At 65.6% G+C, this 55,661-nt stretch carries 56 protein-coding genes and 1 tRNA gene (2 of these 57 running past the window's edge); 26 read left to right on the top strand and 31 right to left on the bottom strand.

Annotated elements, in window-relative coordinates; genetic code table 11:
• The 8 genes from J7359_RS13835 to J7359_RS13800 all read left to right on the top strand — a co-directional run.
• Positions 1 to 322, top strand: the 3' end of a protein-coding gene (locus J7359_RS13835) for an NADH-quinone oxidoreductase subunit M (protein WP_209057427.1). Its footprint begins 1,247 nt before the window's first position; only the last 322 of its 1,569 coding nucleotides appear in the window; its start codon lies off the left edge, out of view; it ends in the stop codon at positions 320 to 322.
• Between the two features lie 10 nt (positions 323 to 332).
• On the top strand, positions 333 to 1,856 hold the full coding sequence (gene nuoN / locus J7359_RS13830) for an NADH-quinone oxidoreductase subunit NuoN (RefSeq protein WP_209057426.1): 1,524 nt from the start codon (positions 333 to 335) through the stop codon (positions 1,854 to 1,856).
• Positions 1,849 to 2,622 carry a biotin--[acetyl-CoA-carboxylase] ligase gene (locus J7359_RS13825; RefSeq protein WP_247740394.1) on the top strand — a complete coding sequence of 258 codons (774 nt, stop codon included), beginning with the start codon at positions 1,849 to 1,851 and terminating at the stop codon, positions 2,620 to 2,622. The genes nuoN and J7359_RS13825 overlap by 8 nt, the downstream gene beginning before the upstream one ends.
• A gap of 4 nt (positions 2,623 to 2,626) precedes the next feature.
• Complete coding sequence (locus tag J7359_RS13820; RefSeq protein ID WP_209057423.1) at positions 2,627 to 3,406, top strand: type III pantothenate kinase; 780 nt, start codon at positions 2,627 to 2,629, stop codon at positions 3,404 to 3,406.
• Complete coding sequence (locus J7359_RS13815) at positions 3,399 to 5,075, top strand: ribonuclease J (RefSeq protein ID WP_209057422.1); 1,677 nt, start codon at positions 3,399 to 3,401, stop codon at positions 5,073 to 5,075. Before J7359_RS13820 ends, J7359_RS13815 begins: the two co-directional genes overlap by 8 nt.
• Positions 5,076 to 5,196: 121 nt before the next feature.
• A complete protein-coding gene (locus J7359_RS13810) occupies positions 5,197 to 5,913 on the top strand; it encodes a tRNA (guanine(46)-N(7))-methyltransferase TrmB (RefSeq protein ID WP_209057421.1) in 717 nt (238 codons plus the stop codon).
• Positions 5,914 to 5,980: 67 nt separating this feature from the next.
• Positions 5,981 to 6,856, top strand: a complete 876-nt coding sequence (locus tag J7359_RS13805; protein ID WP_209057420.1) for a 2-dehydro-3-deoxygalactonokinase — start codon at positions 5,981 to 5,983, stop codon at positions 6,854 to 6,856.
• Positions 6,853 to 7,455, top strand: a complete 603-nt coding sequence (locus J7359_RS13800) for a 2-dehydro-3-deoxy-6-phosphogalactonate aldolase (protein ID WP_209057419.1) — start codon at positions 6,853 to 6,855, stop codon at positions 7,453 to 7,455. The genes J7359_RS13805 and J7359_RS13800 overlap by 4 nt, the downstream gene beginning before the upstream one ends.
• 10 nt (positions 7,456 to 7,465) lie before the next feature.
• Here the strand turns inward: J7359_RS13800 and J7359_RS13795 are convergent, their stop codons facing one another.
• The 6 genes from J7359_RS13795 to J7359_RS13770 are packed head-to-tail and all read right to left on the bottom strand — an operon-like array spanning position 7,466 to position 12,888.
• Entirely contained in the window at positions 7,466 to 8,410 is a 945-nt protein-coding gene (locus J7359_RS13795; protein ID WP_209057418.1) for an AEC family transporter, read from the bottom strand.
• Positions 8,407 to 9,231, bottom strand: coding sequence for an MBL fold metallo-hydrolase (locus J7359_RS13790; RefSeq protein WP_209057416.1), 825 nt, complete (start codon positions 9,229 to 9,231; stop codon positions 8,407 to 8,409). Before J7359_RS13790 ends, J7359_RS13795 begins: the two co-directional genes overlap by 4 nt.
• Positions 9,228 to 10,034, bottom strand: a complete 807-nt coding sequence (locus tag J7359_RS13785) for a TatD family hydrolase (RefSeq protein WP_209057414.1) — start codon at positions 10,032 to 10,034, stop codon at positions 9,228 to 9,230. The genes J7359_RS13790 and J7359_RS13785 overlap by 4 nt, the downstream gene beginning before the upstream one ends.
• A gap of 3 nt (positions 10,035 to 10,037) precedes the next feature.
• Positions 10,038 to 11,150, bottom strand: coding sequence for a DNA polymerase III subunit delta' (locus J7359_RS13780; protein ID WP_348524389.1), 1,113 nt, complete (start codon positions 11,148 to 11,150; stop codon positions 10,038 to 10,040).
• The gene (gene tmk, locus J7359_RS13775) at positions 11,147 to 11,743 is read right to left on the bottom strand and encodes a dTMP kinase (RefSeq protein WP_209057412.1); all 597 of its coding nucleotides are present in this window, start codon (positions 11,741 to 11,743) and stop codon (positions 11,147 to 11,149) included. The genes J7359_RS13780 and tmk overlap by 4 nt, the downstream gene beginning before the upstream one ends.
• Positions 11,743 to 12,888: a D-alanyl-D-alanine carboxypeptidase family protein gene (locus tag J7359_RS13770; RefSeq protein WP_209057411.1), complete on the bottom strand. Its 1,146-nt coding sequence runs from the start codon at positions 12,886 to 12,888 to the stop codon at positions 11,743 to 11,745. The genes tmk and J7359_RS13770 overlap by 1 nt, the downstream gene beginning before the upstream one ends.
• Before the next feature lie 193 nt (positions 12,889 to 13,081).
• On the opposite strand from J7359_RS13770, the gene J7359_RS13765 reads away from it, so the two are divergent.
• Positions 13,082 to 14,026 (top strand): DMT family transporter, encoded by a 945-nt coding sequence (locus J7359_RS13765; protein ID WP_209057405.1) that lies wholly within the window; start codon positions 13,082 to 13,084, stop codon positions 14,024 to 14,026.
• 52 nt (positions 14,027 to 14,078) lie between these two features.
• Here J7359_RS13765 and J7359_RS13760 read toward each other — a convergent pair whose 3' ends face one another.
• On the bottom strand, positions 14,079 to 14,753 hold the full coding sequence (locus J7359_RS13760) for a DUF2270 domain-containing protein (protein WP_247740393.1): 675 nt from the start codon (positions 14,751 to 14,753) through the stop codon (positions 14,079 to 14,081).
• Between the two features lie 64 nt (positions 14,754 to 14,817).
• On the bottom strand, positions 14,818 to 15,390 hold the full coding sequence (locus J7359_RS13755) for a thymidine kinase (RefSeq protein ID WP_209057404.1): 573 nt from the start codon (positions 15,388 to 15,390) through the stop codon (positions 14,818 to 14,820).
• Between the two features lie 163 nt (positions 15,391 to 15,553).
• On the opposite strand from J7359_RS13755, the gene J7359_RS13750 reads away from it, so the two are divergent.
• Entirely contained in the window at positions 15,554 to 16,747 is a 1,194-nt protein-coding gene (locus J7359_RS13750) for a multidrug effflux MFS transporter (RefSeq protein ID WP_209057400.1), read from the top strand.
• A 49-nt stretch (positions 16,748 to 16,796) separates the two neighbouring features.
• On the opposite strand, the gene J7359_RS13745 is transcribed toward J7359_RS13750, so the two are convergent.
• The 5 genes from J7359_RS13745 to J7359_RS13725 all read right to left on the bottom strand — a co-directional run bounded on the left by J7359_RS13745 (position 16,797) and on the right by J7359_RS13725 (position 19,973).
• Complete coding sequence (locus J7359_RS13745; protein ID WP_247740404.1) at positions 16,797 to 18,035, bottom strand: DEAD/DEAH box helicase; 1,239 nt, start codon at positions 18,033 to 18,035, stop codon at positions 16,797 to 16,799.
• A 356-nt stretch (positions 18,036 to 18,391) separates the two neighbouring features.
• Positions 18,392 to 18,841 carry a D-aminoacyl-tRNA deacylase gene (gene dtd / locus J7359_RS13740; protein WP_209057397.1) on the bottom strand — a complete coding sequence of 150 codons (450 nt, stop codon included), beginning with the start codon at positions 18,839 to 18,841 and terminating at the stop codon, positions 18,392 to 18,394.
• Entirely contained in the window at positions 18,838 to 19,254 is a 417-nt protein-coding gene (locus J7359_RS13735) for a DUF6691 family protein (protein ID WP_209057396.1), read from the bottom strand. Before J7359_RS13735 ends, dtd begins: the two co-directional genes overlap by 4 nt.
• Positions 19,251 to 19,676, bottom strand: coding sequence for a YeeE/YedE thiosulfate transporter family protein (locus J7359_RS13730; protein ID WP_209057394.1), 426 nt, complete (start codon positions 19,674 to 19,676; stop codon positions 19,251 to 19,253). Before J7359_RS13730 ends, J7359_RS13735 begins: the two co-directional genes overlap by 4 nt.
• A 69-nt stretch (positions 19,677 to 19,745) precedes the next feature.
• Positions 19,746 to 19,973 carry a hypothetical protein gene (locus J7359_RS13725; RefSeq protein ID WP_209057393.1) on the bottom strand — a complete coding sequence of 76 codons (228 nt, stop codon included), beginning with the start codon at positions 19,971 to 19,973 and terminating at the stop codon, positions 19,746 to 19,748.
• A 149-nt stretch (positions 19,974 to 20,122) separates the two neighbouring features.
• Between J7359_RS13725 and J7359_RS13720 the strand changes: the two genes are divergently transcribed.
• A complete protein-coding gene (locus J7359_RS13720) occupies positions 20,123 to 20,374 on the top strand; it encodes a DUF2312 domain-containing protein (protein WP_209057392.1) in 252 nt (83 codons plus the stop codon).
• Positions 20,375 to 20,425: 51 nt separating this feature from the next.
• On the opposite strand, the gene J7359_RS13715 is transcribed toward J7359_RS13720, so the two are convergent.
• Positions 20,426 to 21,322: a hypothetical protein gene (locus J7359_RS13715; protein WP_247740392.1), complete on the bottom strand. Its 897-nt coding sequence runs from the start codon at positions 21,320 to 21,322 to the stop codon at positions 20,426 to 20,428.
• Between the two features lie 203 nt (positions 21,323 to 21,525).
• Here J7359_RS13715 and J7359_RS13710 point away from each other — a divergent pair, with 203 nt between their 5' ends.
• From J7359_RS13710 to J7359_RS13660, 11 genes are all read left to right on the top strand, one after another.
• The gene (locus tag J7359_RS13710; protein ID WP_247740403.1) at positions 21,526 to 23,133 is read left to right on the top strand and encodes an iron ABC transporter permease; all 1,608 of its coding nucleotides are present in this window, start codon (positions 21,526 to 21,528) and stop codon (positions 23,131 to 23,133) included.
• Between the two features lie 10 nt (positions 23,134 to 23,143).
• A tRNA-Thr gene (locus tag J7359_RS13705) sits at positions 23,144 to 23,219 on the top strand.
• 596 nt (positions 23,220 to 23,815) lie between these two features.
• Positions 23,816 to 26,623, top strand: coding sequence for a molybdopterin cofactor-binding domain-containing protein (locus tag J7359_RS13700; RefSeq protein ID WP_209057390.1), 2,808 nt, complete (start codon positions 23,816 to 23,818; stop codon positions 26,621 to 26,623).
• Positions 26,623 to 27,189 carry a (2Fe-2S)-binding protein gene (locus J7359_RS13695; RefSeq protein WP_209057389.1) on the top strand — a complete coding sequence of 189 codons (567 nt, stop codon included), beginning with the start codon at positions 26,623 to 26,625 and terminating at the stop codon, positions 27,187 to 27,189. Before J7359_RS13700 ends, J7359_RS13695 begins: the two co-directional genes overlap by 1 nt.
• Entirely contained in the window at positions 27,186 to 28,460 is a 1,275-nt protein-coding gene (locus J7359_RS13690) for a cytochrome c (protein WP_209057388.1), read from the top strand. The genes J7359_RS13695 and J7359_RS13690 overlap by 4 nt, the downstream gene beginning before the upstream one ends.
• A gap of 84 nt (positions 28,461 to 28,544) precedes the next feature.
• Positions 28,545 to 29,105: an exopolysaccharide biosynthesis protein gene (locus tag J7359_RS13685; RefSeq protein WP_209057386.1), complete on the top strand. Its 561-nt coding sequence runs from the start codon at positions 28,545 to 28,547 to the stop codon at positions 29,103 to 29,105.
• Positions 29,102 to 30,076, top strand: a complete 975-nt coding sequence (locus tag J7359_RS13680; RefSeq protein WP_348524388.1) for a c-type cytochrome — start codon at positions 29,102 to 29,104, stop codon at positions 30,074 to 30,076. Before J7359_RS13685 ends, J7359_RS13680 begins: the two co-directional genes overlap by 4 nt.
• A gap of 89 nt (positions 30,077 to 30,165) precedes the next feature.
• Positions 30,166 to 32,676, top strand: a complete 2,511-nt coding sequence (gene ctaD, locus J7359_RS13675) for a cytochrome c oxidase subunit I (protein WP_247740401.1) — start codon at positions 30,166 to 30,168, stop codon at positions 32,674 to 32,676.
• Complete coding sequence (locus J7359_RS13670) at positions 32,676 to 33,041, top strand: hypothetical protein (protein WP_209057382.1); 366 nt, start codon at positions 32,676 to 32,678, stop codon at positions 33,039 to 33,041. The genes ctaD and J7359_RS13670 overlap by 1 nt, the downstream gene beginning before the upstream one ends.
• Before the next feature lie 17 nt (positions 33,042 to 33,058).
• A complete protein-coding gene (locus tag J7359_RS13665) occupies positions 33,059 to 33,607 on the top strand; it encodes a cytochrome c oxidase assembly protein (RefSeq protein WP_247740391.1) in 549 nt (182 codons plus the stop codon).
• Complete coding sequence (locus tag J7359_RS13660) at positions 33,604 to 34,695, top strand: c-type cytochrome (RefSeq protein WP_209057378.1); 1,092 nt, start codon at positions 33,604 to 33,606, stop codon at positions 34,693 to 34,695. Before J7359_RS13665 ends, J7359_RS13660 begins: the two co-directional genes overlap by 4 nt.
• Positions 34,696 to 34,783: 88 nt before the next feature.
• On the opposite strand, the gene ligD is transcribed toward J7359_RS13660, so the two are convergent.
• The 11 genes from ligD to J7359_RS13605 all read right to left on the bottom strand — a co-directional run bounded on the left by ligD (position 34,784) and on the right by J7359_RS13605 (position 46,693).
• Complete coding sequence (ligD, locus tag J7359_RS13655; protein WP_209057376.1) at positions 34,784 to 37,210, bottom strand: DNA ligase D; 2,427 nt, start codon at positions 37,208 to 37,210, stop codon at positions 34,784 to 34,786.
• Complete coding sequence (locus tag J7359_RS13650; RefSeq protein ID WP_209057374.1) at positions 37,210 to 38,049, bottom strand: Ku protein; 840 nt, start codon at positions 38,047 to 38,049, stop codon at positions 37,210 to 37,212. The genes ligD and J7359_RS13650 overlap by 1 nt, the downstream gene beginning before the upstream one ends.
• Before the next feature lie 128 nt (positions 38,050 to 38,177).
• The gene (locus tag J7359_RS13645) at positions 38,178 to 40,364 is read right to left on the bottom strand and encodes a xanthine dehydrogenase family protein molybdopterin-binding subunit (RefSeq protein ID WP_209057372.1); all 2,187 of its coding nucleotides are present in this window, start codon (positions 40,362 to 40,364) and stop codon (positions 38,178 to 38,180) included.
• A 3-nt stretch (positions 40,365 to 40,367) separates the two neighbouring features.
• Entirely contained in the window at positions 40,368 to 41,330 is a 963-nt protein-coding gene (locus J7359_RS13640; protein ID WP_209057371.1) for a xanthine dehydrogenase family protein subunit M, read from the bottom strand.
• Complete coding sequence (locus tag J7359_RS13635) at positions 41,327 to 41,848, bottom strand: 2Fe-2S iron-sulfur cluster-binding protein (RefSeq protein WP_209057370.1); 522 nt, start codon at positions 41,846 to 41,848, stop codon at positions 41,327 to 41,329. The genes J7359_RS13640 and J7359_RS13635 overlap by 4 nt, the downstream gene beginning before the upstream one ends.
• A gap of 114 nt (positions 41,849 to 41,962) precedes the next feature.
• Entirely contained in the window at positions 41,963 to 42,220 is a 258-nt protein-coding gene (locus J7359_RS13630; protein WP_247740390.1) for a PRC-barrel domain-containing protein, read from the bottom strand.
• A gap of 249 nt (positions 42,221 to 42,469) precedes the next feature.
• Entirely contained in the window at positions 42,470 to 43,072 is a 603-nt protein-coding gene (locus J7359_RS13625) for a DUF6134 family protein (RefSeq protein WP_209057368.1), read from the bottom strand.
• A 13-nt stretch (positions 43,073 to 43,085) separates the two neighbouring features.
• Positions 43,086 to 43,949: a TauD/TfdA family dioxygenase gene (locus J7359_RS13620; RefSeq protein WP_209057367.1), complete on the bottom strand. Its 864-nt coding sequence runs from the start codon at positions 43,947 to 43,949 to the stop codon at positions 43,086 to 43,088.
• Between the two features lie 7 nt (positions 43,950 to 43,956).
• A complete protein-coding gene (locus J7359_RS13615) occupies positions 43,957 to 44,745 on the bottom strand; it encodes an SDR family NAD(P)-dependent oxidoreductase (RefSeq protein WP_209057365.1) in 789 nt (262 codons plus the stop codon).
• Positions 44,742 to 46,112: an AMP-binding protein gene (locus tag J7359_RS13610; protein ID WP_209057363.1), complete on the bottom strand. Its 1,371-nt coding sequence runs from the start codon at positions 46,110 to 46,112 to the stop codon at positions 44,742 to 44,744. Before J7359_RS13610 ends, J7359_RS13615 begins: the two co-directional genes overlap by 4 nt.
• On the bottom strand, positions 46,109 to 46,693 hold the full coding sequence (locus J7359_RS13605) for a thermostable hemolysin (RefSeq protein WP_209057362.1): 585 nt from the start codon (positions 46,691 to 46,693) through the stop codon (positions 46,109 to 46,111). The genes J7359_RS13610 and J7359_RS13605 overlap by 4 nt, the downstream gene beginning before the upstream one ends.
• A gap of 199 nt (positions 46,694 to 46,892) precedes the next feature.
• On the opposite strand from J7359_RS13605, the gene J7359_RS13600 reads away from it, so the two are divergent.
• Positions 46,893 to 47,546, top strand: coding sequence for a response regulator transcription factor (locus J7359_RS13600; RefSeq protein WP_209057360.1), 654 nt, complete (start codon positions 46,893 to 46,895; stop codon positions 47,544 to 47,546).
• Positions 47,543 to 48,775, top strand: a complete 1,233-nt coding sequence (locus tag J7359_RS20245; RefSeq protein WP_209057357.1) for a histidine kinase dimerization/phospho-acceptor domain-containing protein — start codon at positions 47,543 to 47,545, stop codon at positions 48,773 to 48,775. Before J7359_RS13600 ends, J7359_RS20245 begins: the two co-directional genes overlap by 4 nt.
• A gap of 78 nt (positions 48,776 to 48,853) precedes the next feature.
• On the opposite strand, the gene J7359_RS13590 is transcribed toward J7359_RS20245, so the two are convergent.
• Positions 48,854 to 49,378, bottom strand: a complete 525-nt coding sequence (locus J7359_RS13590; RefSeq protein WP_209057355.1) for a cytochrome b/b6 domain-containing protein — start codon at positions 49,376 to 49,378, stop codon at positions 48,854 to 48,856.
• Positions 49,371 to 49,634, bottom strand: coding sequence for a PepSY domain-containing protein (locus J7359_RS13585; RefSeq protein WP_209057353.1), 264 nt, complete (start codon positions 49,632 to 49,634; stop codon positions 49,371 to 49,373). The genes J7359_RS13590 and J7359_RS13585 overlap by 8 nt, the downstream gene beginning before the upstream one ends.
• Positions 49,635 to 49,835: 201 nt before the next feature.
• Between J7359_RS13585 and J7359_RS13580 the strand changes: the two genes are divergently transcribed.
• On the top strand, positions 49,836 to 50,054 hold the full coding sequence (locus tag J7359_RS13580) for a hypothetical protein (protein WP_209057351.1): 219 nt from the start codon (positions 49,836 to 49,838) through the stop codon (positions 50,052 to 50,054).
• Between the two features lie 246 nt (positions 50,055 to 50,300).
• On the opposite strand, the gene J7359_RS13575 is transcribed toward J7359_RS13580, so the two are convergent.
• A complete protein-coding gene (locus tag J7359_RS13575; RefSeq protein WP_209057350.1) occupies positions 50,301 to 50,837 on the bottom strand; it encodes a TetR/AcrR family transcriptional regulator in 537 nt (178 codons plus the stop codon).
• 84 nt (positions 50,838 to 50,921) lie between these two features.
• On the opposite strand from J7359_RS13575, the gene J7359_RS13570 reads away from it, so the two are divergent.
• Positions 50,922 to 52,442: an MFS transporter gene (locus J7359_RS13570; protein ID WP_209057348.1), complete on the top strand. Its 1,521-nt coding sequence runs from the start codon at positions 50,922 to 50,924 to the stop codon at positions 52,440 to 52,442.
• 10 nt (positions 52,443 to 52,452) lie between these two features.
• Here the strand turns inward: J7359_RS13570 and J7359_RS13565 are convergent, their stop codons facing one another.
• The 3 genes from J7359_RS13565 to J7359_RS13555 all read right to left on the bottom strand — a co-directional run.
• Positions 52,453 to 54,111 (bottom strand): ABC transporter ATP-binding protein, encoded by a 1,659-nt coding sequence (locus tag J7359_RS13565; protein WP_247740389.1) that lies wholly within the window; start codon positions 54,109 to 54,111, stop codon positions 52,453 to 52,455.
• 97 nt (positions 54,112 to 54,208) lie between these two features.
• Positions 54,209 to 55,216, bottom strand: coding sequence for an ATP-binding protein (locus J7359_RS13560; RefSeq protein ID WP_247740388.1), 1,008 nt, complete (start codon positions 55,214 to 55,216; stop codon positions 54,209 to 54,211).
• 73 nt (positions 55,217 to 55,289) lie between these two features.
• Positions 55,290 to 55,661 carry the 3' portion of a response regulator gene (locus J7359_RS13555; RefSeq protein ID WP_209057345.1) on the bottom strand. It continues 327 nt past the right edge of the window, so only the last 372 of its 699 coding nucleotides appear in the window; the start codon falls outside the window, past its right edge; its stop codon occupies positions 55,290 to 55,292.

The raw sequence follows: 55,661 nt of genomic DNA, 5'->3' as shown, positions 1-55,661 counted from the left end.
TACATGGGTCGCTTTCGTGGCCGCCTCGGGTGTGATCCTGTCGGCTGCCTATGCGCTGTGGCTGTATCGCCGCGTCACCTTCGGCGCACTGATCAAGGAAAGCCTGAAGACCATCACCGACATGACCCCGCGCGAACGCTGGATCTTCGCGCCGCTGATCGCGATGACGCTGCTGCTTGGCGTCTATCCGCGACTGGTCACAGACATCACCGGCCCTGCCGTCGAGGCGCTGCTGGTCAGCTATCACGACGCGCTGCCGCACGAAGCGGCGGACGGTCTTGCCGTCACCGCCGACGCGACGCAGCCCGAAGCCAGCCATTGAGGAACGCAGAATGACCGCGATCGATTTTTCGACCATTTTGCCCGAGATGCTGCTGGCGATCTACGCCATGGCGGCGCTTCTGGCCGGGGCCTATCTGGGCAAGGACGCCATCGCCCGGCCGATCCTGTGGACGACGGTCGGGATGCTGCTGATCGTGGGGGCGTATGTCGGCTTTGCCGACCGACCCGACGCAACGGCGTTCTTCGGCATGTTCCATGACGATTCCTTCGCGCGTTTCGCCAAGGTGACGATCCTGATTTCCGCCGCCGCGGTCCTTGCGATGAGCGCCGACTACATGGAGCGGCGTGGCCTGCTGCGGTTCGAATTCCCGATCCTGATCACGCTGGCCGCGGTCGGCATGATGATGATGGTTTCGGCCGGTGACCTTCTGACCCTGTATATGGGTTTGGAACTGCAGTCGCTGTCGCTTTACGTCGTGGCCGCGATGCGCCGCGAAAGCGCCAAGTCGTCCGAGGCCGGGCTGAAGTATTTCGTCCTTGGCGCGCTCAGTTCGGGGATGCTGCTATATGGTGCGTCGCTGGTTTACGGCTTTGCCGGCACCACCAGCTTCGACGGCATCTTCTCGACCGTGACCGCGGGCCAGATGTCGCTGGGTCTGCTGTTCGGACTGGTGTTCCTGCTGGTCGGGCTTGCCTTCAAGGTGTCGGCGGTGCCGTTCCACATGTGGACGCCCGATGTCTATGAAGGGGCGCCGACGCCGGTCACGGCGTTCTTCGCCACCGCCCCCAAGGTGGCGGCGATGGCGCTGATCGCCCGGCTGATGTTCGAGGCGTTCGGCAACGTGCCTGGCGACTGGGGACAGATCATCGCGGCGCTGGCGGTGCTGTCGATGTTCCTGGGGTCGATCGCGGGGATCGGTCAGACAAACATCAAGCGTCTGATGGCCTATTCGTCGATCGCGCATATGGGCTTTGCCCTTGTCGGGCTTGCGGCCGGCACAGCCTATGGCGTGCAGGCGATGCTGATGTACATGGCGATCTATGCGGTGATGAATGTCGGCAGCTTTGCCTTCATCCTGTCGCTGGAACGCGATGGCCGGCCGGTGACCGATCTGGCCAGCCTGAACCGCTTTGCCTCGGCCGAACCGCTCAAGGCATTCGCCGTCCTGTTCCTGATGTTCAGCCTGGCCGGCGTGCCGCCATTCCTTGGATTCTTCGCCAAGTTCGGTGTGCTGTCCGCCGCCGTTCAGGCCGGGATGAGCTGGCTTGCGGTGCTGGGCGTGATCGCCTCGGTCATCGGTGCGTTCTATTATCTGCGTATCGTCTACTACATGTTCTTCGGGGCCGAGAGCGAAGGCGTCGAAAGCCGCATGGGGCTGGTCCAGTATCTCGCGCTGGTCGTTCCCGCCGCCATGCTTCTGCTGGGGGCGATCACCATGCTGGGCGTCGATGACGCCGCCGCCACCGCCGCGCAATCGCTGGTCGGACCCGAGGCGACGGCCGCCGAGGCGGGAATGGACGGCGCTGGTCCCGATGTTTCGGGTGAGGCACCGGCCGAGACCGCAGTTGACTGAATCGCGCGTCGCGCCATGGCCGGATGGGGTCGCGCGCCACGTTCTTGACCGTGTCGACAGCACCAATGCCGAGGCGTTCCGTCTGGCGCCATCCCTGGCCGGGCCGGCCTGGATCATGGCGCGTCGGCAAGAAGCCGGTCGGGGCCGCCGCGGTCGCGCATGGACCGATCCGCCCGGAAATTTCGCCGCGACGTTCCTGCTGCGGCCCGATGGCGGGCCTGCAGATGCGGCCCGTCTTTCCTTCGTTGCGGCGCTGGCGGTCCACGAGGCTCTGACGAGGCTTTGCGGTCCGCAGCTGAACCTGTCGCTGAAATGGCCCAACGACGTGCTTCTGAACGGCGGCAAACTGTCCGGCATCCTGCTGGAAAGCTCTGGCTCGGGGGCGACGCTGACATGGCTGGCAATCGGTATTGGTATCAATCTTGGGTCCGCGCCCGACCCCGGATCGGTCGAGCCGGGCGCGCTGCGACCCGTCAGCCTGAAGGGTGAGACGGGACTGACTGTCACGCCGGACGAGGTTCTGGACGCGCTGGCCCCGGCCTTCGACCACTGGTGGCGGCAGATGCGCGCCTATGGGTTCGCGCCGATCCGAACCGCGTGGCTGGCCCGTGCCGCAAGGCTGGGCCAGACGATTATCGCGCGGACCGGCCGGAACGAGATGACCGGACGCTTTGACGGCATCGACGAAACCGGCGCGCTGATCCTGACGACATCGCGCGGCAGGCAGGCGGTCCCCGCCGCCGAAATTCATTTCAGCGGAGCCTGACCCCATGCTGCTGTGCATCGATACCGGCAACACCAACACCGTGTTCTCGATCTGGGATGGCAGCAAGTTCCTGTCGCATTGGCGCATCTCGACCGATCATCGCAGGACGGCGGACGAATACTATGTCTGGCTGTCCACGCTGATCGCGGTGCGCAAGTTCGAACTGCAGATCGACGGCTGCATCATCAGCGCCACCGCGCCGCGCGTCGTCTTCAATCTGCGGGTGCTTTGCAACCGCTATTTCGACCTGCGTCCGCTGGTGGTGGGCAAGCCCGAATGCCTGATGCCGGTGGCGCCCCGCGTCGATCCGGGCACCAAGGTCGGTCCGGACCGGCTGGCCAACGCGGTCGCCGCCTTTGACCGGCACGGCGGCAATACCGTGGTGGTCGATTTCGGCACCGCGACGAATTTCGATGTGGTCGATGTCGACGGCGCCTATGTCGGCGGCGTCATCGCGCCCGGCGTCAACCTGTCGCTCGAGGCGCTGCACATGGCCGCCGCCGCCCTGCCGCATGTCGATGTCACGATGCCGGAACGGGTCATCGGCACCAATACGGTTGCCTGTATCCAGTCCGGCATCTACTGGGGGTATATCGGCCTGATTGAAGGCATCACACGGCGGATCCGGCAGGAACGCGATCACAGTATCAAGGTGATCGCGACCGGCGGGTTGGCACCATTATTCGATCAGGGGTTTGACCTGTTCGACGCGATAGAAGACGATCTGACAGTTCACGGATTAAGATTGATTCACGATTACAACAAGGAGATGGGCAATGGCTGACCGCCTGATCTATCTGCCGCTTGGCGGCGCGGGCGAAATCGGCATGAACGCCTATGTCTATGGATATGGCGCGCCGGGCAAGGAAAGGCTGATCCTGGTCGATCTGGGGGTGACCTTCGGCGACATGGACAGCGCGCCAGGCATCGATCTGATCATGCCCGACATCACCTGGCTGCAAGAGAACCGCGACCGGCTGGAGGCGATCTTCATCACCCACGGCCACGAGGATCACCTTGGCGCGGTGGGGCATCTGTATTCCAGGCTGGGTGTGCCGGTCTATGCGCGTCAGTTCACCGGCGCACTGTGCCGTCTGAAGCTGGAAGAGCAGGGGCATCCCGCCGACGTGGTGCGGATCACCGGGCCGCGCCCCGAGGTGACGCAGCTTGGTCCTTTCAATGTCCAGTTCGTGCCGGTCAGCCACTCGATCCCGGAAAGCGCCGCGCTGATCATCGACACGCCGGCGGGCCGGATCGTGCATACCGGCGATTTCAAGCTGGACGGCACCCCTGTCGTGGGCGATGCCTTCGATCCCATCGTGTGGCACGACATCGCCGCCGAGGGGCGCGGCATCAAGGTGCTGACCTGCGATTCGACCAACGTCTTCTCGACCCATCCCGGCCGGTCCGAGGCGCTGCTGGCCAACCCGATCCTTGAATGGGTCATGGCCCAGAAGAACATGGTGGTCGCGACCACCTTCGCCAGCAACATCGCACGGCTGAAGACCCTTGCCGACGCGGCCATCGCGTCAGGCCGCAAGGTCTGCCTGTTGGGGCGGGCAATGCGCCGGATGGTGTCGGTCGGGCTGGAAACCGGCATTCTGACGGATTTCCCCGATACGATCGGTCCCGACGAGGCGGCCAACATGCCGCGCGGCAAGGTCATGCTGATTGTCACCGGATCCCAGGGCGAACGCCGCGCGGCCAGCGCGCAGTTGTCGCGGGGACGCTATCTGGGGCTGTCGCTGAAGGAAGGTGACAGTTTTCTGTTCAGCTCGAAGACCATTCCGGGCAACGAACGCAGCGTCGGCCGGATCATGAACGCGCTCAGCGAAATGGGCGTCGATGTCTTCGATGCGGATGACGGCCTGTTCCATGTGTCGGGGCACGCGAACCGCCCCGACATCGAGGCGCTGCACGATCTGCTGAAGCCCGAGATCGTGATTCCGATGCATGGCGAGCATCTGCATCTGCGCGAACACATGATGCTGGCCCGCGACAAGGGTCTGGCGTCCGGGGTTGCGGTCAACGGCATGATGATGGATCTGACCGGCGACACGCTTAAGGTGGTCGATCAGGTCGAGACGGGTCGATTGTATCTGGACGGCACCGTGCTGATCGGCGCGATGGATGGCGTCGTGCGCGATCGCATTCGGATGGCGTTGAACGGGCATGCGCTGGTCAGCGTGATCGTTGACGAGGAAGATAACGTCCTGCCCGACGCCTGGGTGGAACTGATGGGGCTGCCCGGTCGGACACGCGGCGGCGATGACCTGGCCCGGCATATCGAGGGCGAGTTGGCCGAGTTCCTGGAATCGGCCGATAATCGCACCGTGTCCGACGATCGGAAGATGGAAGAGGCGGTGCGCAAGATCACCCGTCAGGTCGCCATGGAAGAGATCGGCAAGAAGCCCGAGGTGACCGTGATCATCAGCCGGCTGATGGCGGACTGATCGAACCGGCTGGCGGCGCGCGATCCGTGCGCCGCCGAACGCTGCGGGCCTGCGTCCGGCGGATGGGTCGGGATCCTGGCAAGGCTTGACCGCGTGCCTTGGTTGCGGCAATGCCCGGGCCATGAACGAGACACCGAAATCCGAGTTTGATCCGAATCCGCCGCGCCGCAATTTCTATGGCAGGCGTCACGGCAAGACGCTGCGGCACAGCCAGAAGGGCTATCTGGCCGAGGATCTGGGGGAACTGCGACCCCGCGGCATCACCGCGCAGGAAAACCCCGATCGCGAGGCCATCGACCCGGCAAGGATCTTCGGGGACGACAGACCCGTCTGGCTGGAAGTGGGGTTTGGTGGCGGCGAACATATGGTCCACATGGCCGCCACCTATCCTGACATCGGCATCGTCGGATGCGAGCCGTTCATCAACGGCGTCGCCATGCTTCTGGGCAAGATCCGGGCCGCCGGGGTCCAGAATGTCAGCGTTCATCCCGGTGATGCCCGCGACCTGATGGATGTGCTGCCCGATGCCAGCCTTGACCGCGCCTTCCTGATGTATCCCGACCCGTGGCCAAAGGCCCGGCACCACCGGCGCCGCTTTGTCACGCCCGAACATCTGCTGCCTCTGGCCCGCGTCATGCGGCCGGGCGCCGAATTCCGGGTCGCGACCGACATCCCCGACTATGTGCGCCAGACGCTGGAGCAGGCGCCGCTGGCGGGGTTCGATCTGGTTGCCGAAACGCCGCAGCCCTGGGCGGACTGGATCAGCACCCGCTATGAACAGAAGGCCCTGCGCGAAGGGCGCAGCCCGCATTATGTGACCTTTCGCCGGCAGGGTTGACTTGCGCCGCTAATGCTGGTCAGCCGGGCAAGGCAATGGCGCGGCAACAGCGCCGGAGGAAACCGCGATGACCGCACCTGACTGGATCGCCGTCGACTGGGGCACCAGCAATCTGCGTCTCTGGGCCATGCAGGGCGCCGGGATCGTCGAACGCCGCGAAGCCGCCAAGGGCATGGGCGTCCTGACCGCAGGCGAATTTGCAGGCGTTCTGGACCAGGCCACGGAAGGCTGGCCGGACGGGCTGCCGGTTGTGGCCTGCGGCATGGTCGGGGCGCGGCAGGGTTGGATCGAGGCACCCTATCAATCCGTTCCCGTGGCCGCCGCGCCGCATCTGGTGCAGGTGCCGGGGCGACGGGTCTGGATCGTCTGCGGTGTCAGCCAGAACGATCCGCCCGACGTGATGCGCGGCGAGGAAACCCAGATTGCCGGAATGCTGGCTGCGCGGCCTGACTTTGACGGCGTGGTCTGCCTGCCTGGCACACACACGAAATGGGCGCGTATCTCGGCCGGTGAGATCTGCCATTTCCAAAGCTTCATGACCGGCGAGCTGTTCGGGCTGCTGGCCGGTCAGTCGGTGCTGCGCCACAGCCTGGGCGAGCCGGGTGACGATGCGGCCTTCGATGCGGCGCTGGCCGAAGCCCTGGCGCAGCCGCACCGGGCCTATGGACGGCTTTTCCAGCTGCGCGCCGCCGGGTTGATCGGCACGCAGGATCCGTCAAGCGCGGCGTCAAGGCTTTCGGGACTGCTGATCGGTTGGGAACTGGCCGGGGCAAAGCCCTATTGGCTGGGGCAGGAGGTTGCATTGCTTGGCGCGCCGCGCGTTGCCGCGCTGTATGCCCGTGCACTTGCGGCGCAGGAGGTCGCCACGACGCTTGCCGATACCGAGGCCGCGACGATTGCCGGGCTGTTCCGGGCGCGCCAGCTGATCGGAGGCCAAAAATGACACGCAACCTGATCGCCATCCTTCGCGGCCTGACACCGGCGGATGCCGAGAGCGTCGGGCAGGCACTGGTCGATGCGGGAATCACGATGATCGAGGTGCCGCTGAATTCGCCGCAGCCGCTGGCCAGCATCGCTACGCTGCAGGCGCGCTTCGGCAGACGTGCGCGGATCGGCGCGGGCACGGTTCTGGATATCGCGCAGGTGCACGAGGTGGCCGCGACAGGAGCCACGCTGATCGTGTCGCCGAACTGCGATCCTGCGGTGATCCGCGCCAGCAAGACCGCAGGGTTGACCAGCTATCCCGGTGTGATGACGCCGTCCGAAGCCTTTGCGGCCATCGCGGCCGGGGCGGATGCGCTGAAGCTGTTTCCCGGTGAACTGATCGGGCCCGTCGGGCTGCGGGCGATGCGGGCCGTTCTGCCGTCCGACCTGCCGCTATATGCGGTGGGCGGCGTGACGGCCCAGAACATGGCCGAATGGCGACGCGCGGGTGCTGCCGGGTTCGGGATCGGCTCGGCGCTGTATCGGCCGGGCGACAGCGCCGCGACGGTGGCGGAAAAGGCCCGCCAGATCGTTGCCGCCTGGGACGCCTCGGCCTGAGGGCATATCGTCAGGGCAGGATCGCCAGCCAGACCCAGATGCTGACGACGGAAGCGGCGGTGCCGATCAGCACCGTCGAGGCCGCGACGCGGCGCGCAGATCCATAGATATTGGCGAAAAGATAGGCGTTGATCCCCGGCGGCATCGCCGCTGTCACCACCGCCGAACGCATGCCCGCAACATCCAGCCCCAGAACCGATCCAAGGCCGAACGTGACCAGCGGGTGCAAAAGCAATGCACAGCCGCAGCACATCGCGATGGTCGCCATGTCGCCTTCGGGGCGATAGCGGTACAGGATGCCGCCAAGCCCGAACAGCGCCGCAGGCAGCGCGGCGCGTGCCAGCATGTCGACGGCGGCCCAGAACCCCTCGGGCATGACCAGACCTGCCTGCATCAGAAGGTTCATCGCCAGACCGCACAGAATACCGATCACCAGCGGCGTCCTGATGACGCCCGACAGGGCACGCAGCGCGACACCCCCGACCGACAGGCCGGTACCGCGCGCGCGGGTGAACTCCATCGCGGTGATGCCGAAGGTGTAAAGCGCGGGCGAATGCAGGGCGATGATCGCCCAGTTGCCGTCCAGGGCCTGCGCGCCGAAGGCGCGTTCCGTGATCGGGATGCCCAGAAGCAGGGTGTTGGAAAACAGGCAGACGAACCCGATCGCCACGCAGTCCGGGGCAGGGCGGTTGAACAGGAACCGCGCCCCCGCCCAACCGGCGGCATAGCTGCAGAACGCCCCGGCATAGAAGGCGATCAGCAATGCGGGGCGGAACTCGTTGCCCAGATCAAGCCGCGCCATCGAGGCGAACAGTAGGGCCGGCACGGCGAAATTTTGGGCAAAGCGCATCAGCCCGTCCACCGCCGATTCCGAGAACAGGCCCCGCCAGCTGACCAGGTAGCCAAAGCCGATCACCAGAAAGACCGGCAGGATGGTGGTGAAAAGCGCGCTCACGTCGCGGTCGGGCCGGCCAAGGCCGGCGCGACGTTTCCGACCCTCAGCACCATCATGTCATGGGCGGGGATGATGTGATCGGGCGTCATCGTCATGACCTGATCGTAATCCATGTCGATATGCATGTTGGTCAGCACGCCACGCGGGGTTCCGGCCCGCGCAAGCCATTCCAGCGCCTGCGCCAGATTGGCGTGGCTGGGATGCGGGCTGTGGCGCAGCGCATCGCACACGAAGATCTCGGCATTCTCGATCAGCGGCCATGCCTCGTCGGGAATCTCCGACACGTCGGGCAGATAGACCAGGCCGCCGATGCGGAACCCCAGCGCGGTGATCTCTCCGTGCTGGACGCGGAACGGCTGGAAGGTGATCGGCCCGCCCGGTCCGTCGATGGTCACCGGGCCGTCAATCAGGTTCAGGTCCGCGATCGGCGGGTAAAGGCTGCCAGCCGGCGTGTCGAAGATATAGGCAAAACGGTCCCGCAGCGCCTGCGTCGTCGGTGTATCGGCCCAGATCTGCACCTTGCGGCGCGCATTGTGAACCAGTTGCCGGATATCGTCGATGCCGTGGATGTGGTCCGCGTGCGCGTGGGTATAGAGAACCGCGTCCAGCGTGGCGATCTGCGCGTCCAGCAGTTGCGGCACCATGTCGGGGCCGGTGTCGATCAGAACCTGGGTCGTGCCCCCCGGTCCCTCGCGTTCGACCAGCAGCGAACAGCGACGTCGGCGGTTCCGGGGGTTGGCAGGATCACATGCGCCCCACAGATTGCCAAGCCGGGGCACGCCGCCCGACGATCCGCAGCCAAGGATCGTGGCCTTGATCACGCCGCGCCTCCGGCCGCCTTCCAGAACAGCCGATCGAAATTGGCCGAGGTCCGGTGGGCGAACTCGGCGTAGTCAACGCCGAACAGGTCGGCGCCGACGGCGGCGGTCCGTGTCACATAGCCAGGTTCGTTGCGCTTGCCCCGATGCGGCGGCGGGGCCAGATAGGGGCTGTCGGTCTCGACAAGGATCCGGTCCAGCGGCGCTGCGGCGAAGATCGTGCGCAGATCGCCCGACCGCGGAAAGGCGGCGATGCCGGACATCGACAGGTAAAAGCCCAGATCCAGCGCGGCGCGGGCAAGTACCGCCCCGGAACTGAAGCAATGCATCACGCAATCATAGGCGCCGGCGCGATATTCCTCGGTCAGGATCCGGGCCATGTCGGCATCGGCGTCGCGGGCGTGGATGATCAGCGGCAGGCGGGTCCGGCGGGCGGCCTCGATATGGATGCGCAGACTTTCCTGCTGCCGTGACGCGCTTTCGGCGGTATAGTGATAGTCCAGCCCGGTTTCGCCGATGCCCACGAATTTCGGATGCTTGGCCAGCCGGGTCAGATCATCGACGCTGGCCATCGGTTCGTCCGCGACGCTCATCGGATGGGTGCCGGCGGCGTAGAATACGCCGTCATGCGCTTCGGCCAGGGCGCGGACCTGTGGTTCAAGCCGCAGCTTCGTGCAGATCGTGACCATGCGCGTCACGCCTGCCTGGCGTGCGCGGGCGATCAGCGCGTCGTGTTCACCGTCGAAATCGGGGAAGTCCAGATGGCAATGGCTGTCGACAATCGGCGTGGGGGCCGCTTGGGTCATGGGTCAACCTTTGGCTGGCAGGGCGGATTGTGCCGGCGGCAGATGCGCCAGTTCCGTCAGCATATCCATCACCAGCGCGGCAGGGTCAAGGTTGACCGCCCGACCGCTGCGTGCCCGCGCCGACAGACGGGCCTGCGCCCCGGCCCAGTCGCGGGCCGCCCGGTCGTCGGGCGAGATGCGGGCCATCAATGCGCCTTCGTGCCGAGCGGCCTGTGGCAAAGGCGCGCCCATCAGCCCGGCCCGCGCGGTCCGCGTCAGGAAACGGTCCAGCAACGTCACCATCAGGTCGAACGGGTCGCCATCGGCATTGGCGCGTCCGGCGGCGGCATCGGCCAGCCTGGCGGCGGCCAGCCGGTCCATGCGCGGCAGGGTGCCGAACAGATCCACGATCTGCTGATACCGCGCCAGCCCGTCCTGTCCCGAAAGCCTCAACGCTTCGCCGACCGAGCCGCCGGACAACGCGGCCAGGGCCTCGGCATCTTCAGAGATACCCAGCCCTGACAACGCCTCGGTCATCTGGTCGGGGGTCAGAGGGTTCAGGCGCAACGTCCTGCAACGCGACCGGATCGTTGGCAGCAGCCTGGCGGGCTGATGTGCGACCATCAGGATCAGCCCGTCTCTGGGCGGTTCCTCGAGCACCTTCAGCAATGCGTTCGCAGCGGCGGTGTTCATCTCGTCGGCGGCATCGACGATCGCGATGCGGCGACCGCCATCCGTGGCCGACATGTGAAAGAACGACAGCAGTCGCCGGATCTCGTCCACGGTGATCTCGGCGCGCAGGCGGCTGGCCTTGTCGTCCCATGGCCGCCGGATCAGTTGCAGCGCCGGTTCGGACAGGGCCGCAAGGCGCCGCGCCGCCGGATCCCCCTCGGGGACGGACAGATCGTCGCTGGCGGCACCCGACAGCAGCCAGCGGGCAATAGCCCAGGCCAGTGTCGCCTTGCCGACGCCGCGCGGACCGGTCAGCAGCCAGGCGTGATGAAAACGCCCGCTGCGCTCGGCCTCGATGAACTCGGCGATGGCGTGGTCCTGGCCGATGATCCGGCGCGTCATGCGCGGATGCGGTGCCCCCGGCACGCGGTCGGGTTCGGGGATATCCTCGGGGTCCGTCTTCACAGCGCGGCCCTGACACGGGCGGCGACGTCTTGGACGCTTCCGCTGCCGTCGATCACGCGGACCCGGTCGGGGTATTCCTGCGCCAACGCCCGGAAACCCGCCGCAAGCCGCTGCTGAAAGTCCAGGCCAAAGCTTTCAAATCGATCCTCGCTTCCGCCGCGCGCCTTGCCGCGCGCAAGGGCGATGGCGGGATCCACGTCGATGACGAATGTCCGGTCGGGTTCGACGCCGATCATCAGCGCATGCAAGCGATCGACGATCTGACGCAGATCACCGCGGGTCGTGCCTTGATACACGCGGGTGGAATCCGCGAACCGGTCGGTGATGACGGTTTGCCCCGCGCCAAGGGCGGGGCGGATGGTGCGTTCAAGATGATCGCGGCGGGCGGCCGTGAACAGAAGACATTCGGTTTCCACCGACCAGCGTTCGCCGGCCCCTTCGACCAGCAAGCGCCGGATTTCCTCGGCGCCGGGGCTGCCGCCCGGCTCTCGCGTGTGAAGGACCTGACGGCCTTCCGTCCTCAGCGCCTTGGCAAGCCATGCAGACTGCATGGACTTGCCACAGCCGTCGATCCCTTCGAAGCTGATGAACATCAAAGCCCCGTGGCTTCGATCGCCTTGTTTCCAAGCCGCATTGCGGCGCCCTTCAGGCGGCCTGCGAAACCCGCCTCGGGAACGTCCTGCGCGGCGATCAGCGGGGTGACGGCGTCCTTCGCACCCGGCACGGTGACCACAAGGCGACCCAACTGGTCGCCCTTCGCGATCGGCGCGGGCAGGGGCGAGTCATAGACGGCCTCGACCTTGACCTGATCCCTGGCGCCGGCGGGGATCAGCACGCGCGCGCCCTCGGACGTGGTCAGACCGACGCGCGCCTGCGTGCCCAGCCAGACCGGCACCTCGACGACCGTCTCGCCTGCGGGGACAAGCGTTTCCATGGTGAACTGCCGAAACGCCCAATTCACGATCCGCTCGGCTTCCTCGGCGCGTGCGGTTTCGGTGGCCAGGCCGGTGATCACGAAGACGATGCGCCGCCCGTCCTGAACCGCCGATCCGACAAGACCATAACCCGCCTCCTGGGTGTGGCCGGTCTTCAGGCCGTCGGCGCCGATGCCAAGACCCAGCAACGGATTGCGGTTGAAGCGATTGGCGGGCGCGCGGTTGTCATAGGGAAACTCGGTCAGGGCGAAATTCTTGTACAGTTCCGGGAAGTCGCGGATCAGGTGGACAGCAACCAGCCCCAGATCATGCGCCGTCATCCGGTGGCGCGGGTCGGGCCAGCCCGAGGCATTCGCGAAGGTCGAGTTGGTCAGGCCAAGCTCTTTGCCCTTCTCGGTCATCTGGCGGGCAAAGGCGTCCTCGGTTCCCGACAGTCCTTCTGCCACGACAACGCAGGCATCGTTGCCGGACAGCACGATGATGCCCTTGATCAGTTCTTCGACCGTCGGACGATCCTGTTCGTTCAGGAACATGGTCGAACCCTTCATCTGCCGCGCCTTGGTCGAGACGGGCAAACGTGTGTCCATCTGCACGCGGCCTTCGTGCAACGCCTCGAACAGCATGTAGGTTGTCATCAGCTTCGACATCGAGGCAGGCGGGATCGGCTGATCGGCGTTTTTTTCCATCAGCACGGTGCCGGTCGCCACATCATAGACCCACGCCGTGCCGGCATTGGTGTCGAAGGCGTTCGCGGGTGCGGTCAGACACAGCAGGGCGGCCAGCCTCAGCAGAAATGCGCGCATGGGAGATCCTTTGCCTGTTTGGGCAGGATGGTTACATGATGGTCTTGCGCCCCGCAACGCGCCTGCTTGGGAAGCCATGCGAAAGTGATCGGATTGCACGATTTGTCGATGCTTGACGCCGGACTGCGCGCGGCCTAGCCATCGGGCTGGGCGTGCGTTCGCGCGCCGTTCCCCGCAGACCGGCAGATCGCAAATGTCCCTGACCTCTGAACGCCCGCTTCTGGGCATCGCGCTGAAATGCGGCAGCGTCGCGGTGTTCACGCTGATGGCGGCGCTGGTCAAGGCCACGTCGCAGGACGGTCTGGGGGTGCCGCCGGGACAGCAGGTATTCTTTCGGTCGTTCTTCGCGATCCCCGTGATTCTGGTCTGGTTGTGGTGGCGCGGAGAGCTTGCGACGGGGCTGACGACATTCCGTCCGATGGGGCATTTCTATCGCGGCATCATCGGCACGGCGGCGATGGGGCTGGGATTCTGGGCGCTGTCGCTGTTGTCTTTCCCCGAAGTCACCGCGATCGGCTATGCCGCGCCCTTGCTGGTGGTGGTCTTCGCGGCGATGTTTCTGGGCGAGGATGTGCGCCTGTTCCGGCTGGGGATGGTCGGACTGGGGCTGGTCGGCGTGCTGATCGTCCTGTCGCCACAACTGCGGCTTGAGGCCGGGGCACAGGATTATCGTCGCCAGCTTGGTGCCGTCGTCGCACTTGGCGGCGCGACCTGCGCGGCTTTGGCGCAGATATTCGTGCGCCGATTGGTCCAGGACGAGCGCACATCGGCAATCGTCTTCTGGTTCTCGGTCACATCCGCGGTGCTCAGCCTTGCCACCATTCCGTTCGGCTGGGTGCTTCCCGATCCGACCACATGCGGTTTGCTGGTCCTGACCGGTCTTCTTGGCGGGCTTGGGCAGATCCTGCTGACATCGTCCTATCGTTTCGCGGACGCCTCGCTGATCGCGCCGTTCGAATATGCCTCGATGATCCTGGCACTGGCGATCGGGTTCTTCGTGTTTCACGAGGTGCCGACACTGACCGTGGTGATCGGCGCCGCCGTCGTTATCCTTGCGGGCATCCTGATCATCTGGCGCGAGCGGCGGCTGGGGCTTGAACGCAACCGGCAACGCAAGGCGATGACGCCACAGGGCTGAAACCAGCCCGACAGGCGTGGTCGCAAAAGGGGGCGGTGGTTGTCGTTCGCGATCAACCCATTCCAAGCGGGTCCTGGCGCATCTTGGCGCGCTGTGCATCGGCGCGTCCGCTGATCAGGGCGATGGTTCCCAGCGCCGTGCAATAGAACGCGCCGACGCCCAGAACCATCCATCCGGGAAGCGGGCCGATCGACGCGCGTTCCAGAAACTGCCCGACACTTTCCAGCGGCACCGGATGCACCATCAGCTTGCCCAGATAGGCGATTGTCTGAATCAGCAGGATCCAGAAATAGTTCCGTCTGATCCGGCGCCCGACAGCGGTCCAGAAGCTGACATGATAGGTGGGATGACGGTAATCCTCGGCCAGTCGGTTCTGCCAGCCTTCCTCCAGATGCAGATCGCCCTCGGTCAGCATCGGCGCCAGGAAATGCAACTCCATCCAGCGGCAGCGCGCCCGCCAGACGTTGAAATAGCGATAGCGTCGCGCCTCGAGCATCAGGAAGAAGAAGATCAGGATGCCGACAAGCACCAGCGGCAGCGGCGATGCCTGCGGCGAGGAATACGCGATGGACAGCGCGACCCCCAGCGTGACCACCGACCAGTTCGTGGTCGTGTCCAGGCGGGTGCGCCACAATGTCGAACGATAGATTTCCCCGCGATAGAGATGCGCGATCACCCCCATTTCGGCCGAATCAAGCCGCTTGCGTGCCGTCGGATCGATGTCCATGTGCCCCTCTCCCTTCGTCTCAGATTGGCAGGGGGGATGAGTTTCGGCAAGGGCCGCGCGGGCTTCAGCCGCCGGTGGCCTCGCGCCAGTGGCGGCGGCACAACGAGACATAGACTTCGTTGCCGCCGACCTGGACCTGGGCGCCCTCGGTGATCGGGTGGCCGGATTCGTCGCGGCGAATGACCATGGTGGCCTTTCTGCCGCAATGACAGATCGTGCGAACCTCGCGCAGGTCGTCGGCAAGCGCCAGCAGCGCGGCCGAGCCGGGAAACAGCTCGCCCCGGAAATCGACCCGCAGCCCATAGCACATGACGGGAATGTTCAGGTCGTCTGCGATCCGGGCCAGCTGCCAGACCTGGTCCCTGGACAGGAACTGCGCCTCGTCGATGAAGACGCAGTCGCAACCCGCGCGGTGCTGGCTGACCAGGGTGAACATGTCGCTTTCGGCGCTGAAGGTCAGAGCGTCATCCGCGATGCCGATGCGGCTGGCGATCCGGCCCTGGCCCGCGCGGCTGTCCAGCGCCGCGGTCAGCAGAAGCGTGCCCATGCCGCGTTCGCGATAATTGTAGGACGCTTGCAGAAGCAGGGTGCTTTTGCCCGCATTCATCGTCGAATAGTGGAAATACAGCTTCGCCATGGCGGCAGCAGATAGCCGCGCGTTCCTTCGGCGGCAAGATGCTGCCAGATCGGTTTGCGGCCGCCGGCCGTTTCTGGCATATTCCATGCACGGCGGCGGCGATATTCCCCCTGGCGCGATTCTGCGCCGCCTTTTCCATGACTTCAAAGCAGGTTTTTTTACGATGCGTGACCCGTTGTTTCGCATGGCCCTGATCCTGGGGCTTCTTGCCGCCGTCGGTCCGTTCGCGGTCGACATGTATTTGCCCGCTTTGCCTCAGGTCGCGCGCGATCTGGACACGACCGAGACCGGCGCCGCGCTGACCCTGACGGCCTATTTCGTGACCTTCGGGATTGCCCAGATGATCTATGGTCCGATGGCCGATGCGGTCGGGCGCAAGCGGCCGCTGGTGATCGGTGTGGTGATCTTTCTGGTGGCGACCGTCGCCGCGGCACTGGCGCCGTCGATCGGCTGGCTGATCGCCGCGCGGGCTGTGCAGGGGCTGGGCTCGGCGACGCTGATGGTGGTGCCGCGGGCGGTGATCCGCGATCTGGCGACCGGACCGGCCGCCGCGAAGATGATGGCGGCGATCATGATCGTCATCTCGATTTCACCGATGCTGGCCCCGCTGACCGGGTCGCTGGTCATGGCATGGGGCGGCTGGCGCGAGATCTTCGGCGTTCTGGCCGCCGCCGCGCTGCTGAGCCTGTGCCTGATCCTGTTCGTCCTGCCGGAAACCCTGCCCGCCGAAAACCGTCGCCCGGTCCGTCTTGCGCCGATGCTGTCGGGGGCGAAAAGGCTTCTGGGCGACCGCCGTTTCATGGGGCTGACCATGATCGGCGGCTTTGGCATGGCCAGTTTCTTCGTGTTCCTGTCCACGGCCAGCTTCGTCTATACGCGGCAATACGGGCTAAGCCCGACCGGCTTCTCGATCGCGTTTGCGATCAATGCGATCGGCTTCTTCACCGCCTCGCAGTTCGCAGGGCCGATGGCCGCGCGCTTCGGGATGGAACGGGTCATCGCCCTGGCGATCACCGGCTTTGCGGCGCTGACGCTGCTGCTGACCGGGGTGGTCTGGTCAGGCGCCGATGCGTTGCCGGTGGTGGTCGCGGGGCTGTTCGTCGCCAATGCCTGTCTGGGGCTGGTCATACCGACCGCGATGGTCATGTCGCTGGATCCGCATCCCGACATCGCAGGCATGGCGTCGTCGCTTGGCGGCACGATCCAGATGCTGACCGGCGGCGCGATGATCGTCGTGACAGGGCCGTTCATGGACAATTCGGCCGCGACCATGGTCCCGGCGATCGCGCTGTGCGCGGGGCTTGCCTGGGTGTCGGCGGCACTGTCGCTGCCGCGGCTGCGACTGCGGGCGGCATAAGAAAAAGGGCCGCAGGATCAATATCCTGCGGCCCTTTCCTTTGGTTGGATCAGGCTTTGGCCTGACGGCTGCGCGGCTGGCGCGAGGGGCGGCGCGCTGGCCGTTTGTTGCCCCCGCCATCCATCGGCTTGCCGCGACCGCGAGGTGCACCGCCGCGACCCGCAGGTGCCGTTGCCGCCGGAACCTCGCCGCCGATGACCGTGATCGACGATTTCATCGCCCTCTCGATGGCGCGCAGTTCGCCAAGTTCGGCCGGGGCGCAGAAAGCGACGGCGCGGCCATCACGTCCGGCGCGCGCGGTGCGGCCGATACGGTGGACATAGTTTTCCGCGACATTCGGCAGGTCGTAGTTATAGACATGCGCGACCTCGGGAATGTCCAGCCCGCGCGCCGCGACATCGGTCGCCACCAGCACCTGCGTGTCGCCCTTGCGGAAGGCCTGCAGCGCCCGTTCGCGCTGACCCTGGCTTTTGTTGCCGTGGATCGCGGCGACCGAAAAGCCCCATTTGTCCAGCAGTTTGGACAGTTTCTCGCAGCCATGCTTGGTGCGGCCGAAGACCATCGACAATTCGCCGGGATGCTTGGCAAGATATTCGGCCAGCAGGGTCGCCTTGTCGCCCTGCGACACGAAATGCACGCCTTGGTCGATCTTGTCGGCGGCCTTGCCCGGCGGGTTGACGGCAACCTTGACCGGATCGGTCAGATAGGTGTCCGACAGTTCCGACATCAGCTTCGGCATGGTGGCCGAGAACATCAGCGTCTGACGTTCCTTGGGCAGCATCCGCGCGATCTTGCGCAGTGTGTGGATGAAGCCGATGTCCAGCATCTGGTCGGCCTCGTCCAGCACCAGATAGGTGGTGGCCGACAGGTCGATCGCGCGGCGTTCGATCAGGTCCATCAGTCGGCCCGGCGTCGCGATCAGCACGTCCACGCCGCGCGACATCCGCTCGGTCTGGACGTTGATCGAGGCACCGCCGACGACGCGGAATGACCGGATCGGCGTGCCTTCGGCATAGGCGTCGATATTGGTGGCGATCTGGGTCGCCAGTTCGCGCGTCGGGGCCAGGATCAGCGCCCGGCATGTCTTGGGGTCGGGCTTCTTGCCGAACTTGATCAGCCGGGTCAGCATCGGCAGGCCGAACGCGGCGGTCTTGCCGGTGCCGGTCTGAGCAAGGCCCAGCACGTCGCGTCCGCCGACCACGGCCGGAATCGCCTGGTCCTGGATCGGCGTGGGCTTGTTCAGCCCCATCGCGGCGATATTGGCATTGATTCGCGGGTCGATGCCCATATCGGCGAAGGGGCCGGTGGGCAGCGGGTCGCGGGCGGGGGCGCGGCGCCCCTCGTTCGGGGCAGGGTAGGCATGACCGGGGCGGGATTTGCCGCCACGCGAGGGGCGGCGACGATTATTCTGGTTTTCCATAAAGGACTTTCATCCCCGACACCCCTCGTATCGGGCGCAAGGGCAGGGGCCGCGCATCATCGCGCGGCGATCAGCAGGGGTGCAGGCGAAATACGAGAGTGCCTGCAAGCCTCCCCGCGTGAGTGGGAAACTGGATGATGTGCCGCGGCCCTGGCGATTCCTCGCGGCTGCTCACGCGGCAGCGGGTTGCGACGTGGGACAGATGGAGGTTCGGGCCGGACAAGTCAAGCGCGGTCTGCGCTGTCCAGCCAGATCGTGACCGGGCCGTCGTTCAGAAGCCGCACCTTCATGTCGGCGCCGAAGATGCCGGTTTCGACCGGGATTCCGTGGCCACGCAGGCTGGCCGCGAAATATTCATACAGCCGCCGCCCGTCCTCGGGTGCGGCGGCGGCGGAAAATCCGGGACGGTTGCCGGTGCGCGTATCCGCCGCCAGCGTGAACTGGCTGACCACCAGCGCGCCGCCGCCGATATCCAGGACCGAACGGTTCATCTTTCCCGCCTCGTCCTGAAAGATCCTCAGCTTTGCGATCCGCGCAGCCAGCTTGTCGGCGGTTTCGTCCTGATCGCCCCGCATCGCGCAGACCAGCACCAGAAGCCCCGGTCCCGTCTGACCCACGATCCGGCCCTCGACCTCGACCGAAGCGTCAGTCACACGTTGGATCAGCGCCCTCATGCACGGCGGTTCCAGGCCGAGAACAGCAGCATTCCCGCCACCATCGCCGCGAAGAAGATCAGGAACGGCACGCCGCCGAAGCCAAGCGAGGCCATTGCGGGTCCGGGACACAGGCCAGAGAGGCCCCAACCCAGGCCGAACAGCGCCGCCCCGGCGATCAGCCGCCCGTCGATCTTCTGCGGTGGCGGTGGCGGCAGTTCCGTGCCCGTCAGGGCGGTGCGGCGCCGCGCGGCGACACGCCAGGCGACCAGCATCGGCAGGATCGCACCGGTCAGCACGAATCCAAGCGTCGGATCCCAGGTTCCGAACACATCAAGCCAGCCCTGCACCTTTGCCGGGTCGGTCATGCCCGAGACCAGCAGGCCCGTCCCGAACAGCGCGCCCGCAAGCGCCGCGATGACAAGCCGCATCATGCCGTCCACCCCAGCGCCCGCGCAACGATCACGGCAACACCACCGGTGAACAGATAGACCAGCGTGGCCACGATGCCCCGGCGCGAAAAACGCGAGATGCCGCAGACGCCATGCCCCGACGTGCAACCGTTCCCAAGCCGCGTTCCGAACCCGACCAGAAGCCCGGCAAGCACCAGGACGCCGCTGCCAGCGATGGGCGCCGAACGCTCGGCCGCGCCGATCATCACCAGCAGCGCGGGGGCAAGGATCAGCGCGGCGATGAAGACCGCGCGTTCAACCATGTTGCTGCGCCCCGTGCCGTCCACCAGTCCGCCCAGAAGCCCGCTGGCCCCCATGATCCGGCCGTTTCCCAGCAGATACACGGCAGCAGCGCAGCCGATCATCAATCCGCCGATCAGTCCGGCGATCCAGTCAGGGTTCATCGAAGGCTCCATCTGTTCCAGGCTAGAATATATTCCTGAAAATGAATGCGTCAAGAACGGGTCGACGTTTCACTTCCCCAGAAAGATTCCGACGACGACCAGCATCAGGCCGATTGTCGATGCCGCAAGGGCGCCCATGTTGACGGCGATGACGCCGCGCATCTTGACCCTCAGGGCTTGGTCGTCCAGCCCGGCGCGGCGTGCGCGCGCCACCGTCAGGATGCACCAGATCAGTGCCGCAAGCCCGGCCAGGGTCAGCGCCGCACCGGCCCAGATGACGATCTCGAATACATTCATCGCGCGCTCCTGTCTGCTGCGATCCGTGGATCCCGCGCCCGATGGCCTAGCGGCGATTGCGCCCCGGAACAAGAGCGCCTAACAGTCTTGCGCGATGGCCGGACCGACCGAGGCAGGGTCCGGCAAGGACAGGAAGGAAGAAAAGACCGATGCAGGACGATCAAGCCTATGGCGTCGCCGCCGACGAATTGCGCCAGTTCATCGAACAGTTCGAGCAGCTGGAGGCCGAAAAAAAGGATGTCGCCGAGCGCCAGAAGGAAATCATGGCCGAGGCGAAGGCGCGCGGCTATGACACCAAGGTGATGAAGAAGATTGTGGCGCTGCGCAAGCGCGACCGCGACGACGTGGCCGAGGAAGAGGCCATCCTAGAGATGTACAAGACCGCGCTTGGAATGGGATGATCCGATGCCGCCGGTCTCCGCGCCGGCGGCAAGGACCGCCGGGGCAGGGGCCTATGGCAGCACAAACTCGACGCCCGGCAGGACTGCGATCTCTGCGACATCGGCGTGATAGTCGCGGGTGATCTGGTCCACCAGGTCCTGGGTCCAGCCGGGCAGGTTGATTTCTTCGTCCATCGCGTCGGGCGGCAATTTTTCCTGCAGGACCGCGGTCTGGATCTGGCGGCGCTGCGTGATCGACAGTTGGTCCCGACCGCCAAGTTCGGCGTTCAGCCGCGCCATCCCTGCTTCGCCAAGCAGTTCCTGCATATACAGAAGCGCGCCTGACAGCGGCGCTTCGGGTGGGATGTCACCGATCAGGCGCACAAGTTCGGGCCAGATCAGCGGCACGTCCTCGTGACACCAGATCACCACCCGTCGTCCCTGCGCGGATCTGACCAGCCGCTGGATCGTGTCGCGCCAGCGCAGGTTGCGCGGGTCGGCCCCTTGCATCATCGCCGCGTAACCGCCGCTGTTCAGATGCGTCAGTTTCGACAGCAGGACGGCCGGGTTGCGGATCGCGACAAAGAATTCCGCATGCGCATCCGCGAACAGCCCGGCCAGCGCCGCCGCACGGGATCCGATCTGTGGATACAGCCCTTCGCGCGCAACGGCGCGGGCGGGCGTCCCCAGCAATGTCGGCGATGACATCACGACTCGCTGCGGTGCCTCGGTCTCCAGCATCGCATCCAGCATGATCTGCTGCATCTCGGGCGTGGCCGCAGCGCCGTTCAAGGCCATCATCGCCTCTTCCAGCAGGCCGCGGTGGCGGGCGGGCGAAACGACCTCGGTCTCGTTCCGCAGCAGCCAGTCGCGATTGTTCAGCAGCGTCTTCAGCAGCCGGTCCCCGTCCGTGCCGTGCACGCCAAGGTGGAATACCATCTGCATGCGCGCCGTCCCGTCATTCGTCATGTTCTGTCCCGTTGGTGTCGCGCGCGCAGACTAGCCAGCATTCGTGGACAGTCAAACCGCTTTGCAGTATCGCCAAAGATATGAGCGACCCTGCCCCTGCACTCCAGCGCCCCGACCGGCGACGCAAACACGATCATGCGCTTCGGCAGGGCGGCGGGCGCGGCTGGTCGGTCGCCGCCGTCGTGATCGCGGCGCTGGTGCTGATGCCGGTTGCCGCGGTGGCATGGATGGCGCTGACCCCGGCCGAGAATATCTGGCCGCATCTGCTGGCGACGGTGATGCCGCGTTACATGCTGAACACGGTGATCCTGACGGCGGGGACCGGCGCGCTGGCGGCAGCGATGGGGGCCGGATCGGCATGGCTGGTCGGCATGTATGAATTTCGGGGGCGCCGCGCGCTGGAATGGCTTTTGCTGCTGCCGCTGGCGGTTCCGGCCTATATCGGTGCCTATGCGCTGGCCGATTTCCTGGACTACAGCGGACCGGTGCAGACCGCGCTGCGCGGCTGGTTCGGCTGGACCAGCGCCCGCGATTACTGGTTTCCGCATATCCGATCGATAGAGGCGGCGATCCTGGTCCTTGCCGCCGCGCTGTATCCCTATGTGTATCTGCTGACGCGGGCCGCGCTGCAGGAACAATCGGGCAGCGCCTACGAGGTCGCACGGGCGCTGGGAACCGGGCCGTGGGGGCTGTTCCGGCGCGTCGGTCTGCCGCTGGCACGCCCGGCCATCGTCGCCGGATCGGCCATCGCAATGATGGAGGCCGTCGCGGATTACGGGGTGGTCAGCTATTTCGGCGTGCAGACCCTGAACACCGGGATCTTCACAACCTGGCTCGAGCGGCGCAATGCGGGCGGTGCGGCCCAGATCGCGTGCGTCATCCTGATCGTCGTGATCGTGCTTGCATTGTGGGAACGGTTCGGGCGCAGAAACGCGCGCTATCACCAAAGCGCCCGCCAGCCCAGGCCGATCATCCGGCAGCGTCTGACCGGCTTTGCCGCAGTCGCTGCGGGGCTGGCCTGCGCGTTGCCCTTCGCGCTGGGTTTCGTTCTGCCGGTCGGGGTGATCCTCAGCTATGCGCTGGCCTATCCCCAGGGGTGGGTGACGCCGGGCCTGGGGCTGGCGGCGTGGCACACGATCAGCCTTGGCGGGACGGCATCGATCCTGACGGTATTCCTGGCCCTGGTCATGGTTTATGGCGTGAGGCTGTCGGGCCGCGCCTTGCCGCGGCTGCTGCTGCCCGTCACGACGGTGGGATATGCGGCACCTGGCGCCGTGCTGGCGGTCGGGATCCTGATCCCGCTGGCGGCGCTGGATCATCGCGTCGCCGATGGCTGGCTGGCGCTGACCGGAACCGATCCCGGCCTGATCCTGACCGGCAGCGGCACCGCGATCGTCTTTGCCTATCTGGTGCGCTTTTTCGCGATCGCGCAGGGCGCGGTGGACGGTGCCTTTACCCGCGTGCCGCCGTCGCTGCCGATGGCTGCACGGTCGCTGGGGCGCGACAATTCCGCGGTGCTGCGCGACGTGTTCCTGCCGTTGATGAAGGGATCGGTCGGGTCGGCCTTGCTGCTGGTCTTCGTCGACTGCTGCAAGGAACTGCCCGCGACGCTGCTTTTGCGACCCTTCAATTACGAAACCCTGGCAACCCGGGTCCATGAAAAGGCCAGCCTTGAAGATCTTGGCAACGCGGCACCGGCCGCGCTGCTGGTGATGGGGGTCGGAATTCTTGCGGTCGTCCTGCTGGCACGTGCCAAGCTTGGGTTGCGTAAGCCCGCCGGTCGCGGTATCGCAATCGGGCAGGCGGGCTAGCCCCGTCATTGCCGGTTTAGCTCAGCAGGTAGAGCAGCTGATTTGTAATCAGAAGGTCGCGGGTTCGATTCCTGCAACCGGCACCATAAAATCAACGGCTTAGATGATTTCTCCTTCGCGTCATCATATTCTGTTACACTGTCGTTTTCCACGTTCACGCTCTGTTTTCAGTCCGCTCCATGGCCGCGCGGGACAGTTTTTTCCGACTCGCCCGCTTGCGATATTGCGCCACGATTTGCGGGCTTTGGTTGGTGATCGCCTGAATCTGGGCGTCTGTGCCTCCCGCCAGATCAGGTCCACGGATACCTAGTGGCCCTGGCGCCGTGCCCTTGTCGTGCCGCAAAATCGATCGAGACGTCCAAGCTGCGCGAGAGGCCGGCTTACGCGTCGGGTCGGCTTATGGCTTGGGGGGCGATGGCTGGCCGGGTATCGGTCATGTCATCGACTACATCGGCGCACAGGCGAACAGAGGGACGCCTAGCCTTGCAGCTGAGCGGAACGGTATCAGGGCAGGTCCAATCTCGGCCTGTTGCGCCTTGGATGGCCGCCGTGCAGTGCTTTCTCATCGCGGTTCCCCAAGCTTGGAACAATTCTCCGTGCCACGTGTTGGGCCTTCAGTTCGCGGGTGCGATTTCGTCCGTTTTTCGCGGCCACCTCGCATCCGCAAGGAAGCGGAGAGGGAATGCCCCATCTGGATCTATCGCGCCGGAAGTTTCTGGCAGCCGCAGCCGCACTTGGTATTGCCGCGGCGGTGCGGCCCCTGAGGCAGGCGCAAGCCGCGATGATGGAGACGACCGTAGGCAAGGACCGCGGCTGGTTCGCGGGCGGCAAGCTGCGTTACCGCCGCGACGGCATGGCGAAGGTGACCGGCAGCAAGGTATTCTCGATTGACGTACGGGCGCGCGACATCGAAGGCTGGCCCGATAGTCAGTCGCACGCCCTCACCTTTCACCTCCCGCGCACGGACCGCATCTTTCGGGGGCTGGACCTGTCGCTGCTGCGGCCGGATCTTGAACCGGACGTTCTGATCGACGCCGAACGGCTTCAGCAGGACGGGGTCGCGATGCCGCAATCCGATTTCTACGGCGACTTCTTCCTTGCCCCCGGTGCCGTCCCGCCGATGCTGGGCCAGCCCGTCGCGATTGGCATCTGGCACGATTATGAACGTTATCGAGCCGCCCGCAAGAAGCTGCAATTCGTCGACGGTATTTTCCTCTGGGGCGAGGCGGCCGGCTCGTCCGCGCGCGCGCCATATGGCGCGGCCCGCTATGTCCGGATCGGCGGAGACGACCCGCGCGGCGCTGATCGCTTTTCGCCGATGAAGGATCTCGTCGTCTGGCCGCAGACCGACGACAGAGGCGTGCATTGGCCCGGCCCCGACGATGCGGACTTCGGCGAGGCGATGCGTCATTCCGCCGATCTGCGCGCGTCGATGGACGATCCCCCGGAAGGCTGGCGGGTCTTTGCCCGCAACTATCGCAGCCAGTCAGTCGACCCCGCCGCGATGGAGACGGAAAACGGCCTCGGGTGGTATCAGCCAGAACAGGGCCGATTGAATGTCGTCGGCGCAACGCAATCGCCCTATACCGTCGCCCATCACCTCCTTGAGATGATGTCCGCCAGCCGTCTGGCGTTCAGCCAGCTTGAATTCGTCACCGGCTATACCGTTGGCTACGGTCAGAAGGAACATCAGTCCTTCCCATATTACGTCGCGATCGCGGCGCTCTATGCCGAAGGCCGGCCCGTGCGCGTGGTGCTGGACCGTTGGAAACATTTCCAGTTCGCGCTGAAGCGGCACCCGTTCGACATTAGGACCGCTTTCGCAGTCGATGCGGAAGGGCGGTTCCAGATCATGACCTGCGACATGACCGGTGACGGCGGCGGGGTGAAGAATTTCAGCCCCTCAGTGGGCACGGTTGCCGTGACGGCGGCGCAGTCGATCTATTACCTGCCAAGCAGCGATCTGTCGGTGCAGATGCTTCCGTCGGTAAACGTCACCGCAGGGTCGATGCGGGGCTATGGCACGCTGCAATCCATGGCCACGACTGAGATGCTGGTCGATGAAATCGCGTCGGAAATGCAGATCGACGCCATCGAGCTGCGGCTGCGCAATGTCATCCGTTCCGGCATGAAGAACACCCAGGGGGCGGTGCCTTCGGGCCATTTGAGGGCGGCCGAAATGCTGGAACTTGCGGCCGGGGACCCGATGTGGACCGGCCGGCACGAACGCAAGGCCGCGTTCGAGGCCGAAAATCCCGGTATGGTCCACGGCACCGGTTTCGCCGCCGTTCAGAAGGATTTCGGCACCGGCGCCGAAGCTGCCGTCGTGCAGCTTGAGGTAACGCGCGAAGGTCGGTTGAAGATGCGCCATGTCGCGTCCGAGATTGGCTGCGGCTCGACCACCTCGCAATTGCTGGTGGTGCAGTCACATCTGGGCAGGCCCGCCGACGAGGTGGAATTCTCGGTCCAGGACTGGCCGCAAATGCCGCTGCACACTGAGGACGAGCCCTACACGACCACGCAAGAGGACGAGGACCGGTTTGCGCAGGATCCGCGTTGGGTGCCGCGCTTCACCTCGCCGCGCTCGGCGTCGAATTCGGCCTACTACTTCACACATGCCTCGCAGCAGGCCGCGCGGCTTCTGCTGCGGCTGACGCTGTGGCCGGCGGCGCGGTCGATCTGGTCGGGCGGCGAGTCGGGCGGCCAGATGTTGCCGGAACCCGTCGAATTCGAGGATCTGGCATGGCGCGACGGCATGCTGACCGCGCGTTCGATGCAGCCCTTGTCGCTGGAACGCCTGGCCGCCCACGCCCATGCGCGCGGCATGATCACCGGCGTCTGCGTGCATACTTTCAACCGATGGGCATGGGCCGAGGCTGATTTCGAGATCGGGGGCGATCGGTTCCGGGCCGCCATCGATGCGCTGTCGGTCAAGTGGGGCGAGGCGGCGGACGACGCGACAAAGGCCCGGATGACCGATGGCGGCTATGCGTTCCAGCCACGGGTGCAGGTTCATTACCCGCCCGTCCAGCGCAACAACGCCGGCACGGTCTATTACGCCCCCTGCGCGACCCTGATCGAACTGGCGGTCGAGACCGGGTCGGGCAAGGTGCATGTGCTGTCACACAAGACATGGCTGGAATGCGGCACCCAGATCGTTCCGGAACTGGTGTCCGGCCAGTTGCAGGGTGGGGTCGCCATGGGTATCGGCCACGCGCTTTACGAGGAGCTGCCGCTTGGCCCCGAGGGACCGGGCAACGGCACATGGAACTTCAGCCGTTATCACCTGCCGCGTGCCTCCGAGGTGGCGGTATGGTCGCAGACCGGCCATGTGCTGCCACCACTGAACGACGCCGATCCGCCCAAGGGCATGGCCGAAGTGGTCATGATCCCCGTCGCCGGCGCATGCGCCAACGCCATCGCGCACGCCACCGGCCACCGCTTCCGCGAATTCCCGATCAGCGCGGCGCGCATTCAGGAGGTGCTGTGATGGCTGGCCGGATCAATTTTACTGCCTCCATCAACGGCCAGCAGGTCGGGCCGCTGGATCTGCCCGAAGACCTGATGATGGTCGAACTTTTGCAGGAATACCTGAATCTGACCGGCACAAGGCTGTCCTGTGGTCAGGGCGTCTGCAGTGCCTGCGCCATTATCGTGGACGACCCCGAGGGCGGCAGTCGGACCGTGCCGGCCTGCATCACCGGTGTCGCCTGGTTGAACGGCAAGACCGTCCGCACGATCGAGGGGATCGCAGGGCGCGACGAACAGGGTGATCCCGTGCCCTCGCCCGTCCAGCAGGCGTTTCTGGACCATTTCTCATTCCAGTGCAGCTATTGCACGCCGGGCTTCGTGAATGCCGCGACCGTGCTGGTCGAGCGACTGGAGCGCGCGCCGATCCCGGTCGAGGATGTCGAGGACGCCATCCTGAAGGCGCTGGACCCCCATATCTGCCGCTGCACCGGCTATGTCCGCTATTACCAAGCGGTGCGTGACGTGATCCTGAGCACCCCTGGCCTGACCATCGGCACGGTCGCGGCGGCGGAGCGTCCGGCATGATCCGGCTGCTGAGGATACTGGGGCTGCTGGTGCTGATCGCGGTCGTCGCCGTGGGTGTGCTGTTCTGGATCGGCCGTGACCGCGGTGCCACCCCGGCCGCAAGCGTGGATCTAGCCAATCTCGGCCCCGACCAGCGTCAGCAGATGCTGGAACGCGGCCGGTGGGTCGCCCGCGCCGCGGATTGCGCTGCCTGTCACACCGATCCGGATGGCGGCTCGGATCTGGCCGGCGGCCTGCCGATGGTGACGCCGATGGGCTCGGTTTACGGCACCAACATCACGCCCTCGACCGAACATGGCATCGGCGACTACAGCGCCGACGACCTTTACCGGGCGGTCGCGCAGGGCGTCGCACCGGACGGGCGCAACCTGTATCCGGCGATGCCCTATCCCAGCTATCACCGGATCACCCGCGCGGATTCCGACGCGCTGTGGCTGTGGTTGATGCAGCAGCGCCCGGTGGACAAGCCGAACCGCCCCGACGATCTGATGTTTCCGTTCAACATCCGGCCCGCAATCGCGGTCTGGAACGCGCTGTTCCGCCCCGAGGCCGAACCGTTCGATCCACAGGGCCTTGAAAATCCGCAGGGCGAATATCTCGTCGATGTGTTGGGCCATTGCGGCGAATGCCACACGCCCCGCAATCTGGCCTATGCGCTGACCGACGATCACCTTGCCGGTGAGGTGATCGAGGGCGCCTATGCCCCCGATCTGCGCCCCGACGCGCTGGCGCGGCGCGGCTGGTCCGGAGAAGATCTGGTTGCATTCCTGCATCGTGGGTTGTCCCCCCAGGGTGTCATGACGTTTCGCATGTTCCCGGTCCTGTCGCATTCGACCAGCCACCTGTCCGAGGACGACCTGTCTGCGATCGCCGACTACCTTGCCGACGGCACGCAACTGCCCGGCCCGCAACAGCGGCCGCCGGGTGGCGCGACTGCGATGGACGGGCATGCGCTGTATCTGGGGTTGTGCGCCGGTTGTCACGGCGACAATGGTCAGGGCCAGCCGCATTCGTCAGTGCCGCTGGATACCAATACCACCGCGATGTATCGCGACCCGCTCAACCTGATCCGCATCATCGCCGAGGGCATTCCCGAACGCGATCTCGCACAGGGAGAGCGTATGCAGGCGATGCCCGCCTTTGGCGGAATGCTGTCCGATCAGCAGATGGCTGAATTGGTCAATTATCTACGCGAAAGGTGGGGCGGGCGGCCCGGCGACGTGACCACCGGCGCCGTCACCTCGGTGCTTGAAAGAAATGAGAGCCACTAGGATCGCTGCGCTGCGAGGCGAAAATCCACCCCCCGATGAAACCGGGCTGGCGCCGCGATGTTGGGTAACCGAAAGGGACCGCGTATGGGATCGGGACCTGCCGAAACTGAAACAAGTCTTGGGTCGGTCGCGGATCGGCTGCTGGAAGTGGCCGGCAGGACCGATGACATCTCGGTGGACATGCTGATCCGCGCATTGGGCGAGCGCAGTCACTATACGCTGCTTCTTGTCATCGCGGCGCTGGCTGCCACGCCGCTGTCCGGTATTCCGGGCGTCTCCGTTGTCTGCGGATTGCTGATCACGATCATCGCCGGGGAAAGGATTGTCAGCGGCGACAGGATCAGGTTTCCCTCCTGGGCGAAATGGCAGAACCTTCCTGCCGGGAAGGCCCGCGACACACTGAAGAAGATCCGTCCCGCGATCGAGTGGGTGGACCGCCACACACATCGCAGGCTTGGTTGGTTGATGGCCTCGCCGATGAATCGGCTGCCGCTGCTGGTCTGCCTTGTCGGCGGGCTGGTGCTGCCGTTTCTGGAACTTGTCCCCTTCACCTCATCGATCATCGCGTCGCGCGACGGAGTGTTCGTGTCGCTGTCGCTGATCCCCTTCGCAGCGCTGGTCTGGTTCGTGACGAGGGCGATGTGAGGGCCGCCCTGCCTTTCGCCGCCCTTGCCTTTCTGGCGGGATGCGACGGCCGGCAATCTGTGCTGTCCCCGGCCGGACGCGACGCCGAAGTTCTTGCGACGCTGTTCTGGTGGATGCTGGGCGGCGCGGTGGTGCTGTGGCTGATGGTCAACGGGCTGATGCTCTATGCCTCGCGGCTGCGACCGCGTCGGCATCCAAAGCATCTGGCGGAATGGATCATCTTCGGCGGCGGCGTGGCGTTTCCGACAATCGTGCTGGCCGGGCTGCTGACCTATGCCCTGGTCCAGATGCCGCAACAGCGCGCGCCGGGGCAGGGGCTGACCCTGCGCGTGACCGGCGAAAGCTGGTGGTGGCGGGTCGAATACTGGCCTGACGGCGCCACGGAACCGGTCGTCGCGGCGAACGAGGTGCGGCTGCCCGCCGGATCGCGCAGCGAAATCGCGCTGGCGGCGAACGGGGTGATCCATTCCTTCTGGATCCCCGCGCTTGGCGGCAAGACCGACATGATCCCCGGACGCGACACCCGCATGTCGCTGGAACCCGTGGCGTCCGGCGAATATCGCGGCCAGTGCGCGGAGTTCTGCGGCGCAAGCCACGCACAGATGGCGATGGCCGCCGTGGTGATGGAGCCGGAGAATTTTCAGGCATGGTTGCAGCAGCAGGCCGAACCCGCCGCAGAACCGGCCACCGATGAGGCCCGGCGCGGGCGCGGGGTGTTTCTGGCCGAAGGCTGCGGCGGCTGCCATACCGTGCGCGGGACGCCCGCGCGCGGGCGGGTCGGCCCTGACCTGACCCATCTGGCCAGCCGTGTGACACTTGCCGCCGGTGTCCTGCCGATGGAACGTCAGGCCCTGCGGGACTGGATCCGCGATCCCGACGCCATAAAGCCCGGCGCCCGCATGCCCGGTTACGACCATCTCTCCGACGCCGATCTTCGGGCGCTCGCGGTCTATCTGGAGGGGTTGGAATGACCGCTGATAGCCGTCTCGACGCCCCGCCGCTATCCACCGCCGATCTGGACGATCGGCAGCCCGGAGGCGTGTGGCCGCCGACCCCGGCGATGCTGGCCGAACCGACGGACCCGCACCTCGCCGCCGCGCAGGCCGAGCGCCTGAACGCCGCCTGGGCGTTGCCCCGCGGCTGGCGATATATCACGGCCGTAAACAACGCCGAGGTCGGCAAGTGGTATGCGCTGGCCGCCTTCGGCTTCATGCTGGCCGCTGGGGTGCTTGCGCTTCTGATCCGGGTGCAGCTGGCGGTGCCCGACAACGATTTCCTGTCCGCCGACCGTTTCAACCAATTCTTCACCATGCACGGCTCGGCGATGATGTTTCTGTTCGCGGTGCCGATGTTCGAGGCGATCTCGATCCTGCTGCTGCCCGCTTTTCTGGGCACGCGCGACATGCCGTTTCCGCGCCTGTCGGCCTATGGTTTCTGGTGCTTCCTGATCGGCGGTTTCTTCGTTCTGGGATCGCTGCTGTTCGATGCAGCGCCCAGTTCCGGCTGGTTCATGTATCCGCCGCTGGCCATCGAGGCCGAAGGTGTCGGATCGGACATCTGGCTTCTGGGCCTGTCCTTCATCGAGGTCGCCTCGATTGCCGCCGCCGTGGAACTGATCGTCGGCGTCATCAAGTGCCGCCCGCCCGGCATGCGGATCAACCTGATGCCGCTTTACGCCTGGTATGTGCTGGTCGTGGGCGGCATGATCCTGTTCGCCTTCCCACCGCTGATCGCAGGCGATTTCCTGTTCGAATTGCAGCGGTCGATGGACTGGCCGTTCTTCGACCCGGAACGCGGCGGCGATCCGCTGCTGTGGCAGCACTTGTTCTGGATCTTCGGCCATCCCGAGGTCTATATCATCTTTCTACCCTCCATCGCGATCGCGGCGATGGTGGTGCCGACCGCGGCCGGCCGACCGATTGTCGGCTATTCCTGGATCGTGCTGTCGGCGGTTGGGACCGGCTTTCTCAGCTTCGGGCTGTGGGTCCATCACATGTTCACCACCGGCCTGCCGTCGCTGTCGCTAGGGTTCTTCTCGGCGGCATCGCAGGCCGTCGTGATCCCGACCGGGGTGCAGATCTTCGCCTTCATCGCCACGCTGATGGTCGGCCGCGTGCGTGTGATCCTGCCGACGCTGTGGATCGCGGGCGCCGTCGCTGTCTTCACCGCGGGCGGGCTGACCGGGGTTATGGTCGCGCTGGCGCCCTTTGACTGGCAGGTCCATGACACCTATTTCATCGTCGCACATCTGCACTACACGCTGTTCGGCGGCATGATCTTTCCGGTGATCGGCGGGATCTATTACTTCTACCCGTTCATCACCAAGAAGAAGATGTCCGAACGGCTGGGGCGCTGGTCGTTCTGGCTGACCTTCGCGGGCTTCAACATCTGCTTCCTGCCGATGCACCTGACCGGGCTGCTGGGGATGCCGCGCCGGGTCTGGACCTATCCCGGCGATCTGGGCTGGGACTGGCTGAACCTGATCTCGACCGTCGGCGCCTTCGTTCTCGCCTCGGGCATTCTGATCTTCGCCTGGGACCTGATCCGCCCCAAGCGTCACCAGCCTCTGACCGAGCGGAATCCGTGGAACGCCGGTACGTTGGAATGGGCCCACGAAGTTCCCGGACAGGCCTGGAGCCCGCGTTCGATCCCCTATATCACCTCGCGCTATCCGTTGTGGGATCAGGACCGGATTGTGCAGCGGATGGATGCGGGGCGCTTCTACCTGCCCGACGCCCCTGAAGGCCACCGCGAGACTATCGTGACCTCGGCGGTGGACGCGATTCCGCAGGTCGCAGCGCGCGTCACCGGGCCGGCGTGGTGCACGCTGGTCGCTGCCGCATTCACCGGCGGTGCGTTCATCCTGCCGACATTCAAGATGTATGTCCCCGCCGTCCTGTGCGGGATATTTGCCATCGCTTCGGTGATCTGGTGGCTGTGGACCGCGACCGCCCGCATCCCCGAACGCGAGATGAGAGATGTGGGGCTGAGCCTGCGCCTGCCGACCTACGTCTCGGGTTCGAAGGCGCCGGGCTGGTGGGCGGTGTTCGTCACCATGCTGGGCGACGCGACCGCCTTCGCCAGTCTCGTCTTCGGGGTATTCTTCTACTGGACCGCGCGGCCCGATTTCCCGCCGCCCGGCATGCCGCACGCTGATCCAGGCCTGACCGCAGCTGCCGCCGCCCTGCTGGCAGCCACATGGGGTGCCACGCGCATCGCCCGGTCCGTTCACCGCGCCGGGCGGGTGAGAGCAGCGCGCGCGCTGCTGGCCGCCGCCCCGCTGATGTCACTGGCAGGCGCTGCTGCGCTGGTCGGCGCGGTATGGCTGCCGGGGCTGGAGCCGTCCAGCCACGTCTATCCGGCGATGATGTGGGCGCTGGTCATCTGGACCACGGCGCATGTCCTGTGCGGCACCATCATGCTGGCCTACTGCCTTGCGCGCAGCCTGGCGGGCCGGATGCTGCCGCGCTTCGACGCCGATCTGTGGAACACCACGCTGTTCTGGCATTTCCTCGGCGTCACCTGCGTCGTCACCGCCGCGATGATCGGCCTTGTTCCGAGGGTGATGTAATGCATTGGCCACACCGATACAGCAGCCTGTGGCACATGATCGCGGCGCCGATCGTCTGGGCGATCCATTTCTGCACCGTTTATGGCTGGACGGCGGCGGTCTGCGCCCGCGCCGACGCCCCCGGCGCCGCCCGATTCGGCACCGGCCTTGCGACCCTCGTCGCCCTGGCCGCGATTGCATGGCTGGGCTGGCACGCCTGGCTGCAATGGGATTATCGGCCGCACGACCCCCGCCTGCACGATGTTCCCACGACCGAGGCGCGGCGCGAGTTCCTGGGCCACGCGGCCTGGCTGTTGGCAGGGGTCTCGGCAATCGGGGTGATCTTCGTCGCGCTCCCTGCAATCTTCATCGAAAGCTGCCTGTGATGCGGCCGGTCTTTGCGATGCCCGCGCTTTTTTGCCTCGCCGCGATCTGGCTGCCCGACTGGCCCAGGCTGGTGGGTGCGTTTCCCGGCCATATGCTGCGCCACATGGGGCTGGTGGCCATCGCGGCGCCGCTGATCGTGCTGGGATGGCCCGCGACGACGCGCCATGCCCTGCCCGTGATCCTCGCCGCCGCATTCGAGGCGGTGGTGGTCTGGGGTGCGCATCTGCCGCAATTGCATGCCGCCGCCCGGCTGGGAACCGCGCCCTTCGTTCTGGAACAGGGGCTGTTCCTGCTGGCAGGCGTCGCGGTCTGGGCCGGGGCATTGCAACCGCAGGCGCCACTGGCGGGCGCGGGCGGGCTGCTGCTGGCCTCGATGCACATGACGCTGCTGGGAACCATCATCATCCTTGCCCCTTCCGACATCTATGCCGCCCTGTGCGGGGTTGCACCCGATCTGAGCGGGCAGCAGATGGGCGGCATGGTGATGCTGGCGATCGGCACGCCCATCTATCTTGCCGGCGGGCTGGCCCTGACCGCGCAGGCGTTGAGAGCAGGTGCGGCATGAAACATGCGCGCCATCCGATCCGCCGGCTTCACTGGCCCAGCATCGCGATCGCCATCGCCGCGCTGGCCGTCGCAGGGCTGTTCGCCGCCGTCGCGGTGGTAGGTCTTGGCCTCTACAACGTCTCGGCACGGGTAGGGCACCTTCCCGGGATCAGTTGGGTTCTGCACAGCACCTTCCGCCATTCGGTCGCCCTTCGCGCCGATGCCAGACCGCCCGCGACGCTGGACGATCCCGGCATGATTGCGCTTGGCGCGGGTCATTACGAACAAGCCTGCGCGATGTGCCACGGGCGGCCCGGCGAGGGCCGGACCGCTACCGGTCGCGCGATGGTCCCGGTTCCACCGCATATCCAGCAGGCCGCGCCGCGTTGGTCGGCCGCTGAACTGCACTGGCTGATCCGCGAGGGCGTGAAGATGAGCGGTATGCCCCACTGGCCCGCGACGCGGCAGGACGATATCTGGCCGGTCGTGGCCTTCCTGCGGCAGGTCGCCGACATGGATGCCGACGCCTATGCCGATCTGACCGGCGGCGAGAGCCGCGGCGGTTGCCGCATGTGCCACGGCGAGAGCGGCGTTTCGACCAATCCGCAGGTGCCGCGGCTGGATATCCTGAGCCCGGATTACATCGCCGCCAGCCTAAGCGCCTATCGTGACGGCGACCGCGACAGCGGCATCATGGCCGAGGCGGCATCCCGGCTGGACGACGACGCCATCGCGCGGCTGGCCAGGTCGTTCGGCGACCCGGGCCCAACCGTCGGCGCCCGTCCATCGGGTCCGCTGGTTGATCGGGGCCGCAAGCTAGCCTCGGAATCCCCCCGTGCACGGGTGTCTTCCTGCCAAGCCTGCCATGGCCCTTGGCCCGAGCCGCTGAATCGCGGCTTCCCGTCGGTCTCGGGCCAGCACGAATCCTATCTGACCGCTCAGTTGCGGTTGTGGCGCGACGGTCGGCGCGGGGGCGGGGAGATGGCCGAACTGATGCATCACGCGGCGCGCGATCTGGCTGATGGGGATATCGCAGCACTGGCAGCCTACTACGCCGCGCGCCTGCCCGTACCGATCAACCCTGCACAAAAATCAGTGCCTCAGTAGTCTGCGCCAAATCTGCAGTTTTCAGTCTGCTCCCCGCGCATTTCTTGGGGCTGCGTCTGGGCTGGAGGTGTCCGCCAAAGGATCGTCGTTAAGCTGGCGCCTTCATCGCTTGATCCAGTTCATCGATGACGGGCCGGCTGATCGTCTGCGGTTTCGGGCGGGTCACGCTGTTCCAAAGCCGATCCAGCGCCTCCTCCACCGAGAAGGCCGAGGCTTTTCGGATGCCGGGCAGTTCGTCCCACCCGATGGGCATGGCGACTGGTGCGCCCGGCCTCGCCCGGATCGAGAACGGCGCTATCGCGGTCGAGCCGCGTTCGTTCCGAAGCCAGTCGATGAAGATGCGGCCCTCGCGACGGGATTTGGACATGCTGGCGGTAAACCGCTTCGGCTCGCGCTGCGTCATCAGCGTGGCGATGCCGCGGCAAAACAGCTTGGCAGTGTCCCAGCCAATGGTGCGACGCAGCGGAACGACCAGGTGGATCCCCTTGCCGCCGGATAGCATCGCCCAGCATTCAAGACCCAGATCGCCGAGTGTGTCGCGCAGGTCGATGGCCGCGGTTTTCACCTTGGCGAAGCCGAGCCCCTCATCCGGATCCAGATCGAAGACCAGCCGATCAGGCCGGTCCAGCCGGTCGCGCCGTGCGCCCCAGATGTGCAACTCGACCGTGCCCATCTGAACCGCGGCGACAAGCCCCGCGGCGTCGGTGACATAGGCATAGGGTTCGGCATCGCCGTCCTTTTCGGTGATCTCGACGGTCTTCAGCGCCTTGGGAAATCCCTTGCCAGGGTGTTTCTGAAAGAACCGTTCGCCCTCCATCCCCTCGGGCAGGCGCAGCAGGGACAGAGGCCGGTCGGCGGCCTCGCTCAGCATCGCGGGTGCGATCTTTTCGTAGTATCGGGCAAGATCGGCCTTGGTCAGGCGGGGCTTGTCGAAGATGATGCGGTCCGGGCTGCTGACCGCGATCCCGGCGACGGTTTCGTGATCCTTCATGGAAACCTCTCGTTCGATGCGGACCTCAGGGGCGGGCTTGTCCTCGCGCAGGCCCAGATAGGTGGCGTGGCGCAGGCGGCCTTGTGCGGTCAGTTCCGCGTAATCGACCTCGGCCACAAGCTGCGGCGTGACCCAGGTGACGCCGGAAACCTCGGATTTCGGTGCGGCAACCGGGGCGCTCCGGCGCGTCAGCGGGCGCAGCAGGGCGGCCAGTTCGGTCATGGTATCTTCGTCGAAACCCGTCCCGACCTTGCCAACATAGCGCAGGTTGCCGGCTTCGCGCGCGGCCAGTGCAAGCGAAGCGAACGGCCGTCCCGCCGCGTCACTTTTCATCCAGCCGACGATGACGAATTCCGCCCGTCTGCGGCATTTGATCTTCAGCCAATCGGTGGCGCGCCTGCCGCGATAGGGACTGTCGCGCCGTTTTGCGATCAGCCCTTCGCCATGGTTCGCGCAGACCATCGCGAAGACGTCCCGCGGATCGCCTTCGATGACCGGCGACAGGTCTAGCGCGCCCATCCGTGGCACGGTCCTGAACAGAGACTCCAATCTCGTTCGGCGCTTGGTCAGGGGCTGCTTGCGCAGATCCTGACCGTTCAGGGATAGCAGATCGAAGGCGACATAGCCAAAGGGTCCGCCAGCCTTGATCGCATCCTGCAACGCGCTGAAGCCTTGCAGTCCCGCGCCTGCCACTATCTCTCCGTCGATCAGGGCGCTGTCGCAATCCAGATCGGCGAAGCCAGGCAGAAGCGAGGCGAAACGGTCACTCCAGTCATGGCCGTTGCGTGTGAAGGCCAAGGGTCCACCCTTGCCAAGCGCGATCAGCGCACGATAGCCGTCCAGCTTCAATTCGTGCCAGTGGGTTCCGGGATCGGCCAGGTCGTCTGTCAGCGTCGCCAGTTCCGGCGCGACATGGCGCGGCAGCTTGCCCGAGCGTTGGGGATGGATCGGCGCCGCCTCCTTGGCGATCTCGGCGAAGCTACGCCCGGTCGCGACGCTGCGCTTGTACCGCCTGACCGGATCGCGCTGACCGGCCGCATCGTCATCGGCCTTGATCAGCAACCAGTTCTGCCGTTTGTCATCGCCCTGCCTGCGGCCTTTCATCAGGATCAGGTTCCAGTCGCCGGTCATGCGGCGCCCGTGCAGACGGAAATGCAGATGGCCCTTTTTCAGGCCTCGCGGAATCGGGTCCAGCGGTTGCCACCAACCGATATCCCACAACATGACCGTGCCCGCGCCGTAATTGCCTTTCGGGATCAGCCCCTCGAAGCCCAGATACGACAGGGGATGATCCTCGGTTCTGACGGCAAGCCGCTTTTCGGATGGATCAAAGGACGGGCCGCGTGTGATCGCCCAGCTCAGCAGCACGCCTTGCCATTCCAGGCGCAGATCCCAGTGCTGGCGGGTCGCGCGATGGTTCTGGATCGAATAGCGCAACCCGATGGCAGAGGCGGTGCCGGTCTCGGACGGTTCGGGCGTGTCGTCGAAGTTGCGCTTGTCGAGATATGTGCCCAGATCCGGCATCAGGCGGATTTCGACTTGGTCTTGGACGATGACCGTTTCTTGTCCCCGCCATCCTTCTTCAGGCTTTCCTTCAGCGCGGACATCAGATCAACGACGTTCTCGCCCGAGGGCCGTTCTTCGTGATCCCCGACCTTGGCCCGGGGTGTCTTGCGGTTCTTGCGCTTTTTCGCGATCAGGTCGCGCAGGGCGGAATTATAGTGATCCTCGAACGCTTTTGCGTCGAAGGGCCCGGACTTGCGCTGGATCAGCTGCTTGGCGACATCCAGCAGTTCCTTGTCGGATTTCGCGTCCTCGATGCCCGCGAACATCGGCTCGGCCTCGCGAATTTCATCCTCGTATCGGAGGGTTTCAAGCAGTAACCCGTCGCCGCAGGGACGTATCGCACAGAGATATTCCTTGCCGCGCATGGTCAGTTGCCCCAGACCGGTCTTCTTCTCGGATCGCAGAGCGTCGCGCACGACGCGATAGGCATCCTCGGCCAGTTCGTCGTTAGGGACGACGTAATAGGGCTTGTCGAAATAGAGCGGCGCGATCTCGGACTGATCGACGAATTGCACCAGTTCCAAGGTTTTCTTTGTCTCTAGCCGGATCGCCTCGATCTCGTCCGGCTCGAGCAGAAGATATTCGCCGTCGCCGGTCTCATAGCCTTTCAGGATCTCGTCGCTCTTGACCGGGCCGACGCCGGGAACGGTCTTTTCATAGCGGACGGGCTTGCCCGAAGGTTGATGGATCTGTCGGAAAGAGATCCGAGCGCCACTTTTGGTGGCGGAATGCAGTTCGACAGGGATCGAGACCAGAGACAGACGTAGCTGACCCTTCCAGACCGCGCGAGATGCCATGGCAACCTCCTTGTGAAGCCGTAACTCCCCGAACGCGGGTTTGGTTCAGCACGGACGGGGCAGGGCGATTCCCTCGGGGGCTTTTGAGCCGCGTAAAGTCGCACCCAAGACGGTCGGGCGTTGCCTCCTTACACGCCGAAGGGATCAGGCAGGCGCTTTGCCAGTTTGTCCGGCGTCATCGGAAAGCTGTGCAACCGAACGCCACAGGCGTTGTAGATGGCACTTGCGACCGCGCCGGCTGCACCGCAGATACCCAGCTCTCCGACCCCCTTCGCCTGCAACGGGCTGGCGGCGGCATCACGTTCCTCAAGCAGGATCACCTCGATGGCAGGCACGTCCCGATGCACCGGCACGTGGTATTCGGCCAGATCATGCGTCATCAGACGACCGGTGCGGTGGTCGAACTCCATTGCTTCGGTCAGCGCGCTGCCGATACCCCAGACCATGCCGCCCAGGCATTGTGACCGCGCCGTCTTGGCGTTCAGCACCCGGCCGAAGCCGAAGGCGCCGGTCATGCGGCGGACGCGCGTCTCGCCGGTGAAGGCGTTCACCGCCGCCTCGCAGAAGAAGGCGCCATAGCTGGCCTGACTGTAATCCTTCATGGTCTTTCCGGGTTCGATGCGGCCTGTCTCGACCAGATCCCTGTCCAAAAGATCGGTAACGGGGCGGCCGTTCGCCAGCCCGTCCTTCAGCCGCAGGTCGTCCGCATCGACACCCAGCTTGTGGGCAAGGTTCGCGCGGATCGCCTCGCAGGCGTGGAACACGGCCGATCCGGTCGAGGTCGCGCCCCAACTGCCTCCCGAGCCGGATCCGGCTGGCAGGTCGCTGTCGCCAAGCGCCACATCTGTCCGGTCTATGGGCACCCCCAGCATCTCGGCCGCGATCTGGCCCAGAATGGCATAGCTGCCGGTGCCCAGATCGGTCTGGTCGCTTTCGACCAGAACCCGGCCATCGGCACGCAGGGTCACCCGCGCCTCGGCCTTGGACAAGATGTTCACGCGCGCAGCCGAGGCGACGCCCATGCCGATCCACCATTCCCCCTCGCGGCGCTGGCAGGGGTGCGGGTGGCGCTGCTCCCAGCCGAATGATCTCGCGCCCGTATCAAGCGCCTCGGACAGCATGCGCGAGGAATAGGGCAGTCCCTCGCCCGGTAGTTCTGCGGGCAGGTTGCGCTTTCGGAACTCGACCGGATCGATGCCTGCGGCTTCTGCCATTTCGTCCATGGCGGCCTCCAGCACCTGCATGCCCACCGCCTCGCCCGGCGCGCGGACCGAGCCTGCGGTGGTCAGGTGAACCCGCCCGACCGCCAGCGCCAGTCTGCGGTTCTGTCCCGCATACAGGAACTTGGTCGCTTGCGTCACCGGTTCGGCGAAACCCTCGTCGGGCAGGTTGGTAACCCACGCCTCGTGGCCGATGCCGGTGAGCCGTCCTTCCTGGTCGCAGGCAAGTCGCAGGCGCTGGCGGGTCTCGGACCGGCGCGTGATCGTCTCGAAGACCTGTTGGCGGGTCAGGGTGACACGGACCGGCCGGCCAAGGTCGCGCGCAGCCAGTGCCGCCGAAGCCGCGTCATGGCTGATCCCCAGTTTAGAACCGAAGCCGCCGCCGATATAGGGCGACAGGATGCGGACATTCTTTTCGGCCACGTCCACTGAGTCAGCAAGTTCCTTGACGTTGTATTTCAGCATCTGGAAACTGCCGTACAGCGTCAGGTTGCTGCCATCCCAGTCCGCAATCGAGGCATGGGGTTCCATCGCCGCGCTGTTATGGGCTGCGGTCGTAAAGGTCCGGTCGATGCTGAAGGCGGCCTCGTTCATGGCCCGGTCCAGATCGCCCAGTTCATCGGGCTCTTCACTCGTCTCGTATTCGACCTCCGCCGGATCGAAGTCAGCGTCCGTGGTCACGTCATAATCCACCCGCAGAGCCTTGGCGGCGGCCGTCGCCTGTTCGAAGCTTTCCGCCACGACCAGCGCAACAGGCTGGCCATAGTAATCCACGGTCGCGACATCCTGTATCGGGGCCTCGCCCGCGGTGCCCTGTGCGTTGCGGCGCAGCATTGCCTGATCAGCATAGATCGCCAGCACACCGGGCATGGCCAGAACCTCGTCACGGTGGATCCTGACGACCCTGCCGCAGCCGATGGTCGCACCGACAAGCACGCCTTCGGCGCAGCCACGCAAGTCATGCTCGGCCGCATAGGTGGCTTGGCCGCAAACCTTCAGCGCTCCCTCGGGTCGAGCCAGCGGTTGGCCGATCACGCCTTGCGCGGTCTGGTCCAGCAGGTTGCGCTGGTCGGGTGTGTCATAGCTGTCGGACATGGCCTATTCCTCCGTCGCTTCTGTCAGAACGGCGGCCAAGGCGCGTCTGGCCAACGCAATCTTGAAGTCATTGCCGCCGCGCCCCTTCGCCTTGGCCAGCAGGGCATCGGCGGCTTGATCGAAGAGGGCAGGCGAGGGCGGCCGCCCAGTCAGGATCGCCTCGGTCTGGGGATCGCGCCAGGGCTTGTGCGCCAGCCCTCCAAAGGCCAACGCGACGCGAGCGATCCGGCCTTCCCGAAGCTCGATCACCGCAGCTACCGAAACGAGGGCGAAAGCATAAGACGAACGGTCGCGGATCTTGCGATAGCTCTGGCGGCCGGCTGCCGGTTCCGGCAATGTGACAGCGGTGATCACCTCGTCGTCTCGCAACACGTTGTCACGGGCGGGATCGTCGCCGGGAAGTCGGTGGAACTCTGCCACGGGGATCAGGCGCGTGCCGTCTTGCCCCAGCACCTCGACCGTCGCATCCAGCGCGGTCAGGGCCACCGCCATATCGCCGGGGTAGGTCGCGATGCAGGTTTCCGAGGTGCCGAGGATCGCGTGATTGCGGTTCACTCCCTGCAGCGCGTCACAGCCGCTGCCGGGCTGCCGCTTGTTGCAGCGCGTGTCCGTCGCCATGAAGTACTGACAGCGCGTGCGTTGACACAGATTGCCGCCCGTCGTCGCCTTGTTGCGCAACTGCGGACTGGCGCCGGCAAGAATTGCCTTCGCCAGCAGCGGATAATCGGCACGGATGCGCGGATCGGCCGCGCAATCGGCATTCGTGACCAAGGCGCCGATCCGCAACCCGCCTTCATGCGCCGTGATCCGGTCGTGACCGGCACGAGAGATGTCCAGCAGGCGGCGCGGCGCCTCGACCTCCAGCTTCATCAGGTCCAAGAGGTTGGTGCCGCCTGCGATCAGCCGGTCGCCGGGCTGGTCCACGGGTTGCAGGTCGGCCACGCGACGATAGTCGAAGGGTCTCATGTGCCTTTCTCCGACTGCATCACCTCGCGGATGGCGGCGATGATATTGGAATAAGCCCCGCATCGGCAAAGATTGCCGCTCATCCTTTCGCGCAGTTCCTTGTCGCTGGGGGCGGGGGTGTCCGCGACGGCCTCGGTCACGGCGCTCGGCCAGCCGGCGGCCAGTTCCTTCAGCATGGCGGTGGCCGAGCAGATCTGGCCTGGCGTGCAATAGCCGCATTGAAAGCCGTCATGGCTGACGAAGGCACGCTGGATCGCAGCCAGATTTTCGGGCGTGCCGATGCCCTCGATCGTGGTGATCTGGTCGCCGTCATGCATGATCGCGAGGCTGAGACAGGAATTGATACGACGCCCGTTCACGATCACCGTGCAGGCCCCGCATTGACCGTGATCGCAGCCCTTCTTGGTTCCGGTCAGTTTCAGGTCGAGGCGAAGGAAATCCAGCAACGTCTGGCGCGGATCGCCCTGAAATTCGCGTGCTTCGCCATTCACGTCAAGCGTGGCGGATTGGGTGGCCATGGCTGCATCCTGATCTGGCTGTGGCATGTCGGGTTCAACCGGCGGGCGGGCCAAGGGTTCCCGCCGCGCCAGCCGCAATCGAAACGGGCGGCGCTGTGGCGCCGCCCGCACGTGTCAGTCGTGATGTTCGGGCAAATCTTTCAATTGGTCTTTCGTGTGACTTGTTACGCCGTGCACCGTGCCGGTTTCATCTCGCATCATATCCAGCGACGAAACCGGCACCTGCACCGGCTTCGAGCCGATGCCCAGAAAACCGCCGACATCGATCACGGCCCTGGCGTCCGCGCCGCTGCCATGAACATGCGAGACCGAGCCGACCGTCTCGTCATCCGGGCCGTAGATCGTCGCGCCGGTCAGCACGGCATCGGTCAACTCTGCCTCGGCTAGTCTTTGGTGATTGCTGTGATCCATCCTCGTCTCCTCCGGTTGGATTGGAGACAGAGAAACGGGCGCTGCCCCCGGCCCGTTCCGTTGATAAATGTGCAACCGAGAGAAGCCGTGGCGCTGACGGCACCGATGCACCGCCAAGCGAGCCCGTGCGCGCGGATGACTGACAGGATCAAGGTCTGGGACGTGTCGTCCGACTGGTCATCCGCTGCCCGCAGACCAGCGTGTGCCTGCCTAACGCAGCACATAGTCGATTTGTGAGCCGTCTTCGGCCAGGAACCGCACATGGACCAGCGTGCTGCCCGCGAACCACAGTTCGCGGTTCAGATCGCCTGTCAACGCGTAATGCGCGGCCCGCACCGGGCCTGCGCCGGTGGTGACGGTTTCGGTGCCCAGATTCCTGACACTGATCCTGTCGGTGCTGCCGTCGATGGTGTTCAGCACCTGTGTCGCGCCGAGAATGTCGGCGTCCCAGAGGCTGGCCGGGATCAGCGAGGTCGCGCGGACGCTGATTTTGTGGGGCGAGCCGTTGTCATCGGTCTGCGAAGTCAGCGCTGCCAGCTGCCCGGCGTGCCAGGTTTCCTTGCTTGACTGGCGGAAACGATAGGCGCTGACGCCGATCACCGGCAGTTTCACCGAAACGTCTGTGGCGATGTCGACAGTCAGATCGTTGCCCGCGCCGCGGAAGGTGACAACATAATCGCCTATGTCGCGGCCATTGCGAATCACGTCGAATGCCAGCTTGCCCGAGCGCGGAACGCTGGCAGAGGGGGCGGCCAAGGCCGGGCCGAAAGCGGTCAGGGTCAGGGCCAGTGCGGCCAGAAAGGTGCGTGTCATTGGTGTCCTCATCTCAGATCATGCCCATGCCGATGAACAGGTTGCGGTTGGCGTCGGCGATGGCGCGGCGGCCATGCATGACGCGGGTGTTGTCCAGGATAGCGATGTCGCCGTCCTGCCAGTTGATCTCGTGCGTGACGTCCTCGGCCAGGGCGCGGATCCCCTCGACCTCGGCCGGAGTCACGTCGCTGCCGTCGGCCATGGCGTAGCGTGGCGGCTGATAGTTATGCGACGGGCCGAGGACCGCGTTGGCAAAGCCGAGCGCATCACCCCCGAGGGCCGAGCCGCGCACCGGATCGACCGTCAGCCGATAGGTCAGCGAACCGTCGTCATGAAGGCTAAAATCCTGACCCGGCACGGCGGCCTTGAACTGCAGCACGTGTTCCATCGTCACCTGGGAAGGGTCTGACAGGGCGGGATGTTCGTTCACGAGATAGCGTTTCCACAACGTCTCGGGCAAAACGCGTTCGACCGTCATGGGCTGGGACCAGCGGGCCTTTTGCCTGTCATCGAACCGATCCCAGACGGCGCGACCGTCGCAGATCGTCGTCTGCGATCCCTCGAAGGCGGCGGTCTGCGCGAAGAAAGTCACGATGTCGGGACAGCGCGGCGTGTTGCCGTTCTCGATATGCAGGCCGATCGGCCCCATTCCCGCATCGACCATCTGTGTGGTCGCGGTGGTGTGGTTGCGGGCCGGATCGAAGGTCACGCGCCGGCAAAGTGTCGTCACAAGCGCCGAGAAATCCTCCATGTCGGGGTCGAAACCGCGCAGCAGGGTCCAGCCGTCGCGGGCCAGGTCTTCGCGCATGGTGGCCAGCAGACCGGGATCGGTCAGCCCTGCCGAATGGTCGCGGTGGCGCAGGATGTTGTAGGTCATAAGGTCCTCATCTTTGGGAAATTTCGGGTTGCGCGGCGGCGGCCACCGCCGGGTCGCGCGCCATCCTGATCAGCGCGCGGTCGATCAGCGCGGGGCGCAGGCGTTGCAGCGCGATGTACAGGCGTTCGCGCGTGGCGGGCAGCTGTTGGGGACGGCGCGCGGCGATGGCGCGCCAGGCGCGGGCGGCGACAGCGTCCGGAGAATCCAGCGCCATGGCCATTGGTCCGACCAGCGACTGGAACCCCTGCGCCGCATCGGTTCGCGTACCGCGCGGGGCCAGGTGGGTGACGGCGATGCCGCGTGGGGCCAGTTCGCGCCGCAGCGCATCAGCCATCCCGCGCAGCGCGAACTTCGATGCCGAATAGGCCACGAAATAGGGGAAAGCGATCTCGCCGAAGACCGAACCGACCATGACGACCTGGCCCTTGCTAGAGGTCAGCGGGGCCAGCAAGTCGCGCGTCAGCGCGAGGGGCGCGGCCACGTTCAGGGCCAACAGCGCTGCGACATCGGCATCGCGAAGCCCCTCCAGCGCGCCTGAAGGAACGGTGCCGGCATTGTGGATCAGGATGTCCAGCCCGGTATCGCGTGCCGCGTCAACAATGGCGGCGCGACCTTCCGGCATTGTCACGTCGGCGGTCACGACAAGGGCATCGCGCAGCGTCTCTGCGACCCGGGCCAAGGGTTCGTGCCGACGGCCGACCAAGATGACCCTATATCCGTGACGGTCAGCCTCGACGGCCAGAGAGCGACCGATACCCGTTCCTGCGCCGGTGATCAGGACGATGCGGCGCGTCATGCCGCCACCCCCAGGGTGAGCGGGATCTGCACGTCGGGGCGGGTCGCGATCAGGCGGGCGACCTGCCGGTCGGCGGTGCCCGAGGGCCGGATCAGACCCGGCTCGCGCGGATCCGCGATGACCAGCGCATCGGGACGGGCATAGGCGGGCAGCCGTGCCAGCCTTGCGACCAGTGCTTCCATGTCCGGCGCGGCGATCGCGGCCAGGACCAGGACCAGCCGGTCCTCGGGCATCAGAACCAGCGCCGCCGCAGGCAGCGCGGGATCGGCCAGAGCCTCGGCCTCTACCCATTCGGGCGAGATGTTGCGTCCCGAGGCCCGCAGGATCATCGCGTCCCGCCGGCCCAGCACGGTCAGGCGACCTTCCTCGATCCGGCCCAGATCCCCTGTGCGCCAGGGCCCCGAATGCGGTGAACGGTGCAGGTAGCCCGCCATCACGGTAGGGCCGTCGACGACGATCTCTTCGTCCTCGATGCGCAGGGACGTGCCCTCAAGCGGCACCATTGCCGATCCTTCGGGCGCATCCAACGGCGTCAGGGCCACGACCGAGCATGCTTCTGACAGGCCATAACCCTCGGATACGGGCAGACCCAGCGACCTCGCCTCGGCGATCAGTTCGGGCGAGATGGGGGCGCCGCCCACCGCAACATAACGCAGGCTGTTGGGCCGGGATGCGCCTGCACGCAGCGCCGCGACCCACATCGTCAGCTGCCGCGGAGCCAAGAGTGTGACGGTGGGGTGGACCTGATGCGCGATCTGCGCGAGCGCGCGTCCGTCGCCAGTGAAAAGCGCCGACGCGGCGGGCGGGCAGATCACCGTCGACGCTCCCGCCATGACCGGCAGAAAGATGCCGCAGATCTGTTCCAGAAGCTGCGCCTGCGGCAGGGCCGACAGGTAGCGGTCAGCGGGCCCCGCCGCCAGCACGCGTGACAGCCCCGTCACGGATGCTGTCAGCTGGCGGTCGCCCAGCAAGACCCCCTTGGGCTGCCCCGTCGTTCCCGAGGTATAGATCACCCGCTCGGCCCCGCCCGCATAGGTCGGGGACAGGGGTTTCCCGGCCTGTGGCAGGTGGTCGATCAGCGTTGCCCCGGAATCCTGCAGCAGATGCGCGACCTGCCCGGTCGAAAAGAAGCCCGGCACGGGCACCACGCGGCAGCCGGCCAGCGTCGCTGCCAGGTCGCCGATGACATAGTCAAGTCCGGCCAGCCGCAGTCCCACGATGCGGGAACCGGCTGCGAAACCGGCGGCGGCGCACGCTACGGCCTGGGCCAGCGTCGACCAGGTCAGGCCGCGCTGACCATCGGCGAAGGCCATATTCTGTGGGCGTTCCACGGCATTGCGGGCAAGTGCATCGAACACGGGTGTCATTCGGGATGAACCTCTTTCTGGCGTGAAATCCTGCGCGGCGTGAACCGCAATGGTTCGGCGCGTTCCTGTAGCGCGCAAACCCAGGGGTCGGTGTCGTAATAGCGGCCCCATCGGGATGCCTCGGCCAACCTGTCGGGTCGTGCCGGCGCCAGGGCGAGGATCGGCACCCCCGTGCGACGCAGCATGCGCAGCAGCGGAGCGGTGGCGGTGAAAAGCCCCCAGCTCGCGCCCCGGCTACGCCCTTCGGCGGTGATCGCCTCGATCAGCGGCATGGTGGCGGCGGGCGTCGGGCAGGCCATGGACACGACCTCGATCACATCGCCCGGCGTGACGGGGCCGCCCGAGAGGCGGGTCAACTCGTCCGCGACGGGATGGTCAAGATAAGCTTGGCTGAAAAAGCCCTGCGCGGCGTCACGCAGCCCCACCGCGCCCAGGATGTTTCCCTTGGCGCCGCGCGCCACCACCAGCGGCACGGCGGGCAGGGTAATCCGTGCCCCGTGGGCGGCCATGAAATGCGTCTCGATCATCACGGCGGCGGCGTGCCAACCGGGTTCGCGCCAGTTCAGGATATCAACCTGCATGGTTGCCGCCTGTCGCGTTGATTGATGGACAAGTCGTCATGGGTATCACCTGCTATCTGCTCTTTGGGCCAGAAATCCCGCCAAGCTTTCGGCAAGCTTACAATCGTCGGTCTGGGTCTCACGTTCATGTGAGGTGCAATTTGCGTTGATCCGTCGTCCGACCTGCTTCATCAGTTGGCCAGCGTGGCGGGAGAGTGTGATGCGCGTGCTTATGGTAGAGGACGAGGCTGACATCGCCGACGCGCTTGGGCGATTTCTTCGGGCAGAGGGTCACGCAGTCGATCACGCCCCGGATCTTGCCGCCGCCGAGGCCGCGTTGGATGTCGCCGAATTTGATGCGGTCCTTCTGGACCTTGCCTTGCCCGATGGGTCGGGACTGACGCTGCTGCGGGAACAGCGGCGGCGCGGAAACCGCGTTCCCGTCGTCATAGCGACCGCCCGCGACCAGATATCGGAACGGATCGCGGGGCTCGATGCCGGGGGCGACGATTACGTCGTGAAGCCCTATGATCTGGGCGAGGTCGCGGCCCGTCTGCGGGCGCATGGCCGCCGCGCCTCGGGCGATCCGGCTCCGGAAAGCCGGCTGGGACCACTGCGCATCGACCGCGCCGGGGCGCGGCTTTTTCGCGATGATGCCGAAATCCGCCTGACATCGCGCGAATGGGCGCTGTTCGACGCGCTTCTGTCCGCACGAGGCAGGGTTTTGTCAAAGCAGGTGCTTGAGGAACGTCTATATGCCTTCGACGATGCGGTCGAGGGGAATGCCGTCGAGGTCTACGTCTCGCGCCTGCGTGCGAAGCTGGGCGCAAGCGTGATCGAGACACGGCGCGGGCTTGGATACCTGATACCGTGACGCGGCCATGGTCCTTGCGTCAGCGGCTGGTTCGGCGCGTGGTGCTGGGCGCCTGCCTAGCATGGCTTGCCGGCGTCGGACTGGCAGCGTTGGTCGTCGCCCACGAGATGTCCGAACTGATGGACGACACATTGGGCAACTCGGCAAGAATGTCGTTGTCGCTTTACAAGGGCGCCGGGCAGCTGGGTGCGCTGGTGCAGGGGGATGGCGCGATACGCATCATCGATGGTGGTGCGATAGTCACCGACGCGCCCTGGACGCCGGTGGCACAGGATGGTGGTCAGGATCTGCCGGGTTGGCGCGTTTTCCGGCTGTCGGATCCCGATGACGACATTGTGGTCGAGGTCGGTCAAAGCAGCGAATGGCGTCAGGACGAACTTGCCGAAAGTCTTGGCTGGCTTGTTGCGCTGATGCTGCCGGTTCTGCTGGCGACCCTGATCGCGGCGCGGGGCGCCGTCGCCTCGGCGCTGCGTCCAGCCACAAGACTGGCGATGATGCTGCGCGGACGGTCTGCGCGCGACCTGTCGCCGGTCAATGCGCCTGATCTGCCTGCCGAGCTGGCGCCGATCCCGCACGCTTTGAACGGCTATCTGGACGACATTCGCGCCCGCATCGAAGCCGAACGTCAGTTCGCCACCAACGCCGCGCACGAGTTGCGCACCCCTATCGCGGCGGCCTCCGGGCAGGCGCAGTTGATCGCTGCGGGACTTGCCGACCCGGCGGCCGCCGGACGCCTGGCCGCAGCGCTTGGGCGGATGGGCCATCTGGTGGACCGTTTGCTGCAATTGTCACGGGCAGAGGCGGGCTCGATGGGGGCGGGACCTTGCGACCTGGTGCGTGTGGCGCGCATGGTGATCGCAGAGAGCGACCTGCCGGTTCACTTCGACGATGCCGAGCTCGCCGAAGCGATCGTTGCCGTCGATCCCGATGCCTTGGCGTTGATTCTGCGCAACCTGTTGCGGAACGCCGCAGATCACGGCGTCGGGGATCTGCGCATGGTGCTGTCGATGGGGCCGGTTGTCACCGTGTCGAATGCCGTCCGTCCGTGCGCCGTCTTTCGGCATGCCACGTTCGACAAGTCCGCCAGTTCCTCCGGGGCGGGCCTGGGACTGGCAATCGTGGCCCGCGTCGCCGAAACGCAAGGTATCGGGATCGAATACGTCATGGAACCGCACCGGGCACTGGTCCGTGTCAGCTTTGCGGATCGGTCCGGCAGCCGCCGGGACTGAACTGCTAGCGCGGAGTGCTTGGCCCCCGCCCGCCAAAGCGACAGGGACACGGCTTCGGACCTCTCAGTGGCGGCACTTTCAAGACCAAGGACGCTTGAATCCGGTCAGCATCGAAAGAACAAGGTTCTCGCGGTGGCGAAGGCTTTCGACGATCACGCCGGAAACATGCAGGGCCACGAGGATCAGGATCGACGTTGCCAGAATCTCATGGACCTCCTCCATGGCGTCTGAACCCCAGAACATGTCGGTGGTCTGTAACCATCCGGTGACGGCGGTGCCTGTCACGGTCAGCAGCAGGGCAACGATCATCGCGCCACCGGCGGGGTTGTGGCCCAGATAGCGCTGCTCGCGCCCCTGTCGCAGGTCGCCCAGGTAATGCAGGACGGCACGCGGACCGCGCACGAAATCGACGAAGCGCGCATGGCGGGGGCCGATAAGGCCCCACACCAGCCGGGCCGCAATCAAGGCTGCAATGGCGTATCCCATGCGTTCATGCAGCGCCTTGGGACCGTCCGAGGTCAGCCAGGTTCCGGCGATCAGACCGACCAGGCTCCAGTGAAACAACCGGACGAACACATCCCAGACCTTGATCCTTTCAGTCATCTGAACCGACGGCCTCAAAGGTGGCCGGATCGAAAAAGATCTCGACGCGTTTGCCGGCCTCGTCATGGCCATAGACCTCGTAGCAGCCATCCTCGGTCTTGACGTTGTTGATGGTCCAGCCCTTGGCTGCCAGCGCAACCTTCAGATCTTCGACCGGGCGCCAGTCGGACTGCGGCACGTTGCAGCGTTCACTTGCAAGTGCGGGCACGGCCAGGGTCGTCATCAGGACAAGGGCGGGGATTAGAATAAATCGCATGGGTGTCTCCATCATCTGCGTTTCGATGAACGGTGCATGCATGTCGAAGCTTTCAGAAACCTTGCAGGCGCAGAGCGGCGATTCCACCAGCAATGCTTGACGGAGGTAAATGTTCGCCAGGCCTTGGGTTGTTCAGGCGCGAATACTTCAGGTGATGCGCGGGCCGTGCTCTTGGTCGCGGCCTTTGCGATGCAGCGCCAAATGCGAAAGAAACGGCATGAACGGTTGCCTGTCCGGTCGCAGCGCAACAGCAGGCGGCCCCCCGGCACCGGCGCGCGCGTCGAGGTCATCGGGATGCAGATGTATTACGACGTGGCGGTCTTCATGGATGCCGTGGACCTGCAAGACGCGGATGTGTTCGGATATTCCATGGCCGGGTTGCAGTTGGCCATCCGCCATCCCGAAAGATCGACACGTTGATCGCCGCCTCAGTCGCCGAAGATGCCGAGGGCTGACAGCCGGGCTTTCGCGAGTTCATCCCGCATATGACGGTCAAAATGTTCACCGCGATGCAGGGGCCTCGCAAACCGAGGTTTCAGGTCATGGCCGCAACCCCATTGTCTGGAATGAGAACGTCGCGCGCAGCTTCGTTCGTCGCGTTCCTGACATGCGCAATGGCTCGCACGGAAATGCAGCATCGGCGCCTTCGACGGCTGCCGGTCGAGCTCAGCTTGTCAGCCGAGCAAGTACCGTCTCGACGTCGTCGAGAAAGCTAACCCATTCTCGCTGCTCGTCGATCCCGTTCATGTGCATGAGAAACAACCCCTCCACCGCGAGGAAGGCGACCCGCGCAGCCTGTGCGTCAGCCGAAGTGCCTCCGAGCCGGTGGAAGATACCGCGATACCAATCACGTGTCTCCTGTCGGTTCTCGGGGTCTTCCAGATAGCTGACGAGAAGCCCTGCCATCTTGGCATCCATGGCCTGCTGCGATGCCCGGGTCGCAGCGATGTAGTGCCGGACGAAGGTCACCGGGTCGGTATCAGGCTCGACCTCCAGCAATGCGTCGAACTGCGTTGTCCATCGTTCGACAAGCGCGCGGACGAGGTCGTCCTTGCTGGCGAAGGAATACTGCACGCCGCCTTTCGACACGCCTGCCGCCTGCGCCAGCGCGCCGATGGTCAGCGCCCCGGCACCGCCCGAGCGAACGAGGCCTTCGGCGACGTCAAGCAAGCCTTCGCGGGTGATTGTCGATTTTCTGCCCATGGGCCTTCTCTTCGGTCGGGAAAGGATTGCATTAAATACGATCGTATTTATATAGCTGAACGCAACGTATAGTTCAGGTGAGAAATGATCCCGCGTCAACCCGATCCCAAACGCTGGCTTGTCCTGCTGGCGGTGATGCTGGCCTTCCTGCCGGTCGTCCTGGACATGACGATCCTGCACGTCGCGGTGCCCTCGCTGACGCAGGCGCTGGGGGCGGACAACGCACAGGTTCTGTGGATCATCGACATCTATCCGCTGCTGATGGCGGGGCTTCTGGTGCCGATGGGCACGCTTGCCGATCGCACGGGCACGCGGCGCGTCCTGCTGTCGGGGCTTGCGGTATTCGGTGTGGCATCGTGTCTGGCGGCCTTTGCATCGACCCCTGTTCTACTCATTGCCGCGCGCATGCTGCTTGCGCTCGGTGGGGCTATGATCATGCCCTGTGTGCTGGGCGTCATCCGACGCACCTTTGAGGATCCGGCCGAGCGCGGCCTGGCGCTCGGGCTCTGGGGCACGGTGGGGGCCGCCGGCGCCGCGGTCGGGCCTTTGATCGGCGGGGCGCTGCTTGGGCATTTCTGGTGGGGTTCGGTCTTTTTGATCAACGTTCCGGTGATGCTGGTCGTTCTGCCTGCCTGTTGGCTGTTGCTGCCGCGGCGCGAGGTTCTGACACCCGGTCATTGGCCAATCGGCCAGGCGGTGCTGCTGATCCTTGGCATGATCGCCACCGTCTACGCGATCAAGGCGGGGTTCGGGGCCAAACAACCGTTGGCGCTGGTGCTGCCGATCCTCGCGGTTGGCGTGACGCTGCTCTGGATCTTCGCCCGGCTGCAACTCCGCAGCACGCAGCCGATGCTCGACCTGTCGCTGTTTTCGCGCCCTGCCATCGTGGCAGGGATCGTCATGGCAGTGGTAGCCAGTGGATCGCTTGCAGGTGTCGAACTGACGCTTGCACAGGAACTGCAATATGTTCTGGACAAGACGCCGTTGCAGGCCGGCATCTTCCTGGTCCCGATCATGGCCGCCGCAGCGCTTGGCGGCCCGGTCGCGGGCAGCCTGTCGTCGCGCCTGGGGCTGCGACCGGTGGCCTGCTTGTCGCTGGCGATCTCGGCGGGCGCGCTAGCGAGGCTTGCCGTCTCGGATCTTCAGAACGCTGGGCTGATCGTGCCGGCGCTTCTGGCGGTCCTTGGTCTTGCGCTGAGCATCGGACTCACCGCCTCTTCCATCGCGATCATGGGCGCGGCAGAAGCGCAGGAAGCCGGCGCCGCCGGCTCGCTCGAGGCGACGGGGTACGAGCTGGGTACCGGCCTCGGGATCACCTTTTTCGGCGTGTCCATCTCGGTGCTGTTCGGACGTCAACTGATCCTGCCCGACGGTATCCCCGCGTCGCTGGCCGAGCAAGCGGCGCAGTCCATCGGAGACGTCTACATCGTCGCGCAGGGGCTTGGTGACGACGAGGGTGCGGCATTGATCTCTGCTGGCAAGGCGGCGTTCTCGACGACGCATTCGGCGCTTCTGACGGCGGCGGCGCTGCTCTTGGGCCTGTTGGCGGTTCTGGTGTTCTTCCTGCTTGGTGAAAGACGCCGGGACGCGGCCACCCAGCACTAAGTCAGGCCGGTCACGCGCCAGCCAGAAGCCCTGCATAGACGCCACCCTGCGCCTGAAGCGCGACATGAGTGCCAGTCTCGACCACCCTTCCGCGTTGCATGACCACGATGAGGTCTGCATCGCGGATGGTCGAGAGGCGATGCGCGATGGTGATCGTCGTGCGGCCTTTCGACATCGCTTCCAAAGCCTCGGACATCGCCCGCTCGGTGCGCGTGTCAAGCGCACTTGTCGCCTCGTCGAGGAGCAGGATCGGCGGGTCGCGCAGGAGCGTTCGGGCCAGAGCAAGGCGTTGCTTCTCTCCCCCTGAGAAGCGGAAACCGCCTTCGCCGATGAGCGTCCCGTAGCCATCGGGAAGCGCTGTGATGTGGTCGTGGATCTGCGCCACCTTGGCAGCCGAGATCAATTCTGCCTCCGTGGCCTCGGGCCGGGCAAAGCGCAGGTTATCGGCCACAGACGCGTGCAGCAGGTAAGGTTCCTGCGAGGCCACCCCGAGCATCTGCGAGAGCGTGTCGAAGCTGAGGTCGCGCAGGTCCGTCCCGTCGAAGCGGATCGCGCCGCTGTCGACGTCGTAGAGCCGCGCCAGCAGATAACCTAGCGTGGTCTTGCCCGAACCGGTGGGGCCAACGATGGCGACATGGGACCCGGGCGGGATTGACAGGCTCACGCCATCTACCGTCGGGTCGCGCCCTTCGTCATAGGCGAACCGGACGTCGTTGAGCTGCACCTCGCCGCGCATCTCGGACCGTGGGATGGTGACAGGATCCGCGCATTCGGTGATCTCGGCCGGTTTGTCGAGATACTCGAAGACGCGGGCGAACAGCGCACGGGTCTTGCGCGTCTCGCGACCGATTTCAAGCAGTTGCTCGAAGGGCCACAGAAGCTGCTCCTGAAGCGCGATCATGGCGACGAGCGTGCCGATGCTGGCTGGATTGCCGGTTTGCATCAGCAGCCCACCAGCCAGCAACGTCAAAGCGGGCAGCGTCGCCAGCGCGAAGCCGATCAGCGACCATTGCCATTCGCCCGCCGTGTGTGCGCCGGACTCGAGCCGGGCCAGATCCCGCGAGATGCCGGCAAAGCGCTGAGTCAGCAACGGGCCGCGCCCCATGGTGCGGGAGAGGATGATGCCGGGGGCCGAGAGCGTCTGTTCGACCGCGGCAGACATGTCGGCGGCGCGTTCCTGCTGCTGATAGGTCAGCCTCTCACGCAGGCGGGCGACCCGGGTGCTGATCAGCACGGTCACCGGCACGATGACAAGGACAAAGAGCGACAGCCGCCAGTCCAGGATCACGATCGCCACCGCCGTCATCACCACCGCGCTGAGCGAGCGGCCAAGCTCGTTCGCGGTCTCGGTCATCAGGGATTGCAGTCCGGCAATGTCGCTGGCGATCCGAGACTGCACTTCGCCGGTGCGCGTGCCGGTGAAGAAGCGCAGCGACAGCGTCTGCAGATGGGCATAGAGACGGACCCGAAGATCATGCAGAATGGCCTGCCCGATGCGGGTGCTCAGGACGACTTGCAGCGCGCCGATCCCCGCCGACACCAACGCCGCCACGATCATGCCCCCTGCGAGACACACCAGCAGCGATAGATCCTGCTGCGGCAGGGCCGTGTCGATGATCGCGCGCAGCAGGAACGGCCCGGCCAGCCCGATGGCCGATGCAAGCACCATCAGCGCCGTGACCCCCGCGATCCGCGCCCGGTGGGGGGCAAAAAGCTGCAGGACACGGCGCATCGACACATGCCGCACGGCAAGGTCACCGTAAGCGTCAGGATCGTCCATCATCTGTCATGCCTTTGGGAAGTGGCTGCTTCGGCAAGCGGATTTCCACGGTCAGGCCCGTGGGCTCGTGCGGCAGGACCCGAGCCTCGCCGCCATGGGCGCGGGCAATGGCGCGCACGATGGAAAGGCCGAGGCCCGAGCCGCCATGATTGCGCCCGCGGGAGGCGTCCGCCCGCCAGAAGCGGTCGAAGGCGCGGGCCCGCTCTTCCTCTGCCAGTCCCGGGCCGGTATCAGCGCAGCGGAACAGGACCTGGTCGCCCTGAACCATGGTCTCGATGTGAACCCCGGCATGCGGAGCGTAGCGGCGGCAGTTTTCCAGCACCGCGACGAAGGCTTGCCGCAGCCGCATCCGGTCCGCGAAGATGAGCGCCGGGGCCAGAGCGTGGGTCACGGTGATGCCGGAGGCGGCCAGTTCCGCCTCAAGCCCGCTAAGGGCCGCCTCGACCTCCTCGGCAAGGTCAAGGCGCGCACCCGACAGCTCCAGCCGGCCGGCATTGCCGAGGGCGAGCGTACGCAGCTCCTCCACGATGGCCGACAGATGGTCGACATGCGCGATGAGCCGGTCGAAGGTTTCAGGCGTCGGATCGAAAACACCATCGGACAGACCCTGCAGCCTTCCGCGCAGGATGGTCAGCGGCGTGCGAAGTTCGTGCGCGATGGCCGAATTGGAATAGGCAAGCTCTGCCTCCGCGCGTTCCAGGCGTTCGGCCATGGCATTGAAATCCGCCTGCAGATCGACTGCTTCCTGGAAGCTGCCATAAGGACCCTCGGCCCGGGCGGAGAAGTTGCCCTCGGCGATCCGGCGCGCGGCGCCTCCGACCGATTTCAACGGTTCGACGATCCGCCGTGCCAGCCGCCAGCCGATCCACGATGCCGTCAACAGGCCGAAGGCCAACAAGATCAGCACCATGACGCTGTCCGCCGTGCGCCAGCCCGTGCCGTCCAGCGTTTCGGTCGGGTAGATCCAGTCGTAGATGAACAGGAAATAGGCCATCAGGCCAAGCGAGACGATCAGCGCCGCGATCAGCGTCAGCCCGACGATGGTGCGCGAGATGCGTGCGTTCAGGTTAGCGGGCATTTGGCTCATCCAGACGGTAGCCGAACCCGCGCACGCCCGTCAGCATGTCGCCCGCACCCGCCGACGCGAGCTTGCGGCGCAGATTGCTGACATGGCTGTCGACCGTCCGGTCGAGCGCTGCACCCTCGGGAAGGCAGGCATCCACGAGGTCGGCCCGGCTGAAGGCCCGTCCCGGAGAGCCCGCCATGTGCGACAGGATGCGGAACTCCGTCGGCGTCAGGTCGAGCGAGGCCGGCGCGCCCTCGACATCCAACATCGCGCGATGAGCCTGAGGATCGATCGTCAGCGGACCGACGCGCAGCAGCGCATCCGGCGCCCGCCCCATCGTCCGGCGCAGCACGGCGCGGGCGCGTGCCACCAC

It is taken from the genome of Paracoccus sp. R12_2 (assembly GCF_017744015.1).
In the GTDB taxonomy this organism is placed as follows: domain Bacteria; phylum Pseudomonadota; class Alphaproteobacteria; order Rhodobacterales; family Rhodobacteraceae; genus Paracoccus.
The sequence above is the reverse complement of the archived record's forward strand: the minus strand, read 5'-3'. Positions and strand labels throughout refer to the sequence as shown.

What these genes read in the sequence shown, in the direction of transcription:
- ctaD (WP_247740401.1), top strand. Translation starts at nt 30,166, where the DNA reads ATGCTGGCCGAACCGACGGACCCGCACCTCGCCGCCGCGCAGGCCGAG.
- J7359_RS13585 (WP_209057353.1), bottom strand. Translation starts at nt 49,634, where the DNA reads ATGCGATTTATTCTAATCCCCGCCCTTGTCCTGATGACGACCCTGGCC.
- J7359_RS13785 (WP_209057414.1), bottom strand. Translation starts at nt 10,034, where the DNA reads ATGACCCAAGCGGCCCCCACGCCGATTGTCGACAGCCATTGCCATCTG.
- J7359_RS13580 (WP_209057351.1), top strand. Translation starts at nt 49,836, where the DNA reads ATGCGAAAGAAACGGCATGAACGGTTGCCTGTCCGGTCGCAGCGCAAC.
- J7359_RS13715 (WP_247740392.1), bottom strand. Translation starts at nt 21,322, where the DNA reads ATGACGAATGACGGGACGGCGCGCATGCAGATGGTATTCCACCTTGGC.
- J7359_RS13610 (WP_209057363.1), bottom strand. Translation starts at nt 46,112, where the DNA reads ATGACACCCGTGTTCGATGCACTTGCCCGCAATGCCGTGGAACGCCCA.
- J7359_RS13670 (WP_209057382.1), top strand. Translation starts at nt 32,676, where the DNA reads ATGCATTGGCCACACCGATACAGCAGCCTGTGGCACATGATCGCGGCG.
- J7359_RS13730 (WP_209057394.1), bottom strand. Translation starts at nt 19,676, where the DNA reads ATGAACCCTGACTGGATCGCCGGACTGATCGGCGGATTGATGATCGGC.
- J7359_RS13605 (WP_209057362.1), bottom strand. Translation starts at nt 46,693, where the DNA reads ATGCAGGTTGATATCCTGAACTGGCGCGAACCCGGTTGGCACGCCGCC.
- J7359_RS13620 (WP_209057367.1), bottom strand. Translation starts at nt 43,949, where the DNA reads ATGACCTACAACATCCTGCGCCACCGCGACCATTCGGCAGGGCTGACC.
- J7359_RS13805 (WP_209057420.1), top strand. Translation starts at nt 5,981, where the DNA reads ATGACCGCACCTGACTGGATCGCCGTCGACTGGGGCACCAGCAATCTG.
- J7359_RS13770 (WP_209057411.1), bottom strand. Translation starts at nt 12,888, where the DNA reads ATGCGCGCATTTCTGCTGAGGCTGGCCGCCCTGCTGTGTCTGACCGCA.
- J7359_RS13590 (WP_209057355.1), bottom strand. Translation starts at nt 49,378, where the DNA reads ATGACTGAAAGGATCAAGGTCTGGGATGTGTTCGTCCGGTTGTTTCAC.
- J7359_RS13600 (WP_209057360.1), top strand. Translation starts at nt 46,893, where the DNA reads ATGCGCGTGCTTATGGTAGAGGACGAGGCTGACATCGCCGACGCGCTT.
- dtd (WP_209057397.1), bottom strand. Translation starts at nt 18,841, where the DNA reads ATGAGGGCGCTGATCCAACGTGTGACTGACGCTTCGGTCGAGGTCGAG.
- J7359_RS13560 (WP_247740388.1), bottom strand. Translation starts at nt 55,216, where the DNA reads ATGGCCTATTTCCTGTTCATCTACGACTGGATCTACCCGACCGAAACG.
- nuoN (WP_209057426.1), top strand. Translation starts at nt 333, where the DNA reads ATGACCGCGATCGATTTTTCGACCATTTTGCCCGAGATGCTGCTGGCG.
- J7359_RS13815 (WP_209057422.1), top strand. Translation starts at nt 3,399, where the DNA reads ATGGCTGACCGCCTGATCTATCTGCCGCTTGGCGGCGCGGGCGAAATC.
- tmk (WP_209057412.1), bottom strand. Translation starts at nt 11,743, where the DNA reads ATGTTCATCAGCTTCGAAGGGATCGACGGCTGTGGCAAGTCCATGCAG.
- J7359_RS13625 (WP_209057368.1), bottom strand. Translation starts at nt 43,072, where the DNA reads ATGACACGCACCTTTCTGGCCGCACTGGCCCTGACCCTGACCGCTTTC.
- J7359_RS13750 (WP_209057400.1), top strand. Translation starts at nt 15,554, where the DNA reads ATGCGTGACCCGTTGTTTCGCATGGCCCTGATCCTGGGGCTTCTTGCC.
- J7359_RS13615 (WP_209057365.1), bottom strand. Translation starts at nt 44,745, where the DNA reads ATGACGCGCCGCATCGTCCTGATCACCGGCGCAGGAACGGGTATCGGT.
- J7359_RS13635 (WP_209057370.1), bottom strand. Translation starts at nt 41,848, where the DNA reads ATGGCCACCCAATCCGCCACGCTTGACGTGAATGGCGAAGCACGCGAA.
- J7359_RS13745 (WP_247740404.1), bottom strand. Translation starts at nt 18,035, where the DNA reads ATGGGCATCGACCCGCGAATCAATGCCAATATCGCCGCGATGGGGCTG.
- J7359_RS13720 (WP_209057392.1), top strand. Translation starts at nt 20,123, where the DNA reads ATGCAGGACGATCAAGCCTATGGCGTCGCCGCCGACGAATTGCGCCAG.
- J7359_RS13570 (WP_209057348.1), top strand. Translation starts at nt 50,922, where the DNA reads ATGATCCCGCGTCAACCCGATCCCAAACGCTGGCTTGTCCTGCTGGCG.
- J7359_RS13650 (WP_209057374.1), bottom strand. Translation starts at nt 38,049, where the DNA reads ATGGCATCTCGCGCGGTCTGGAAGGGTCAGCTACGTCTGTCTCTGGTC.
- J7359_RS13700 (WP_209057390.1), top strand. Translation starts at nt 23,816, where the DNA reads ATGCCCCATCTGGATCTATCGCGCCGGAAGTTTCTGGCAGCCGCAGCC.
- J7359_RS13695 (WP_209057389.1), top strand. Translation starts at nt 26,623, where the DNA reads ATGGCTGGCCGGATCAATTTTACTGCCTCCATCAACGGCCAGCAGGTC.
- J7359_RS13690 (WP_209057388.1), top strand. Translation starts at nt 27,186, where the DNA reads ATGATCCGGCTGCTGAGGATACTGGGGCTGCTGGTGCTGATCGCGGTC.
- J7359_RS13735 (WP_209057396.1), bottom strand. Translation starts at nt 19,254, where the DNA reads ATGATGCGGCTTGTCATCGCGGCGCTTGCGGGCGCGCTGTTCGGGACG.
- J7359_RS13640 (WP_209057371.1), bottom strand. Translation starts at nt 41,330, where the DNA reads ATGAGACCCTTCGACTATCGTCGCGTGGCCGACCTGCAACCCGTGGAC.
- J7359_RS13725 (WP_209057393.1), bottom strand. Translation starts at nt 19,973, where the DNA reads ATGAATGTATTCGAGATCGTCATCTGGGCCGGTGCGGCGCTGACCCTG.
- ligD (WP_209057376.1), bottom strand. Translation starts at nt 37,210, where the DNA reads ATGCCGGATCTGGGCACATATCTCGACAAGCGCAACTTCGACGACACG.
- J7359_RS13575 (WP_209057350.1), bottom strand. Translation starts at nt 50,837, where the DNA reads ATGGGCAGAAAATCGACAATCACCCGCGAAGGCTTGCTTGACGTCGCC.
- J7359_RS13565 (WP_247740389.1), bottom strand. Translation starts at nt 54,111, where the DNA reads ATGGTGCTTGCATCGGCCATCGGGCTGGCCGGGCCGTTCCTGCTGCGC.
- J7359_RS13660 (WP_209057378.1), top strand. Translation starts at nt 33,604, where the DNA reads ATGAAACATGCGCGCCATCCGATCCGCCGGCTTCACTGGCCCAGCATC.
- J7359_RS13760 (WP_247740393.1), bottom strand. Translation starts at nt 14,753, where the DNA reads ATGGACATCGATCCGACGGCACGCAAGCGGCTTGATTCGGCCGAAATG.
- J7359_RS13685 (WP_209057386.1), top strand. Translation starts at nt 28,545, where the DNA reads ATGGGATCGGGACCTGCCGAAACTGAAACAAGTCTTGGGTCGGTCGCG.
- J7359_RS13765 (WP_209057405.1), top strand. Translation starts at nt 13,082, where the DNA reads ATGTCCCTGACCTCTGAACGCCCGCTTCTGGGCATCGCGCTGAAATGC.
- J7359_RS13755 (WP_209057404.1), bottom strand. Translation starts at nt 15,390, where the DNA reads ATGGCGAAGCTGTATTTCCACTATTCGACGATGAATGCGGGCAAAAGC.
- J7359_RS13810 (WP_209057421.1), top strand. Translation starts at nt 5,197, where the DNA reads ATGAACGAGACACCGAAATCCGAGTTTGATCCGAATCCGCCGCGCCGC.
- J7359_RS13665 (WP_247740391.1), top strand. Translation starts at nt 33,059, where the DNA reads ATGCCCGCGCTTTTTTGCCTCGCCGCGATCTGGCTGCCCGACTGGCCC.
- J7359_RS13820 (WP_209057423.1), top strand. Translation starts at nt 2,627, where the DNA reads ATGCTGCTGTGCATCGATACCGGCAACACCAACACCGTGTTCTCGATC.
- J7359_RS13710 (WP_247740403.1), top strand. Translation starts at nt 21,526, where the DNA reads ATGCCGGTTGCCGCGGTGGCATGGATGGCGCTGACCCCGGCCGAGAAT.
- J7359_RS13645 (WP_209057372.1), bottom strand. Translation starts at nt 40,364, where the DNA reads ATGTCCGACAGCTATGACACACCCGACCAGCGCAACCTGCTGGACCAG.
- J7359_RS13800 (WP_209057419.1), top strand. Translation starts at nt 6,853, where the DNA reads ATGACACGCAACCTGATCGCCATCCTTCGCGGCCTGACACCGGCGGAT.